This is a genomic window from bacterium (assembly GCA_022763185.1).
GTDB lineage: Bacteria > Bdellovibrionota_G > JALEGL01 > JALEGL01 > JALEGL01 > JALEGL01.
The window spans coordinates 57,672-115,342 of the sequence record JALEGL010000005.1; the positions used below are offsets into that span (position 1 = coordinate 57,672).

General features: G+C 37.0%; 52 protein-coding genes and 1 pseudogene (2 of these 53 cut by a window edge). 23 read left to right on the forward strand and 30 right to left on the reverse strand.

Annotated features, from left to right (window positions below):
* A protein-coding gene (argS, locus tag MRY82_01840) for an arginine--tRNA ligase (GenBank protein ID MCI5071669.1) crosses the window boundary here: on the reverse strand, positions 1-1,562 show its 5' portion. It extends 145 nt beyond the left edge of the window; 1,562 of the gene's 1,707 nt are visible here — the first part of the coding sequence; its start codon is at positions 1,560-1,562; its stop codon lies off the left edge, out of view.
* A 95-nt stretch (positions 1,563-1,657) separates the two neighbouring features.
* On the opposite strand from argS, the gene MRY82_01845 reads away from it, so the two are divergent.
* Genes MRY82_01845 through MRY82_01855 form a run of 3 tightly spaced genes read left to right on the forward strand, consistent with a single transcriptional unit; the run spans position 1,658 to position 3,889 of the window.
* Positions 1,658-2,362 (forward strand): C40 family peptidase, encoded by a 705-nt coding sequence (locus MRY82_01845; GenBank protein ID MCI5071670.1) that lies wholly within the window; start codon positions 1,658-1,660, stop codon positions 2,360-2,362.
* A 43-nt stretch (positions 2,363-2,405) separates the two neighbouring features.
* Positions 2,406-3,479 carry a leucine dehydrogenase gene (locus MRY82_01850; GenBank protein ID MCI5071671.1) on the forward strand — a complete coding sequence of 358 codons (1,074 nt, stop codon included), beginning with the start codon at positions 2,406-2,408 and terminating at the stop codon, positions 3,477-3,479.
* 50 nt (positions 3,480-3,529) lie between these two features.
* Complete coding sequence (locus MRY82_01855) at positions 3,530-3,889, forward strand: hypothetical protein (protein MCI5071672.1); 360 nt, start codon at positions 3,530-3,532, stop codon at positions 3,887-3,889.
* A gap of 1 nt (position 3,890) precedes the next feature.
* Here MRY82_01855 and MRY82_01860 read toward each other — a convergent pair whose 3' ends face one another.
* Genes MRY82_01860 through MRY82_01870 form a run of 3 tightly spaced genes read right to left on the reverse strand, consistent with a single transcriptional unit; the run spans position 3,891 to position 7,657 of the window.
* Positions 3,891-4,343, reverse strand: a complete 453-nt coding sequence (locus MRY82_01860; protein MCI5071673.1) for a HEAT repeat domain-containing protein — start codon at positions 4,341-4,343, stop codon at positions 3,891-3,893.
* Entirely contained in the window at positions 4,315-4,881 is a 567-nt protein-coding gene (locus MRY82_01865) for a hypothetical protein (GenBank protein ID MCI5071674.1), read from the reverse strand. Before MRY82_01865 ends, MRY82_01860 begins: the two co-directional genes overlap by 29 nt.
* Positions 4,882-4,936: 55 nt before the next feature.
* On the reverse strand, positions 4,937-7,657 hold the full coding sequence (locus MRY82_01870; GenBank protein MCI5071675.1) for a hypothetical protein: 2,721 nt from the start codon (positions 7,655-7,657) through the stop codon (positions 4,937-4,939).
* Positions 7,658-7,726: 69 nt separating this feature from the next.
* Here MRY82_01870 and MRY82_01875 point away from each other — a divergent pair, with 69 nt between their 5' ends.
* Positions 7,727-9,331: a LysM peptidoglycan-binding domain-containing protein gene (locus MRY82_01875; protein ID MCI5071676.1), complete on the forward strand. Its 1,605-nt coding sequence runs from the start codon at positions 7,727-7,729 to the stop codon at positions 9,329-9,331.
* Positions 9,332-9,372: 41 nt separating this feature from the next.
* Here MRY82_01875 and MRY82_01880 read toward each other — a convergent pair whose 3' ends face one another.
* Together MRY82_01880 and MRY82_01885 are read right to left on the reverse strand one after the other, a co-directional pair.
* The gene (locus tag MRY82_01880; protein MCI5071677.1) at positions 9,373-10,164 is read right to left on the reverse strand and encodes a hypothetical protein; all 792 of its coding nucleotides are present in this window, start codon (positions 10,162-10,164) and stop codon (positions 9,373-9,375) included.
* 29 nt (positions 10,165-10,193) lie between these two features.
* The gene (locus MRY82_01885; GenBank protein MCI5071678.1) at positions 10,194-10,631 is read right to left on the reverse strand and encodes an RDD family protein; all 438 of its coding nucleotides are present in this window, start codon (positions 10,629-10,631) and stop codon (positions 10,194-10,196) included.
* Positions 10,632-10,939: 308 nt separating this feature from the next.
* Between MRY82_01885 and MRY82_01890 the strand changes: the two genes are divergently transcribed.
* From MRY82_01890 to MRY82_01905, 4 genes are all read left to right on the forward strand, one after another.
* Positions 10,940-11,620 carry a septal ring lytic transglycosylase RlpA family protein gene (locus tag MRY82_01890; GenBank protein MCI5071679.1) on the forward strand — a complete coding sequence of 227 codons (681 nt, stop codon included), beginning with the start codon at positions 10,940-10,942 and terminating at the stop codon, positions 11,618-11,620.
* A 203-nt stretch (positions 11,621-11,823) separates the two neighbouring features.
* Positions 11,824-12,462: a dTMP kinase gene (gene tmk, locus MRY82_01895; GenBank protein ID MCI5071680.1), complete on the forward strand. Its 639-nt coding sequence runs from the start codon at positions 11,824-11,826 to the stop codon at positions 12,460-12,462.
* Complete coding sequence (locus MRY82_01900; protein MCI5071681.1) at positions 12,459-13,292, forward strand: hypothetical protein; 834 nt, start codon at positions 12,459-12,461, stop codon at positions 13,290-13,292. Before tmk ends, MRY82_01900 begins: the two co-directional genes overlap by 4 nt.
* Complete coding sequence (locus MRY82_01905) at positions 13,274-14,101, forward strand: TatD family hydrolase (GenBank protein MCI5071682.1); 828 nt, start codon at positions 13,274-13,276, stop codon at positions 14,099-14,101. Before MRY82_01900 ends, MRY82_01905 begins: the two co-directional genes overlap by 19 nt.
* On the opposite strand, the gene MRY82_01910 is transcribed toward MRY82_01905, so the two are convergent.
* From MRY82_01910 to MRY82_01940, 7 genes are all read right to left on the reverse strand, one after another.
* Positions 14,087-15,010, reverse strand: coding sequence for a M14 family metallocarboxypeptidase (locus tag MRY82_01910; protein MCI5071683.1), 924 nt, complete (start codon positions 15,008-15,010; stop codon positions 14,087-14,089). The genes MRY82_01905 and MRY82_01910 overlap by 15 nt on opposite strands.
* A gap of 47 nt (positions 15,011-15,057) precedes the next feature.
* Positions 15,058-15,960 carry a hypothetical protein gene (locus MRY82_01915; GenBank protein ID MCI5071684.1) on the reverse strand — a complete coding sequence of 301 codons (903 nt, stop codon included), beginning with the start codon at positions 15,958-15,960 and terminating at the stop codon, positions 15,058-15,060.
* A complete protein-coding gene (locus MRY82_01920; protein MCI5071685.1) occupies positions 15,953-17,209 on the reverse strand; it encodes a hypothetical protein in 1,257 nt (418 codons plus the stop codon). Before MRY82_01920 ends, MRY82_01915 begins: the two co-directional genes overlap by 8 nt.
* A 241-nt stretch (positions 17,210-17,450) precedes the next feature.
* Positions 17,451-17,798 (reverse strand): PilZ domain-containing protein, encoded by a 348-nt coding sequence (locus MRY82_01925; GenBank protein MCI5071686.1) that lies wholly within the window; start codon positions 17,796-17,798, stop codon positions 17,451-17,453.
* Positions 17,799-17,806: 8 nt separating this feature from the next.
* Positions 17,807-18,169 carry a TIGR02266 family protein gene (locus MRY82_01930; GenBank protein ID MCI5071687.1) on the reverse strand — a complete coding sequence of 121 codons (363 nt, stop codon included), beginning with the start codon at positions 18,167-18,169 and terminating at the stop codon, positions 17,807-17,809.
* A 90-nt stretch (positions 18,170-18,259) separates the two neighbouring features.
* Positions 18,260-18,859, reverse strand: coding sequence for a hypothetical protein (locus MRY82_01935; GenBank protein MCI5071688.1), 600 nt, complete (start codon positions 18,857-18,859; stop codon positions 18,260-18,262).
* A gap of 108 nt (positions 18,860-18,967) precedes the next feature.
* Positions 18,968-20,803, reverse strand: coding sequence for a sigma 54-interacting transcriptional regulator (locus MRY82_01940; GenBank protein ID MCI5071689.1), 1,836 nt, complete (start codon positions 20,801-20,803; stop codon positions 18,968-18,970).
* A gap of 102 nt (positions 20,804-20,905) precedes the next feature.
* Between MRY82_01940 and MRY82_01945 the strand changes: the two genes are divergently transcribed.
* Complete coding sequence (locus MRY82_01945) at positions 20,906-21,703, forward strand: inositol monophosphatase (protein MCI5071690.1); 798 nt, start codon at positions 20,906-20,908, stop codon at positions 21,701-21,703.
* 275 nt (positions 21,704-21,978) lie between these two features.
* Here the strand turns inward: MRY82_01945 and MRY82_01950 are convergent, their stop codons facing one another.
* Both MRY82_01950 and ilvA read right to left on the reverse strand, forming a co-directional pair.
* Positions 21,979-22,755 carry a prohibitin family protein gene (locus MRY82_01950; protein ID MCI5071691.1) on the reverse strand — a complete coding sequence of 259 codons (777 nt, stop codon included), beginning with the start codon at positions 22,753-22,755 and terminating at the stop codon, positions 21,979-21,981.
* Positions 22,756-22,783: 28 nt separating this feature from the next.
* On the reverse strand, positions 22,784-23,983 hold the full coding sequence (gene ilvA / locus MRY82_01955) for a threonine ammonia-lyase (GenBank protein MCI5071692.1): 1,200 nt from the start codon (positions 23,981-23,983) through the stop codon (positions 22,784-22,786).
* Positions 23,984-24,228: 245 nt separating this feature from the next.
* Here ilvA and MRY82_01960 point away from each other — a divergent pair, with 245 nt between their 5' ends.
* The 4 genes from MRY82_01960 to MRY82_01975 all read left to right on the forward strand — a co-directional run bounded on the left by MRY82_01960 (position 24,229) and on the right by MRY82_01975 (position 28,595).
* The gene (locus tag MRY82_01960) at positions 24,229-25,341 is read left to right on the forward strand and encodes a hypothetical protein (GenBank protein MCI5071693.1); all 1,113 of its coding nucleotides are present in this window, start codon (positions 24,229-24,231) and stop codon (positions 25,339-25,341) included.
* A 53-nt stretch (positions 25,342-25,394) separates the two neighbouring features.
* Complete coding sequence (locus MRY82_01965; GenBank protein MCI5071694.1) at positions 25,395-27,005, forward strand: DUF6531 domain-containing protein; 1,611 nt, start codon at positions 25,395-25,397, stop codon at positions 27,003-27,005.
* Positions 27,002-27,526 (forward strand): NYN domain-containing protein, encoded by a 525-nt coding sequence (locus tag MRY82_01970; protein MCI5071695.1) that lies wholly within the window; start codon positions 27,002-27,004, stop codon positions 27,524-27,526. Before MRY82_01965 ends, MRY82_01970 begins: the two co-directional genes overlap by 4 nt.
* Positions 27,527-27,947: 421 nt before the next feature.
* On the forward strand, positions 27,948-28,595 hold the full coding sequence (locus tag MRY82_01975; protein MCI5071696.1) for a hypothetical protein: 648 nt from the start codon (positions 27,948-27,950) through the stop codon (positions 28,593-28,595).
* Positions 28,596-28,640: 45 nt separating this feature from the next.
* On the opposite strand, the gene clpB is transcribed toward MRY82_01975, so the two are convergent.
* Entirely contained in the window at positions 28,641-31,226 is a 2,586-nt protein-coding gene (clpB, locus tag MRY82_01980; protein MCI5071697.1) for an ATP-dependent chaperone ClpB, read from the reverse strand.
* 212 nt (positions 31,227-31,438) lie between these two features.
* Between clpB and MRY82_01985 the strand changes: the two genes are divergently transcribed.
* Positions 31,439-32,542, forward strand: a complete 1,104-nt coding sequence (locus MRY82_01985) for a hypothetical protein (protein MCI5071698.1) — start codon at positions 31,439-31,441, stop codon at positions 32,540-32,542.
* 63 nt (positions 32,543-32,605) lie between these two features.
* Here MRY82_01985 and MRY82_01990 read toward each other — a convergent pair whose 3' ends face one another.
* Genes MRY82_01990 through MRY82_02010 form a run of 5 tightly spaced genes read right to left on the reverse strand, consistent with a single transcriptional unit; the run spans position 32,606 to position 37,654 of the window.
* Positions 32,606-32,995: a DUF1844 domain-containing protein gene (locus tag MRY82_01990; protein MCI5071699.1), complete on the reverse strand. Its 390-nt coding sequence runs from the start codon at positions 32,993-32,995 to the stop codon at positions 32,606-32,608.
* Positions 32,982-34,400, reverse strand: coding sequence for a DUF4340 domain-containing protein (locus MRY82_01995; protein MCI5071700.1), 1,419 nt, complete (start codon positions 34,398-34,400; stop codon positions 32,982-32,984). The genes MRY82_01990 and MRY82_01995 overlap by 14 nt, the downstream gene beginning before the upstream one ends.
* Before the next feature lie 58 nt (positions 34,401-34,458).
* Positions 34,459-36,105 (reverse strand): GldG family protein, encoded by a 1,647-nt coding sequence (locus tag MRY82_02000; GenBank protein ID MCI5071701.1) that lies wholly within the window; start codon positions 36,103-36,105, stop codon positions 34,459-34,461.
* A gap of 3 nt (positions 36,106-36,108) precedes the next feature.
* Positions 36,109-36,900, reverse strand: a complete 792-nt coding sequence (locus MRY82_02005; protein MCI5071702.1) for an ABC transporter permease subunit — start codon at positions 36,898-36,900, stop codon at positions 36,109-36,111.
* 40 nt (positions 36,901-36,940) lie between these two features.
* On the reverse strand, positions 36,941-37,654 hold the full coding sequence (locus tag MRY82_02010; protein MCI5071703.1) for an ABC transporter ATP-binding protein: 714 nt from the start codon (positions 37,652-37,654) through the stop codon (positions 36,941-36,943).
* 183 nt (positions 37,655-37,837) lie between these two features.
* Between MRY82_02010 and MRY82_02015 the strand changes: the two genes are divergently transcribed.
* Positions 37,838-39,820, forward strand: coding sequence for a 4Fe-4S dicluster domain-containing protein (locus MRY82_02015; protein MCI5071704.1), 1,983 nt, complete (start codon positions 37,838-37,840; stop codon positions 39,818-39,820).
* Between the two features lie 873 nt (positions 39,821-40,693).
* Here the strand turns inward: MRY82_02015 and MRY82_02020 are convergent.
* Positions 40,694-40,834 (reverse strand): annotated as a pseudogene (locus MRY82_02020) (prepilin-type N-terminal cleavage/methylation domain-containing protein).
* A 253-nt stretch (positions 40,835-41,087) separates the two neighbouring features.
* Between MRY82_02020 and MRY82_02025 the strand changes: the two are divergent.
* From MRY82_02025 to MRY82_02035, 3 genes are all read left to right on the forward strand, one after another.
* A complete protein-coding gene (locus tag MRY82_02025) occupies positions 41,088-41,660 on the forward strand; it encodes a hypothetical protein (protein MCI5071705.1) in 573 nt (190 codons plus the stop codon).
* Positions 41,661-41,883: 223 nt separating this feature from the next.
* Positions 41,884-43,779: a hypothetical protein gene (locus MRY82_02030; GenBank protein ID MCI5071706.1), complete on the forward strand. Its 1,896-nt coding sequence runs from the start codon at positions 41,884-41,886 to the stop codon at positions 43,777-43,779.
* Positions 43,776-45,209 carry a hypothetical protein gene (locus MRY82_02035; GenBank protein ID MCI5071707.1) on the forward strand — a complete coding sequence of 478 codons (1,434 nt, stop codon included), beginning with the start codon at positions 43,776-43,778 and terminating at the stop codon, positions 45,207-45,209. The genes MRY82_02030 and MRY82_02035 overlap by 4 nt, the downstream gene beginning before the upstream one ends.
* A gap of 11 nt (positions 45,210-45,220) precedes the next feature.
* On the opposite strand, the gene MRY82_02040 is transcribed toward MRY82_02035, so the two are convergent.
* On the reverse strand, positions 45,221-45,625 hold the full coding sequence (locus MRY82_02040; GenBank protein MCI5071708.1) for a response regulator: 405 nt from the start codon (positions 45,623-45,625) through the stop codon (positions 45,221-45,223).
* 161 nt (positions 45,626-45,786) lie between these two features.
* Between MRY82_02040 and MRY82_02045 the strand changes: the two genes are divergently transcribed.
* Complete coding sequence (locus tag MRY82_02045; protein MCI5071709.1) at positions 45,787-47,064, forward strand: esterase-like activity of phytase family protein; 1,278 nt, start codon at positions 45,787-45,789, stop codon at positions 47,062-47,064.
* Positions 47,065-47,104: 40 nt separating this feature from the next.
* Entirely contained in the window at positions 47,105-48,145 is a 1,041-nt protein-coding gene (locus tag MRY82_02050; protein MCI5071710.1) for a hypothetical protein, read from the forward strand.
* Positions 48,146-48,163: 18 nt separating this feature from the next.
* Here MRY82_02050 and MRY82_02055 read toward each other — a convergent pair whose 3' ends face one another.
* From MRY82_02055 to MRY82_02070, 4 genes are all read right to left on the reverse strand, one after another.
* Entirely contained in the window at positions 48,164-49,039 is an 876-nt protein-coding gene (locus tag MRY82_02055; protein MCI5071711.1) for an arginine deiminase family protein, read from the reverse strand.
* A 34-nt stretch (positions 49,040-49,073) separates the two neighbouring features.
* Positions 49,074-49,853 carry a nitroreductase family protein gene (locus tag MRY82_02060; protein ID MCI5071712.1) on the reverse strand — a complete coding sequence of 260 codons (780 nt, stop codon included), beginning with the start codon at positions 49,851-49,853 and terminating at the stop codon, positions 49,074-49,076.
* Positions 49,854-49,937: 84 nt separating this feature from the next.
* Entirely contained in the window at positions 49,938-50,987 is a 1,050-nt protein-coding gene (locus MRY82_02065; protein MCI5071713.1) for a hypothetical protein, read from the reverse strand.
* A gap of 86 nt (positions 50,988-51,073) precedes the next feature.
* Positions 51,074-51,526, reverse strand: coding sequence for a hypothetical protein (locus MRY82_02070; protein MCI5071714.1), 453 nt, complete (start codon positions 51,524-51,526; stop codon positions 51,074-51,076).
* A 248-nt stretch (positions 51,527-51,774) separates the two neighbouring features.
* Here MRY82_02070 and MRY82_02075 point away from each other — a divergent pair, with 248 nt between their 5' ends.
* From MRY82_02075 to MRY82_02085, 3 genes are all read left to right on the forward strand, one after another.
* On the forward strand, positions 51,775-52,212 hold the full coding sequence (locus MRY82_02075; GenBank protein MCI5071715.1) for a bacterioferritin: 438 nt from the start codon (positions 51,775-51,777) through the stop codon (positions 52,210-52,212).
* 97 nt (positions 52,213-52,309) lie between these two features.
* Positions 52,310-53,857, forward strand: a complete 1,548-nt coding sequence (locus MRY82_02080) for an acyl-CoA carboxylase subunit beta (protein ID MCI5071716.1) — start codon at positions 52,310-52,312, stop codon at positions 53,855-53,857.
* Between the two features lie 64 nt (positions 53,858-53,921).
* The gene (locus tag MRY82_02085) at positions 53,922-54,947 is read left to right on the forward strand and encodes a hypothetical protein (GenBank protein MCI5071717.1); all 1,026 of its coding nucleotides are present in this window, start codon (positions 53,922-53,924) and stop codon (positions 54,945-54,947) included.
* Between the two features lie 54 nt (positions 54,948-55,001).
* Here the strand turns inward: MRY82_02085 and MRY82_02090 are convergent, their stop codons facing one another.
* The 3 genes from MRY82_02090 to MRY82_02100 all read right to left on the reverse strand — a co-directional run.
* Positions 55,002-55,916 carry a paraslipin gene (locus MRY82_02090; GenBank protein ID MCI5071718.1) on the reverse strand — a complete coding sequence of 305 codons (915 nt, stop codon included), beginning with the start codon at positions 55,914-55,916 and terminating at the stop codon, positions 55,002-55,004.
* A 91-nt stretch (positions 55,917-56,007) separates the two neighbouring features.
* The gene (locus MRY82_02095) at positions 56,008-56,451 is read right to left on the reverse strand and encodes an NfeD family protein (GenBank protein ID MCI5071719.1); all 444 of its coding nucleotides are present in this window, start codon (positions 56,449-56,451) and stop codon (positions 56,008-56,010) included.
* Positions 56,452-56,492: 41 nt separating this feature from the next.
* On the reverse strand, positions 56,493-57,671 hold the 3' portion of the coding sequence (locus MRY82_02100) for a hypothetical protein (GenBank protein ID MCI5071720.1). The gene runs 3,156 nt beyond the window's last position; 1,179 of the gene's 4,335 nt are visible here — the last part of the coding sequence; its start codon lies off the right edge, out of view; the stop codon is at positions 56,493-56,495.

The following is a 57,671-nucleotide window of genomic DNA, read 5'->3' on the forward strand; positions in this document are numbered from 1 at the left end:
TGCTTAACCAATTCCAAGGCATAATGCGACAAATAAAAAGGTTCTTTTTCTTTAAGGGTTTTACCTAATATTTGAGGATAATCATTGAGACTTTGCAGCAAACTTCGTTCTTCAACCGTTTCAATAGAGTCAATCTTTATTTTATCTGACCACTGGCCCTCATACTTTTCTAAAACTGACTTTGCTCTAACCAAGCCATACTGTAAATAAGGACCGGTTTCACCTTCAAAATTTAAAATCTCATCCCAGGTAAACTTCACATCTCTTGCCAGTTTAGCATTAAGGTCTGCAAATAAAACTGCACCCAGACCAACAGCATTGGCTATGGCTTGCTTATTATTCAGTGTCGCATTTTTTTCTTCAATGATACTCAAAGCTCTATCCTTGGCTTGCGCTATAACTTCTTTGAGTAAAACAATATTGCCTTTGCGCGTGGACATTTTTTCATGACCAAAATCAACATGGCCATAAGCAACATGATGACAGCGATCAACAAAATCACATCCTAATAGCTCTAATACTTTGAACAGTTGTTGAAAGTGTAGTTTTTGGGGGTTACCCACAACATACAGCATTTCATCAAAATGAAACTGTTGATAACGATACTGGGCCGCTGCCAAATCCCGGGTCATATACAAAGAACTTTCATCTTTTTTCTGTATAACACTGACTCCCAGTTTATAGTCTTTTAAATCAACAATCTTTGCATCTTGACTATCTTTTAATAGATTTTTTTGTTTAAGATCAACAATAAGCTCATCAAGCATATCAACATAAAAACTCTCACCCCAAACATGATCAAACTCAACACCTAACTCTTGATAAATAGTGTTGAGTTCTTTTAAGGATATATCTTTAAACCATTGCCACAATTCTTTGGCAGTTTCATCATTTTGCTCCAACTTGGCAAACCACTCTCTGGCTTGATCGGCTAAACTTGGATCTTTTTTTTCTTCTTCATGAAACTTAACATAAAGTTTGTACAAGGTGTCGATAGGGTGCTTTTCTAAGTCTTCAGCATTCCCCCATAATCTAAAAGCCAACATCACCTTACCAAATTGTGTCCCCCAGTCTCCTAAGTGATTGATACGAATCACATTCCAGCCTTGATGTTTAAAAACTCTTGCCAAACATGCACCAATGTTGGTTGTTCTTAAATGACCAATGGATAATGGCTTAGCTATATTCGGGCTTGAAAATTCCAAGACCACTGTCGGTGGGGCATCCAAACTTTTTTTAGCAAACAAATCTCCTTCATTGATGATTGTTTGCAATAGTTCCTGTCCCAGTAAGATTTGATTTTGCTTAAAGTTGAGGTAGGGTCCAAGAGCATTAACACTGTCTATATAACTACTTAAGTTGTGCTTTTTTAGTTTTTCACAGAACTCTTGCGCAATCAGATTGGGAGCTTTTTTAAGCGTTTTTGCCCAAGCAAAGCACGGCAAGGACAAATGACCATGCTCTGGGTTTTGTGGTTTTTCTAATAGTTCTTCAAGAACATCTTGATCCAACTGTAAATACTGTATAAGCGTTTCTTGAACAATTGTTTTAAACTTGCACATAAGAATATCTGCTTAAACACTTTTACCCTTGATCATGTCAAGTAAGTATTTTTTAACTTTTAGTTTTTTTTATTCGTGATAATCTTATAGAAAGTATGGGTTTTGATATCTTGAGTACGAACAACAACTTTAAAAGTCACTTTTTAAAAAAACGTCTTGTTTTATCCTTATCCTTTTTTTTGTTTTTTTCTATCAGCGCCTGCCATAAAACATTAAAAAAAAACAACATGTTATGGGACAGTCACTCTAATGCAACCAAGCGCAGAAGATTGGTTGCCGATGCCTACCAACTGAAGAGAGCTCGATCCTATCAATTTGAAGATGCTCACTTTTCATATGATTGTAGCGGTTACATTGCCAGCATTTTACACCGCAATGGCTTGCTCACTAAAAAGTATGCTAGAACCCAAAAAGTCAAAGGCAATGGTGTCTCTATTCTTTATCAATTCATTGAAAAAAATGGTTCTATTTTAGATAAAGACCAGTTTCCAAAAATGGGGGATATTGTTTTTTTCTCTAATACTTACGACCGCAATCGTGATGGGAAAAACAATGATGTTTTAAGTCACATTGGAATTATAGAAAATGTCAGCAATGATGGCCAAATCACTTTTTTACATCACAGCAGTGGCAAAGTGCGTAAATCCTATTTAAACAATGGCTTTGCCAATCAACACAAAGATAAAAATAAAACGCTGTTAAACAGTTTTTTAAGACGTAGACGTTCCAGCGACCCCAGTAATACCAAGTATTTAGCAGCACAATTGGTGCATTCTTATGGTTCTTTAATTTTAAAATAAACTGTGCTAGTCTTGACTCAAAGCTCGTTATCTCGTAGACATCATGGCAATGAAACAAGATTTTTCCTCAAGCCCTACCAGCAATGTCATATCATTAATGCAAGAAAAGAGTTATGAGCATATCAGTTTTTTCTACGATAAAGACTCTGGTGCCAAAGCGATTATCGCCATTCATAACACAACTTTAGGACCTGCTTTAGGAGGTTTACGTTTTTACCCTTATCAAGATGAATCTAGCGCTTTAAAAGATGTTTTACGCTTATCTAAAGCCATGTCTTATAAAGCTGCTATTGCTGGTTTGTCTCTTGGCGGTGGAAAATCCGTACTCATTGGTAACCCAGAAACTGACAAAAATGAGGCCGTCTTAAAAGCTTTTGGCCGTTTTGTTGAGCGACTCAATGGCAAATACATTACCTCTGTAGATTCCGGCACCTCTGATGAGGACATGATTGCCGTAAAATCCGAAACCAAACATGTTACTGGTGCCCCACCAGAGTTTGGTGGCTCAGGTGACCCATCACCGATGACTGCTTACGGTGTTTTTAGGGGCATCTTGGCCAGTGTTGAGTTTCAATTTGGCTCTTCCGACCTTTCTGGCAAGCGCATTGCCATGCAGGGACTTGGTCATGTTGGCTACCCTCTTGCCAAATTGTTGCATGAAGCAGGCGCAGAGCTTATTGTTACGGATATCAATGAAAAACGGATAGAACGTTGTAAACAAGAGTTCAATGCTAAAGCCGTTAGTTTAGAAGATATTCTTACGGTTGAATGTGATGTTTTAGCCCCTTGCGCATTGGGGGGTGTAATTACTGAAGCACTCGTTCCCCAACTCAATACACCCATCGTTGCTGGTGCTGCCAACAATCAGCTGCAGAGTCCCGCCATCTCAGAGCTCTTATTTGATAAAGGTATTATTTATGCACCTGATTTTGTCATCAATGCCGGAGGTTTAATCAATGTTGACCAAGAACGCCATGGTTATGATGAAACTGCGGCCAAAGCCAAAACCCATCAAATACATGACACTGTGTTGACGATTTTAAACCGCTCCAAGCAAGAGAACCAAGACACAGCAAAAATTGCCATCACCATGGCCAAAGAACGAATTTATGGCTAGTATTTTGAATTTTAGTTCTTTTTTGAAAAGCTAAAAAATTCAAATCCCATATGATCAAAGGTAACTTTACCATCTGTCACTTGAGTGGAAGCGACATCAATTATTCTGCGCTTAAATCACTTATTAAGTTACATGAAAAAAAACTTCACCTATCTCACTTTGCCTCTAATCCTAACAACACAAGATTATCGTTCAATGTTAATCATACATCAAATGACTTAGATAGCTTAGAAACGGCTCTTGATTTTATTGCAAGCCATTTAAATAAAAAAAACTTTGGAATTGAGGAAATTTCTTTAATTCTCCACCTTGAATATGTGGATCAATGCAATTGGGAATACAGCTTAGAACAGCTTAAAACCCTTACCAAACTTAACTTGTCTCTCGGCATAAGCTGCTTTGCAAGCTAGCTTATTTTTTTTCTTCTTTGAGTTGTTCTATGTAATCTCTACGTTTTTCAAGAATATCCAGAGCAAGACGGGCTTGTTTTTGAGCTTCTGGATGGGTTTCTCTATTGAGCGCTTGTTGTAGAAGTGCCATGCTACTCATGGAACCCATACGACCCAATGCATACAAAGCCTCAGCTCTGACTTCATGCGACGCATGGTTCATGGCCTGATACTCTAACTCAACTTTAGCACGCATATCTCCCATTAAACCCAGTTGCCGAGCCGCATTTTTTTGCAACAAAACAAAAGGACTTTGTTTCAAAGTATTCAACCAAAACGAAAAGTGTTGATTATCATGATAAGTATCCGCTTGTAATGAAGACAATCCAAAACAAAACATAACTATTGCAAAGCAAGCTTTGCCTTTTAAACTTCTTAAGAAATATTTAATATGCTTGTTGAATGTATTTTTCATCAAAAACTGCCTTATCTATAAATTGTTGTGCAAACCGTTTACAGTTACCTTTGTACAATTTCTTTTTCATTTTGGCCAGTGTGTTTCTATTTTGCGGTAAATTGCCTGGCCGAACTCCCAGCAGCAAATAAGAAATAGAACGTCTTGCCGGCAGAACTTCACCTTTAGCCTTACCCAGCACAGTTGTGTAATCCACATCAAAAAACTCTAATTCAAGGTAGCGTAGCTTGGGATAACGAGCAAAGATCTCAGAGGCACCTTGACCGTACTTTCCTCGCCCAAACAATAACCAACGATAGGCATTACAAATCTCTCGCTCACTATCTCTGCCTTTAAGACTCCGCCAGTAAGTAATTTTTGCAGCATAGGCTTGACCATTGCGCAAACGTTTAACAGTCACTTTCTCTTCTTTGCTGCGCAAATGCGGTTGGACCAAGTAAATTTGCATCAGCTGGTCAATGTTTTGCAATTGATTGTAGTTTTGAGCAAAACCTATGCTGGTCAAGACCAAAAAAGTTGATAACACTATATTTCGCATTAATGCTTCATTATACCGCAACTTGCGCAAATGAAAAGCCTTCAAACAAAGCGACTTAAAAACTCTGATCAAACCCTAAATAAAATTTTATGCCACCATGCTGATCATCCAATGTTCTGGCAGCATCAAAACGAATAACCGATGGGTTAACTCCAAAATAATCGACATGGAAGCGTAAGCCATAATTGGCACCATAGGTAAACTTTAGTACATTCCATAAATCCCCAAAGCCTGTGTTGGCTGCATTTGGATTTAAAACTTGTTCAGCTTGCTCCTGAACCGTTGCAGTTACATGCCCTGCATCCAGACCAAAGGCTCCCTGAATGTCTCTAATTCTAAACAAACCAAGGTTGATATCAATATCTTGCAACAAAAAATGTCTGTACTCAGCGCTGCTAAGTAGTCGGTATCGCCCTTGAAAATCTTCATCATTAAAAGAAATACCTCTTATAGCTGCTGGACCACCCAATCTTGGCTGAATTTGACTTGGGATACCTTTTGAATTGACACTTATATTGTAACGCAAAGCCAATAAATGATTAACGCTACTGACTGGAAACACCCACGAAGCACCGTGATTCACACTGATATAATCATGATCTGCCCATAAAGCAGAACTTCCCCATTGGACTGAAAAAGAACCACCCCAACCAGATAAAGGGTTGGTGAAAGACAGCTGATTGCCAAAAAAATAGCTCAAGCCCAAGCTGCTAACATTACTGGCTGGCGTTAAATCCACCACGTCCCCAGCATTGGTTAAAATACTATCTTCGGTCACTCTTGAAAAATTAGCCGTTATGGATGCACCATGACTGAGTCTTAAGCCATCAACAGCACGACCAAAAAGCCGTGTATACCCTAAACCTACGCCATAGTTTTCTCCCAAATAAAATCCACTGACTCTATATCGGTTATATCCGCCTTGCTTTTTACGCAGTACCCCCCCTAAAAAAATTAGAGGAACACTTTCGTTGACGTCATAGTCTAAAAGCATTTGCTCAAGAACAAACTTGTAAGGGGCTGGCTTGGTATTATCATAGCGTTGCCACTCTGATAATCTTGACCTGGGGTCTAGGTATATTTTTTTAAGTTTGGCTTTGGACCTAAACTCAATGTCATACTCTTCTTGAGTATCAAACCAATTAAATTTAAATTGCTTGCCGTCTTTATCGACCGCTAAAATTTCAACCGGCTCTTTAAATGTTTTTTCCGATTCTTTGATAAACTGGACTTGGTGTTGGTATTGATTCTTACCCAGCTTTTTAGTTTTACGCTTGGTGATTTTATAATTTGCTTTTGGCGGTCTAAATTGCCATTGTTGATAAGCTTCATCAATATTACCGTCATAAACAGCTTGGGCCATAGATTTTAAACGTTTTCCCTGATTCAAATAAGTTTTAAAAATCTCAGATGTTTCATTTTTCCCCAACCAGTCGTTCATTTTTTCAACCAAGCTTCTACCCCAGGTTTTATCATCGTAAAAATGAACTGGATCATCACGATTGTAGTCCCAAGGATAAGGATTATTGTAAAAGGTATCGACAAATGCAAATTGCGGTGAATAAATCAACAAATCCACAACCGGTAAAAAACTGAACATTCTGAGCAGTGGCATCTTGCGAGCATCTATATGCTTAAACTCCAAATCTTTTAAAAATTCATGCGTCCAATACCAAGCCAAAGCATCGGTAATCCAGGGCGCATCTTCAGCCAATTCATTGGCCTGCACTTTTTTTGCAAACATCTGATAAAACCAAGCTTGGACAACAGGAATATAATGGTACTTGTGCAAATAACCGTTGAGTTTAAACAAACGATCCGAAACAAAAGCCATGGAAGCAGTTTTTTTAACGAGAAACCTTCGCATGGGTGTCTGAGCCATATAAATATTATCCGGCAATTTAAGTTCTGACTGATCTTGAACAAAACCTTGCCATTGTTGCGCTAAAAACTGCATTGACTCTGAGTAAGATTTGTTCAAGTGTTTATAGTGATAAAGCTTTAACCATGGCGTTGTTGCAAAAACTTTTTTTTTAATGCCAGATCCTAAGCGCAAGCTTAAATCATGCTGTTGATCAAGTCTCAGTGTTTTTTTATCCTGTTTCTTAAAGTATACTCCATTGATAACAGTTGGCTGTTGACTATCTACATTGAGCTGTAAAGATGTGAATACAGGCAAATAATTTTCATCCTTGGTTTCAGTTGTACAAATATTGTATAGATAAGGATACCAAGCTTTTTGCAATGCCACCTGCTTACGATAATAACCAAAAGCGCCAAATTTTTTAGGCATATCTAAAAAAGTTTTTATCGATAAATTTAATGTTTGGCCTTGATTCAAACGCTCTTTTTCTGCTTGGCTTAAAGCAACTGTAAATAAAGTTTTTTTGATTCGTTGAGGCTTTTCATCATTCCAAACAATTTTTTTAATCCGACCATCCAACTCTACAGAATAAACTTGACTAGAACTTGATTGAAAACCTTTTGGGTAGATTCGATGATAATTAAGATCATGCAAATAAGGCAATTTATCTTGATATCGTTTGGGATAAAAAACAAAATCTAATGTGTCTTTCTGCCAAGTAGCACTGGTTTTTAGCTTGATCTGAGTATCCAGTTCAAATTGATTGGTTTTTTTTTGAAGCAAATTTAAAGTGTACTGTGTTTGCAAACAATCTTTGGCATAGAGCTTTACCCAAAACAAACTGATTACTAAAATCAGTTGACCCATAAAAAATCCTTGAAAACCTTTTTTTCTTTTGAAAAAATAAGACATGCACTACTCTATAAGTTCAACAAACAAGAATTATTTTTTTATTCAACCATCAATTTTAGGGTATTAATCATGAATTTTAATAAAGCTTTTTTCTTTTGCATAACATTTATTGTAACTTTGATTGTTAGTTCTTGTACACAAAAAAAACCTCAAGATTTATCTACTGCCCAAATATCAGGACAAAATGAAGCAACAGCCTTTTTTGAAGCCGAGAAATCGCTAGCAAACACTGCTCAAGAGGAAAATCAAACGTCTAAGGCTAAAAACAATAAAAAACAGGCAAAACAGAAACAGCCTGAATTTGACATCCCTGTTGTCATGAATGACAAAGTAGAAAAATGGCTAAATTATTTTCAGGGTAGAGGCAGAAAATCCTATGCTCGTTGGCTTGCACGTTCAGGAAAATACATTCCTATGATGAAAAAAATATTGGCTGAAAATGGTTTGCCTTTAGATTTAGTCTATCTTTCTATGATTGAAAGTGGCTATCATCCAAAAGCTTACTCTCATGCTCATGCCAGTGGATTATGGCAGTTCATCAGTGGTACTGGCAGACGCTATGGCTTAAAATCCAATTGGTGGATAGATGAGCGCAGAGATGCTGAGAAATCATCCTTAGCTGCTGCTCAATACTTAAAAGATCTCTACAATATGTTTGACCACTGGTATTTGGCTGCTGCAGGCTACAATGCTGGTGAGTTTAAAATTCTACGCGCCATAAAACGCTATGACACCAATGATTTTTGGGAAATGTCTCGTTTTAGATATCTAAAACCTGAAACAAAAAACTACGTGCCAAAAATGATTGCTGCAGCCATCATTGCTAAAGAACCTGAAAAATATGGCTTTACAGACATTGAATATCAAGAACCTCTTCAATACTCTAAAGTTCTTATTCAAAAACCTACGGAACTTTCGATTATTGCAAAGTACTTAAACATTCCCTCAAAAACTTTAAAAGATCTTAACCCAGAGCTTTTACGGGGCGTAACCCCACCAAAATATCCCAACTATGAGTTAAAAATTCCTTTGGGTATGGAACTTGCCTTTGAAGAAGCTTTACCCCAAATCAGCAAACATACGGTTGACTTAGTAACCAAGCATCGCGTACGCCGTGGTGAAGTTTTATCGACTATTGCTAGAAAGTACCGTGTTCCTTATAGAAGCATTATGCGCATCAATAACATGCATTCGACTCGTATCCGCGCCGGTCAACTCCTGGTTATACCCCAAAAACGTGGCAACGTTTACTCGGGGTCACAAACAACGGCAAAAAAATCCTCTTCTGTCGCCGTAAAAACACGCCAACAAGCTATTCCTGCATCAGGCCAATACAAAGTCAGGTCTGGGGACTCTTTATGGTCAATTTCACGCAAATTTAGTGTTTCTGTAAGCCAACTTAGACAGTGGAACAAAATCAAAAATTCAAGAACCGTGCAAATTGGTCAAAATATTTTTGTTCAATCTCCAGGTGTTGTATCAGGTCAGAAACAAACTGCACAAAATGATGGTCAGTGGATTTATTACCAAGTTCAACAAGGAGACTCTCTATGGTCTATTGCTAGAGAACATGGAACCAGTGTCAACAATGTTGTAGAGTGGAATGATCTTAATCCAAATAATATTACGCTCTATCCTGGAAATACCATCAAGATTAAACCTATTAAGTCTTAATCAATCATATCATGCCCTATTCAATAACAAGGCTTGGCATATTATTTTATTAAATTAATAAAATCAATGATGGCGTCTTGGGTATCCATGAACTGCTGTGAATCTTTTAATAGATAAGCAGCACAAACCATCAGCACGGTTAACAAAAAGCCACTAGCCACCCAACGATAATTTCTCACGCTTTGAATATGACTGTAGTAAATTTGTAGCACTTCCAAAGCATTTGAAATCAAAGACATCAAGATCAAAAAAATGCTAGCCAACAAAAGCAACCATGTATAGGCCATCAAGCGTTCATTGGTATAGTTTAACCATATATGATCAGATGAGGTATAAAACATATTAAGAATCAACAAGCATGCAGGAAATAATAAAAAACCCAAGCCTGTCACATGACCTCGCTTGAACTTACCCTGCCAATAATAAGGTAAGAAAGGTAAAAACCAGATATAAAATAGTGTCTTGTGTGAAACGTCCTGGTAAAAAAATATAGGACGTGTCATGTCTACTGGGAAAATAATGGATACCCACCATAAAAATACAAACAACATTGCCGTTATACAATAGACAACAAACATCTGCTGTTCACCTATCAAGATGTTAAGATCTTCTACCCAACCCAAATTGATCACTTTTGCTCCATCAAGCAAACAAAAACCCAATACGCATAAAACAATAAAAGTCAGGATGGCTAAAAAATACTTTTTAAGTGTAAGGTAGCCTGCACCAAAAAAAAATAAACTCAAAAACGCTGCTTTGATTGGAGCATTGATAATTTTTTCATTTTCCTCAACAATATAATCAAGATCTTGTTTTACATCAGGCGCTATCATGTTTTTTTAACATTAAACATCGTTGCTTGTTAAGCCTTGATTTCCAAACTTTTTTTTTCTTCATTGATCACTTGTGTTTCGGCATAGATATCTCCAACGCGAATTCCTTTATGATCATTTAAAACAAAGTAAAGCTCAAGCGCACAAAAAACAATTGCTAAAAACAAAAAGATAACCCCAATAACAGGTATACCATGCAAAACAATAAAAACGGAAAAAGGTAAATTTCTAACAATAGAATCTTTAAAGCCGCACTCACGCATTTCTCTTTCTTCACCAATGACTTTGACCTGTAAGTTTAAAAACTTTTTACCAAGGCTCTGGCCGTTAAAAAACCCATCGCCAATCATTATATAAATAGCGCCGGCTAAAGATCCAAAAAAAGGCGAAACACTGGCTAAAAAGCCAACAATTAAAAAATCAATTAATTTTGCAATAACTCTATGAACTGAATCTGCTTTTGGCATGAAGCAACCTCCTCAGATAGATGATGATGCCAAAGATATATATTCTCTTAACATACAGTGCCTATAAAAAAATTACAACTTTCACGTTATGAACAAACAAACTAACTGTATCTGCTTCCATAGTTTTAGAGCTACAAAAACTCAAATAATTGATTTAAGTTTTCTCTATGGCATTAGGTATAATGCCTTTACAAAAGCTAATAAATAATGCTTGTTTTTCGTACACATGATCATTATGTTCTTAAAAAAACAAACTAAAGCGTTGATAAATTACGCATTCTTTTCATTCTCAGATAAGATTATCACGCATGATGCAAAGAAAAAAATACACTTCAAGCTTATGGACAATGTTATTGTTGCTCAGCTTATCTTTTTTTAAGACTGCCTGCGGACATAAATCCATGCGCCGTTCAGTGGTTGCTCATCCAGGCAATAGCCAAGTTGGTTACGCATCTTGGTATGGCCCAGGCTTCCACGGTAAAAAAACAGCTTCTGGACAGACCTATAACATGCACAAAATGACAGCTGCCCATAAATCTTTGCCCTTTGGTAGTCAAGTTAAGGTTACGCGCTTAGATACTGGAAACTCAGTCACGGTTACCATCAATGATCGAGGTCCATTTATTGAGGGGAGAATCATTGATCTATCCTACAAAGCTGCAAAAAAACTAGGACTTGACCAAGACGGTGTCAGTAAAGTTAGAATGACGGTCATAAAAGGTAAAACCGAGTCATTTGTTGATAACACTTACCCCAACCAATATTGGGTTCAACTGGGTTATTTTAGTGTCCATAATAATGCCAAAAGTTTCTTAAAAAAACTAAAAAAACAAAATGTTTCCAATAGCTTAAGTATTATTTCTGCCCCCAAAAAACGTTACAGAGTGTGTTCCGGGCCATTTTCAGATCGGGCGCAGGCAGAGCAGGAGCTGGCAAAAATAAAATCCTATGGACACGATGGCTTGGTCTTGCATAATCCAAGAAAATAGCATATAGTTGCTCTCATTATGGCAGCACCTTACAGAAGAACTAAAAAAGTTAGAAAAAGAAAAATCAGAACTCAAGGCAAAGAAGGTAAAAGACAAAGACGCATTCACGGTTCTACACCTTCGCTTAAAAAGCTTTTGGATGACTGATTGAATTTCTTTCACTCTTTATTATTCAATATTGATTTAACCACTTCGTTTTACTTTTGAAAAAAGCAACGTTTATTGTTTTTGAAGGCATCGAGGGTGTTGGCAAAAGCACCCAGGTTAAACTGTTGCATGATTTCCTTGAATCCCAAGGAAAAACCGTTGTTTCTACACGAGAACCTGGAGGAACACCCCAGGCTGATGAAATAAGAAAATGTATCGTTCGCTCTAGCAAAGGATCTCTGTTACCTTTAACAGAGCTTTTTCTTATTGAAGCTGCTCGCAAAGAACATGTTGAAAAAGTCCTTAAACCACAACTTCAATTGGCAGACTATATTCTCTGTGACCGCTATATTTATTCATCCTTGGCTTATCAAGGTTATGCTGGTGGCTTAGATTTAAACACTATTGGCATGCTCAACCAATTGGCAACTGATAATGTATTGCCTGATCAAGTTATTTTACTCGATACCGAACCTGAACTGGGAATACAGCGTTCCCTTGCACGATTATCAAAACAAAAACAACAACTTCGTGAAGATCGTTTTGAAAACGAGGGTTTAGATTTTCATCAAAAAGTTAGAAAGGGCTTTTTAACCATTGCCCAAAACAATAAGCGTTTTACTGTTTTAGATGCCAATCAGGATATTGATACGCTCCATCATTCTATTCTTAATACATTAGGGTTAAGTCAATGAAATCTGAATTCTTTTTGCAGCGTTTGACAGAACTTTTTCAACAAAATCGTTTGGTCCATTCCATTAGTGTCTCTTGTGATTTTTCCCAAGCACGATTGCATCTGGCCAAGAATCTTTCTCAAAGACTGTTCTGTCAAAATCTAAAGAACTCTGTGCCCTGTTTGCAATGTCCCTCTTGTCAAAAAGTTGAACACGGTAACTTTCCAGATATTTATCTTTACCAACCAGAAAAAAATGAAATTCCCTTAGAAGACATTAAAAATATGTTACGCTGGTTGCATATATCTCCTCATGAACAAAGCCATAAAATCTTACATATTCATGATGCTCACCGTCTCAACGCTTCCTCCTCTAATGCTTTATTAAAAAGCATGGAAGAGCCTCCTACATTTGCACATATATTTTTGTGGACAGAAAACCAAAATCGGCTGCTCAGAACCATTCTTTCACGTAGCATAAAATGTCATATTCAGGATGACATCCAGCAAGACAAAACCCAGCTTACGCCACCTGCATGGTTGCATGAACTCAATGAACTTTTGCAGCAAAAGGGGCATACCGCATTGGATAAAATATTTAATTTTTCAAAATCTATTGCCAAACAAAAAGAAGAACATTATTTTTTCTTTGAACAGTTTTATAAAGTTTTTCTTAAACACTATGAAATTGAAGCTGGAAAAAACAATTTCTTACACATAAACCGCATGGAAAGCTTTCATACCCTTCTTAAACAAGCAGAATCACAAGCACTTAACCGCTATGGAAATGCTCAATTATGGATTGAACGCTTGATGATTGATTGGAAAAAAATATGGAATCTAGCTCAATAACACCAGTAGCGCCCTACTCAATTATTGACTCTCATGCTCACCTCGATCAAGATGCCTTTAAGGGTGATGTTACAGGAGCAGTAGCCCGTGCAAAACAAGCAGGTGTAATTGCAATGCTACAAATCATCATGGGCCCAGACAAAGAGCAAATACAGGAAAGTCTTGATTTAGCAGAAGAGTATAAGCCATTTATGTTTCCTACATTGGGCATTCATCCGCATGATGCAAAACTTTTCAACGATCATGCTTTAGAAACTTTAAATCATTTTTTTGACAACCATCATCTCTATGCTGTTGGTGAAATTGGCTTAGATTACTATTATGAAAACTCAGCAAAAGAAAAACAAATAGGCTGTTTTGATCAATTGCTCAATCTTGCTCAAGAAAAAAATAAACCTATTTGTGTCCATACCAGAGATGCCTTTGATGATACCTATGCCTTATGTAAAAATCATGACATCTTTAATCGTCAAGGTGGCGTTATCCATTGTTTTTCTTCCAATAAAACTGAAGCAAGAAAGTTTCTAGACCTGGGCGCCTACATTTCTTTTTCTGGAATTGTTACCTTTAACAAAGCTCAAGACGTCCAGGAAGCTGCAAAGTATGTTCCCGTTGACAGAATACTCATTGAAACTGACAGCCCATTCCTTGCACCGGTGCCCTTGAGGGGAAAGCGCAATGAACCTGCTTACACTGTAAAAGTTTTAGAACACATTGCTGCTTTAAAAGGTTTAAACTCTCACGACCTAGCTAAACAAACCTTTAACAATACGCAAAGTTTATTTAAACTTCCTTTAGATGCTCAATAAATAATCCAGACCAGCTGTTATCGCTGCAACCTGAGCGACAATGCAGTTTTCATCGTCCACCTTTGGGCTATCTGGATAAACTTCAGTTGTGGTTGAATATTCTGGCTGGCTCAAAGCCATACATAAATGTAGTTTTCTAGCGTCATATTGAATAACCCCAGGTTGATCAGTTTTGACATCCAAAATATTGCCTTGTGAATCGGCTTGGGCAATATGAGTCACTGTTTGAACGCGGTTAATCATAGCTTGATGAAAGCTTGGACAATAATTATCCTGGTCTGCAACCAGGTAAAATCCATCGGGCACTTCGTCTCGCTCTATTACCCTCCCATCTCTTGCTGCTAGAGCAGGTGTAAATTCACTGGCATCGGTATCGGTGGTTTCATGCAAATCAAAATGAACTAAAATATCTTGCCCTATGCTCTCTACCACCTCAATAATGGATGTACATTCCTGTGCCCGACTCTCTTTATAAAAAGATCGATTTGGATCGATTGCATCAGGATTCCAGCGATTGATGGTTTCATAGCTCCATGGACTTACACAGGGAAAAATTAAAAAATTAAAATCATCTTTATATCTTTTTGCATGCATTTCTAAAAAACGTAAGGCTCCGTGGACACCGCTGGTCTCATAACCATGAACACCTCCTGTTATTAGAACATTGGGCTTGGTCTTTGACCAGTTGTGACTTTTTACTAAAAACTGCGGATATTGTTTAAACCTATAATCCAGAATGCCAAATCGCTCTAAAGCAAAGTGCTCTGTTGCTAGCTTTTGAAGAGGCACGCAAACATCTTTTTCATAAGACCTTTGAACAACTTGCTTTTCAAACCATTGCTTTTTTTCTTCTTTTGACCAAGCTTTTCCTGGTTCACCTATTGGATAATAATTTTGAGTTGTTTTCATCATTGAACAAATGTTTACCTTATAACATTGACTTTTGTCGACAATATCTAATTTTCAAAAACTTGATCCAAGGTCTGAACTTGTCCCAAATCTACTTCCAGTTCATTTAACTCACGATTGGCACTGTTGAAACTATTTTCAGATATAGCGGACTCAACTTGCTTTAAACGAATATTGAAATCATTTTTTTCATCAATGGTTAGTTGACTGGTGGCTACTTTTTCTGAAATTTTTCTGTATTTTTGCTTCACATAACCCCGTGAAACTCTGGCATCTTTAAGCTTACTCTCTATGACAGCCAGTTTTTCATTGGTTTTTTCAATATCACCAAACTTTATATAATTGTCTATGCTTAAACTTTCAGGAATCAAGTGGTTAACATCTTCCCCAGAAAAGCCTCTTCTTGAAGCAAAGTTTTTCAGCTCTAGCCATTGTCGACGTACCTTTTCTCTTGGATCTAATGTTTCATTTACAGTATTTTTTTGACTCGGTTTTTCTGTTGGGGTTGCATCTACAGCCACTTTTACATTTTTATCTTTACTGTTCTTGTTGTCTTCTGGCACATCTTGTTTGGTAAAATCTGAAGACAACTCAACTTTTTTATCTGCTTCAGAGGCTTGAGCTCCCTCTTCTTGCTTCTTTGTTTCTACTACTTGTTCTTTAACAAGAGAAACAGCTTTCTCTTCTGTATTTTTTTCTTCATTGTTCTCATTGTTTTTGGGGGCATCTTGCTTTACTTTTTCTACATCTTTTTCTTCCGGTTCGTTGTTTTGCTCACCAGACTCATTTTTATTTTTTTGCGCCAACAACTGTGTCTGATCTTCCGATTTGATGTTTTCTTGTTGCTTAACCATTACAGGCACGATGACATTGAATTGCTCTTCCTTGTAAACTTCTTCACAAGACTGAACAAACAGCAATAGACATAGACTTAATATCTTTTTAATCATGAGACTCATCCTTATCTTTCTCACCCTGCCGATAACGAATCTCAGAATATCTACATAATCCACCCCAAACAGCAACGCCTAAACCGCTTTGAAAACCAGCATTTGGTGACGAAGTTTGGATATCCGATTTTTTTAAGCGCCAGTTTTCTTCACCGTTGATAATACCCACGACCTCATCAGATAAGCATTGTATCTCAATATAATACCAACGATCTTTTTCTATATTCAATGTATTTTGAGTACGTGCATAACCTGCGACTTCTGTTCTAGTATTATGCCAACCACCAATAACCCATGTTAATTGATGGGAACCTACTGGAAAAAGGATAATAAATGCATCTTGGCCTGCCATTTTTAATGCCTTAAGCTGATAGTCATATTTTGATTCAATAGGTAAATCTTTTCTTACAGCACTAGACCCCCAAGGTCTGGCAATCAGGTCTTCACCTGACATATAAATCACGCCTTCTTTTGACCAAGCACTCACGTCTCCATCAGGAAGCAAAAGACTCCAAGACTTGCCTTTATCATCAATAAAAACTGGCTCTGTTTTGCCTGTATCATCATCTTCAATCCACTGTACTTCAAATTCTTCTTTTTCAAGTTCAGTATATAAACTTGGATCTATAATTTTTTTTCTTTTCCCAATAAAGGGACCAAAAATAATACTTAGAAAAGATAATGTGGTTAAGCTATAGATAAAAAACAAAATATAACGATACGCTCTTCCAAAAGAAAGCCCCAAAATATAGCCTGGAACGGCATATGCAACCTTAACTTGCCCTAAAGCATCCTCATCATTTTGATAGTCCGATGGAATCAAATTAGCATGAACCACATGCAAATGAGGGTTAACGTAGGTTTTTTGATTATCCAGTAAATTATTCAGCAATAAATCTCTAGGTGCAGTCTTAACATCGTGCTCTAACATGGCCGAAACTTGATGTATCTTTTTTGGATGGAAAAAAGCTTGTCGGTAAGCTAGTGGCTTATATGAAAAAACTAAATATACAATTTGATCATTGCGTGTGATAAATTTTTTCCATAACTCATCATTGACCTCGCCAGTTCCAGCTGCATTAAAGCCGAGCTCTTGTGCTAGCCTAAATGTATTCTCTCTGAGCCTAAATTCAAACGATTCCAGCCAAAAATAACGTATTGCTGTGCATGTTATAGAAATAAAAATAAATGCAATAAATAGCAAAAACTTTAATTCAAAAATTTTAGTTCTAGGTTGCGTAACTTCCATAAAATTCAGTTGCCATGTTAAGGTCTATAAACTGAAGATTCATTTATAGTACCCTCTTTTACATAACGTTAAGTTGCATCTTATAGTCTACCAGATATTACTTAGAAGTAGAAACTATTATCCGTTTACAATAGCGTAATTGATACCAGTAGGCATTTAAATTTAAAATATGCCCTAAAATGAAATGAATTGTTTTTGAAATCTTAATATTTAAGCTTAAATACTTAGTCCAAATTTAAGCTTATTCTGAGTCCACTATAGTTTTCTCTATAATATCCACCATTTTTGGATCGGGATCAATAAAACGCACCCCCACGCCATATAATTGCTTGCCAAAACTATTGGGATCACTCAAACTCATCAAACGAGTTACTTTGCCTTTTAAAATATAATGCCCTAGATCATCTGGAAAACGCATTTCCAGTTCAATTTCGGCATTGGGGTCTAAGAGTTTATCTGTTTTGATAAAAATACCCCCACCACTGATATTATGCGTATACTCGTGCACCAAGTCTTCTAAAGTCTTAAAAATAACTTTAACTTTAGCGTCAACCCGCTTATGCAGCCTTTTTTCTGAATAGTCGCTCACATTTCCCCTCAAGACATGCTTTCTAATAACGCTAATTTTTTAATCACAGCTAAAATACTTTGCCGATCCAAATCACTTAGCTGAACAAATTTCAGTCCCATTCCAGCATGATAATTTTCTTTTGCTTGTTCTTTAACTGGGTTGATCCACATCACCTCAGCTTTTGCCTCTATTTCAACTCCACTATCTGGTAATGTAAATTTTAAATGAACGACTGTCCCCAGGTCCATGGGTTGGTCTGTTTCTAAGAAAATCCCATGTTCACTGATGTTGGTTGCATTTTCAAAAAGGTAATTACCCTCCTTTAAAAAATCAACTTTAAACTCAACAGGAACTCTTTTTGACTCTCTTTGATCGCTAAAATTTTGCATATATCATCGCTACCATAGCTATTATTGCTTGTAAAAGTATTCTAGAAAACTTAATTTTTCATTTTCAAACAAGATAAAGCTAAAGCTTACTTAATGAATAATCCTTTCTTCTTGTTCAAAAACGACAATTCCTTTTTCTTTTAATCGTTTTAAAAGATGTTTATTTTTTGTCGCAAGCCAACGTTCATATAAAGCCAGTAAGTTTTTATTGTTGGTCATATTCATGTCTTCACTCAACTCTGACATAATAAATACCAAATCTTTAAAGTGCTTAGCCAACAAAGAAAAAATTTTAATCTCTTTCTCCTGATTTAACCTTGTTTGTATATCGGAAGCTTGTTCATAAGCCAGTGAACCCATCTGAATATAATAGTCTATATCAAATAACTGTTGATTGAAATAATCGGAAAAAAATCCTGCTACATACAATGATCGATCCCCTACTGCAACCAAGTCTTTAAAGCGCTTAAACTGTGAAGCTTCTTTAATGGCTTTTCCCCATGAAAAAGCCAAAGGCACTTCTCCTTCAGAGTCAAAGGAAAAAATATTTTCGCTACGAACCGCCTTTAAACATAAACTCACCATATAGATTTGTATAAACTCATCCAAATCTAAATTATGTTGTTCTAAAATACTAAAAATACGCTTGCTAAAAAATTTTTCTAGTTGTTCATAGGGTGACTGCTCCAATAAAACCTCCTGGATTTTTTTGAGTATGAAATAGAGCTATAAAATACTCTTAATTCTATTATACCAAAAACAAACTAAAAAAATCTAGCAGATATTATTTAAGCCTAATCACTCTTCCTTAATTTCATATTTCTTAATCTTAGAAACCAAGGTTCTTCGAGGGACATTCAGCATTTGTGCAGCTTTGGTTTGATTCCAACTATTTTTTTTCAAGGCATTAATAATCAATTGTTTTTCATAGCCATCTACAATCTCTTTCATATCGCCCACTTCAGTGTCAACAGGTATAGATTGTTGAATCTGTCCATGATCACTTTGAGTTACTTGTTGGCTTTCTGGCTTTAAACCAGCCATACTAATTTTATTGGATAAATCTTCAGGCTTTATCGTATCGCCTTCAGAAATAATGACTGATCGTTCAACTGTATTTTTTAACTCTCTAATATTTCCTGGCCAATTGTACTGGTGCATTAAACCCAAAGCTTGTGAAGAAATATGCTTACGATCAAAACCATTTTCCTCACATACTGACTCAATAAAAGCATCAACCAAATATGGAATCTCTTCTCTTCTTTCACGCAAGGGTGGTATCTCTATTGTAGCTGCATTTAAACGATAAAATAAGTCTTCTCTAAATTTCCCTTCCTGAACCAAATTATCCAATTTTAAATTGGTTGCTGCAACAATCCTAACGTCACTTGAAATTTCTTTGTTAGAACCTACACGCATAAATGTTTTGTTTTGCAAGACACGCAACAACTTGGCTTGAGTTTTTAATGGCATCTCTCCAACTTCATCTAAAAAAATAGTTCCGCCATTGGCTGTTTCAAATAAACCAATCTTGGTTTGATCAGCACCGGTAAAAGCACCTTTTTCATGACCAAACAACTCACTTTCCAGTAAAGTTTCTGTTAACGCCGCACAATTGACACAAACCATTTGTTCATTTTTACGGTCACTATGGTAATGGATGGCTTCAGCAATCACTTCTTTTCCAACACCCGTTTCACCCAATAAAAGTACCGTAATTTTAGATTGGGCTACTCTTTGCGCCAAGCTGAAAAGTTCTTGCATCTTTTTGCTTTTAATAATGGCTTCTTGTTTACCCATGCTGAATTTACGAACATCTTGTTTAGCATGGGCAACATGCCCCTTATTGGATGCTTTTGCAGACTTTAACGCTTCTCTAGATTTTTCTACCAATAAATCTATGGAGCCGCCGTCTTCTGGAAAACTGGCCACACCGACAAATACGGCTTTTCTATCTGCAGAAGGTACTTCTTTAAAAATCCTTTCCCCTAAAGCCACTGCATTGGCTTGATCTGTTTCTGGTAGCATCAACTCAAGTTGATTGCGTCCATAATGGCCAACCACATCCATGGTTCGAATCATTTTTCTTATTTTTTCTATAATCCTAGCAAAATCTTGTAGTTTAAACGGTACTTGGTCATCTTGAATCTGAATCATTGCTAAAGACAAAGGTCGTTTGTAGCGATGCGCCCTATCCATTTCTTCATGTAAACGCTGATCAAAGTAACTGTGCGGTAAGACACCAAATTTTTCTAAGCCCACGGGATTACGCAAAGAAAACCTAAAAACGTGCTCTCCAATTTGGATTTGATCACCTTCTTCTAAAACCATGGTGCGCAACAAAGGTTCACCATTAAGCAAGCTGCCATTGGTACTCCCCAAGTCCTCAACAACGACTTGACCGGATTTATTATCAAACTTGAGATGGGCTCTAGAGATTTGCCGGTCATCAATGGTAATTTTGCAACTCTGACTTCTTCCTAAATCTGTCGCCCCTTGATTGATAGGGTACACACTGCCGGCTAATGGACCTTCAATCACCAACAAAAATCCACGATCTAAGAGTAACTCTTCTTCTTGTAAATCTCGCGTATCCAGTTGCGGCAGGGTTTTTTCATTTTCAATTTGAGACATGCTTCTATTATAACCAACTGCCTATTTTTTGCACATCAAAAAGTACCTTAAACACAAAAACGTGGTCTTTTTTACCATCTTTGACTACAGTGAATATACATCATGCAAGATATTGAAAAAGCTGCCATCCAAGCAGCTCAAAAAGCCCAAGAGATACAAAAGCAGTATTTTAAAAAATCGGACCTTCAGATACAGCATAAAGGCGTCCTTGACCTGGTCACGCAAGCTGATTTGGACTCACAAAATGCCATCATTGACACTCTAAAGCAGCATTTTCCATCACATCAATTTTTGGCTGAGGAAAACGATATGGATAAAAGTCAATACCAAAACAAACCGACATGGATCATTGACCCTCTGGATGGCACCACCAATTTTTCTAAACAATTCCCCTATTTTGCAATATCGATCGCTCTTTATGATCAAAATGCAATCCAATTTGCCCTCATTGTCAACCCAATGATGGATGACTGGTACATTGCACATAAAAACCAAGGCGCCTACAAAAATAAAAAAGCTCTACATGTCAGCAGCACCAAAGAGCTCGATCAAGCATTTTTGGTCACAGGCTTCCCTTATGATCGTAGAATATCGCGCAATAACAACCTAGAAACATTTAAGCACATGGAGCTTAACAGCTTATGTGTGCGCAGAACTGGGGCTGCCGCACTTGACTTAGCTTATGTTGCTGAAGGCGTTTTTGACGGTTTTTGGGAAATTAAACTCAAACCCTGGGATATTGCAGCTGGGATACTCTTAATTGAAGAAGCTGGTGGTATTGTTACAGACTATTCTGGTCAGCCCATTACAGATTTATGGAAACAACAAATCATTGCCAGCAACCCTTCCATTCATCCAGAGTTCGTTCAGCAAATTAGTTCATTGAACAATGATAATTAAACCTTAAGCTATTTTCTCTTTGTATGCTTTGACTCCAATACTTAGAAGCCTCAAAGCCCATTGAGTCATAAATAGCTGACAATCAGACAGGTCAATTCAAGCCCACCTGCCTTAAGACAGATATCACTTTATTGATGTCCACAAGCCATTCATTCTATAGCTTGAAGCATCATGCATTTTATTTTTTCTCTAAGCACCAAGAAAAACAAAAATCAGATTTTTATTGATATCGGTGAAAGGGCACAACGGCCCCCTAGAAAAATACCAAAGCAATCTTACTTCATATTAATAAAAGGAACGCTGTTACCCATCATGTACTGAGGCAATTTTCCGTCCCATTTTTGTACCGCTTCATACTCCACCAAGCTTTTATTTTGTGTTAATGCCCTTGCTCTAATAGACATAGACTCCGCTTCAGCTTTGGCAGAAATGACTTTTTGTTTGGCTTCTTCTTCAATTTGCTTGGTTTTATTCTCAGCTTGTGAGGCATTTTGAATAGCAATCACTTTACGTTCAACAGCTTGTTCAAAGGCATCTTCATAAGAAATATCAGTCATTTCAAAACGATTAACATCAATAAACTTATCCCTTAAGCCCTCTCTTATTGCCTCTTGTGCTTCAACCGTTGCTTTTTGTCGATTACCAATCAAATCAACTGCATCCCATTTACCAATCACCGCTTTCAATGAACCTTCAATCACTTGTGGAATCACGCGTTCACGCCAGTTTAACCCTAAGTTTTGATAAACATCATGCACATGTGCTTTATCTAGAGCAAAGTTGATCACATAACGAATGGTGGCCTGCTGAACATCTTTGGTATACGTTTGAGTTTCTCCACTTAACTTCAACACACGCACTTCCAAGTCTTGAATTTTGGTGGTGATTGGATTGTAAAAATATAAACCTTCATCCAAGGGTTCTCCCACCACTTTTCCAAAGCGAGTTTTAACACCACGGTGACCGGTATCAACAATTTTTATTCCATAACCTGTAATTGCTCCAATCAAAACGACTGCTGCAATCACAACCAAAATTACATTTCTTTTCATTTCATCCATTAGCTTTAAACCTCCAATTTTATTGTCTTATCACATAACCTTTTTCTTTAAGTCCGGCCAATATTTCTTGTAAATGCTCTGGACCTTTGGTTTCCAGTTTTAGTTTTACACTGGTCTCATAAAAAGGAACATCTATGGCACTGCGCTCATGATGAATTTGTAAAATACTTGCCCCCAATTGAGCAATAACTGTTGTTAGTTCATTTAAACCACCCGGACGATCGGATATCATCAGCTCAATACTGGTTTGTCGACCTCTTTTAACCAAACTCTTTTGTATAACCTTTGACAACAAGGTTAAATCAACATTACCACCGCTGGCAATGGCCACTGTTTTACGACCATTGGTTTTAACCTTATTGGCCATAATTGCCCCAAAGGCTGCAGCTCCCGCCCCTTCTAGTAAAACTTTACTGCTGTGCAACAAATAAACCATGGCTTCAGCCATTTCCTCTTCTGTAACGGTAACAATGTCATCCAAATACTTCTGCATTACCGGAATGGTATACTGACCAATGGTTTTGATGGCAATGCCATCTCCTATAGTGCTTTTGTGACTATGTTCTAAATCTTTTTCAGAAGCACCCTTGACCAACTGCGACACCAAATCGCAATTGGCAGCCTGTACACCAATAATTTTAATGTCTGGATTACTCTCTTTGACAGCTACGGCTAAACCAGAAGCAAGCCCTCCGCCACCGACGGGCACCACAATCAACTCAAGCTCTGGCAACTGCGCCAAAAGCTCTAAACCCACCGTTCCTTGTCCTGCCATAACTCTGAGGTCATCAAATGCATGAATAAAATGCGCACGCTCATCTTCAGCCATTTGTTTACCCACGACCATCGCATCAGAAAACGTTTCCCCTTCTAAGTGCACTTTGGCTCCCCAACTTTCAGTCGCGAGAATTTTGGTTAAAGGTGTGTAGGTTGGCATACAAATTTTAACATCAAAGCCAGATTTTGTGCCATGATAGCTCACTGCTTGAGAGTGATTACCTGCTGATGTAGCAACTATTTTTTTCTGATTTGAATCGAGTTGAATGATGGTGTTCAAAGCCCCACGCTCTTTAAATGAACTGGTTCGATGAAAGCTTTCCATCTTTAAAAAAATTTTTTCTTGCTCAACACTGGGATGTTGAGTGCGCATGATTGGGGTTCGTAAAATTTTTCCCGCTATTCTTTCTTGAGCCATCAATATGTCTTGAAGTTTAAGCATGCCAATCTATAACAGTGTGCTCCGTTTTTATAAAGATAAAAAATTGTCTTAAAGTGTGCATTTTTCAAAGGGCTTTGCTCCCCCTTATTGATATTCCTCAGTTTTTATTTGAGGTGGCTGCATGATTTTAAAGGAACTATTACATTATTTTTAGTCTACGGTGTTTTTAAGTGGAACTGCTGTGGCATTAAAAAAATTACTTCGTCATTTCTTCAATTTATATACAGTTATGCTAACTTAAACTGATGGACGGTATTGTATTAGGAATAGATATTCATAGTGCTTATATTGACGTATGTGCTTTATATAAAAAAGAATTTCGTTCTGTCCGTATACCCGGGCAACAACATGATAATCGCATCTATTTTAATATTTTTTCTAGTGAAGATTATATTTATCACAACCATAGCCCCCTAAACTTTAACACCAGTTTTATTCCTTACAGTTTAGTATGGGGAGTGGAAAAGCAAGATATTGATCCATTTTTTTTACATACTTTTCCTGAGCATTTTATTTTTGACAACAATCTTTGTGTGGGTTTGCAAAATTTTAACACTCAAATTGTGTTTGACGCTATTTTCAAACAGCACTTTGATCAATTGGCCCAGACCATAAAGCAACAGATTTCACCGCATATTTCGGCATTGAACCTACACATGCCAGAGCACTACAATGCCTTTCTTGTAAAAAGCCTTACTCAACTGCTAGAAAGCAGTTTTCAATGTAAGGTTAAGCTGCATTCATCAAAAAGTTTAATTGTAAACCCGTTCAATGAAAAAAACACCCCATTAAAGCAACATGTTCATGTATTTGCCAACTACACTAAACCTTATTTGTATTACTATAACAGCAAAAACTCTCAATTACATCATCACATGTTTACGCAAAATCTTTATCGACTGGACTTGGCTTTTTTAGAAAAAATGAAATATCAACTCATTAAATCCATTACGCCATATCATGTTTCTTTTAATGCCCATCAACGCAACCAACTTTTTAATACAGCTTGTCATTTAAGGCGTGGATTAACTGAACATACTCAAATCAAGGCTTTCATTCCTGCTCTTTGCTATTCTGATGAGCACGGCTTACATGATTTTAATTTCAGTTTTCAACGCAATGACTATGAGCAATTTATTCAACAAAACAGTGCTGATTTTTTAAAAGAGATGGATACGTTTTTTTTGAGTCATAAAATACTGCCTCATGACATTCATACTTTATTTTTACATGGTGAAGGCCTTGATGTACCGGGCTTGGGCTCTGTTTTAACTCATTATTTTCAAAAACCTAAAGAAACCCTGATTGCAAAACCAAATTTTATTGTTCAGCGGTGCGCAAGTTTTCAACAGCAATAAAACTTAGACTTGGCAAGGCAGGGTATTCATTTTATAATGAAGTTGTGGTCACTGTGAAAAAATTAGTCTTTATAAGTCTTCTGTTGACCAGCTTTAACCTTTTTGCTGGCGTTAACCCCCAAACTGGCAACTTTTTCTTTACTGTGCAAGATTACCAAAAACAATGTCATCAAATGACACTTTCTGTACAACGCAGCTACAATAGTCTTTACCGCCAAAGTGGCTTGTTTGGTAAAGCCTGGCTATCCAATCTAGAAAGAAGGATTGTCCCTCTTTCTAATATTAGTTTAGAACTAATAGAAGCCGATGGTTATATCAGTAAATTTTATTTAAAATCTCTGATCACAGACAAAGAAAAAAGTGTTCAAGCCATAATCAAGAGAAAAAAAAACCTGGACGTAAAACACAGTGGTAACCCAAAGGGCAATGGTGACCAACATTATTTAGATCTCAAAGAAAAAATGCTCAGTGACCATGATTACTTTTTAACTCTATTGCAACGCTATCAACCTGATTCAATAAGCTCAAAAAATGCTATTTTTGTATCCAATGATAGAAAAAGCTCTACGCTCACCCAACATAAAAATGGTTTTAAAAGGATTTTTATCAATGGGGATAGTGAAGAATACAATACCAACGGCGAGTTGATTTTAGAAAAAAATAGGCACGGTACTTTTATTCGTTATATTTATAACAATAGCTTATTAAAAACCATCCGAGACTCCTGCGGGCAGTACCTTAACATTCGTTACGACAAAAAAAACAGGATAAAATCAATGCACAGTTCTCATAGCATCAATATTTATTATACCTATGATGACCAAGTGATTAAAAACACCCTGTCTCGTTTTACAGGAATGGATGGTCAGTCTCTTAAATTTGGCTACGACAAGCTTTTTCGATTAGATACCATCCAATTTCCTGAACAAACCATCAAAATTGTTTACGATAAAAACTCTGGCAAAGTTATAGAGCACCATGGACCAGGTAAAAATAAAAACACCTATACTTATACCAGCCAGCGAGGGAAAAAAATAACGCATATTCGCAATGAAAAAAATCAAGCTCACACCTACACATTTATTCCAGGCAAAAACCAAAGCATCTACACAGCTCCAGATGGAACTGAACAAATCAAGACACAGCTTGCATGTTGTGGAAAATTGAGTTCTGTTAAAAATAAAAAAGGTCAGGGAGAAACCTATATCTACGATGAGAATAAGCGTAATTTAATCGAGTTGCAGACAAGCAAGGCCGACAACACTATTTACACATACAATGACATGGATCTGATCAAAACCATTCAAAAAGGTAAAGTCATATTAACCGTTAACTACAACTCAGCACACTTACCCAAATTGATTAAAAAAAACAAACAAACCTTGGTTGAAGCTGACTATGATACTCATGGTAATTTACTGAGAGTTCAAGATGATACAAGTGATATTTTAATTCAACGCAAAAGCAACGGCGATTTACGACAAATACAACTTAAACAAAACAACAAAAGCTATAGTGTCAATATCCAGTATAACCGTAATGATCAAATCAAAGACAAAGTGTTTGAGCCGAATTCAGCTTATACGGCCTCTATCCTTGAACAGGAATTTAAACGTTTATTGAATTTACTCCAGTTAAAATCTTACCTACCCCATACAGCATGAAAATCATAATAGACGGCTATAACTTAATGTTTTGCGGTGGTTTTTCAGATAGAGATCAGCTGCTTGAAAGATTATCCAACTACAAGATACAGTTACAAAACCAGCATACTTTTTTAATTGTGTTTGATGGAACGCATCAAGGTACGCTGGGTGGCGATAGAGATTTTTATAAAGGCATAGAGATTGTGTTTACACCCATCAAAGAAATTGCCGATGACTGGATTGCTGATTATTTACAGCAACATAAGCATGAGTCAGCATCTTTTTTGGTGGTCAGCTCAGATAGAAAAGTACAAAAAGCGGCACAAAGCATTGGCAGTGACTGGATAAGCTCTGAAGACTTCAGTCAACGCATAGAAAAAAAGTCTGAAGCCAGCTTTGCCGACATGCTCAACAACAATATTTGGGATGAAGGCAGAAAAAACCTTGATCAGCTTTACAAACAAAAGCCTAAAAAAGGCAATCCTAGAAAACTCTCAAAAAAAGAAAGACAAAAACGCAAAAAATTTAAAAAGCTATAACGTGTATTCTGACATATTAATTTCATCTATTTTTAATAGAAAAACTATTTAAAACGAAGTTGGGCACGACCAAATTATCGTATCTGCTATAAAAAACATCTCATTGTATGATTTTAAATACGCATGGTTATTCATAGCATTTTTATAGGTTTACTTAAGAACATCAAATTTTCATTTTAATCCATCTTTTTTTATATAGATTATTTATAATAAAAATTAATTATGATTTAAAAAAAATTATTAATTTAATAAAAGATTAATCTTTGTGTAGTGTTAGCTACATCATAAGATTTTCGCTCATTGCTGAATGCAAACTGATATTTTAGCTGTAGTGGAGATCACATGTTAAAATACAATTTGCCTCGTTCTTATCATAATTCAAATTTGATAGCTGGCTATTGTATTTCACTGTTCTGGGGGAATGATGATTAAAAAAAAATTTATACGGTTTATAATACTTTTAAATTTCTTTTTTATAATTTCAAATTTTAAATTTGATCTTTTTGCGCAAGATATTGATTTAAGAACAGAGTGTATTTTAAATGAGTTGAATGACCTAGAAGGAACTGTTTCTTTTTTAGAAAATATAGAGTACAGCCAGGAAGAAAAAAATAAACTTAGACAGTTGTTACACAATATTGAGGGCAGCTATGTTTTCTACGAATCCGAAAAAAATCTCTTTCCACAACTTAAAATTAACCTAAAGATCTCTGTTGTGAATGATAAAGACTTTCCATTCGTTTTAAGAGTTTTTGGCTTAAATGGTAGAGGAAGTAAAGAAGATTTTTATTTTGGCAGACACCAGACGCTTAATGGCAATGGTGTTGAAGCAAAGTCCAACCACAATAACATGCTCTACCTAATTTCATTTTTTGATGGTCAGACCTTAAGACGATTTAAAGCTTACGATTTTTACAACTGCCTTACAGAAAATATGAATAAAGGAAGACCTATTGACAGAGCACGCTTAGACAAAACACTTTTCTTTGAAGAGCGTGATAATAAGCTATTCCTTAGCTTTGATATCCGAGATGATTATTACAGTTATTTAAAAACAGATGAATCATAATGTACTATTATTCCTCCGGCACAATACTCTATAAGTTAGTCATATCTAGTTCAATGTAGGTAACTCAAATTGAAAATGATCGTCAGCATAATCTAGAAGCACTTGGTGACCAGGTAAAATTTCTTCATCCAAAATCTTTTCAGCCAAAGTGTTTTCAATTTTCTGTTGAATGACACGTTTTAGCGGTCTTGCCCCATACAGTGGATCAAAGCCTTCTTTGGCCAGTTGTTCTCTTGCAGCATCTGTTAACTTGATCGTTATATTTTTTTCTTTGAGTCGTGCTTGCAAACGTTGGATTTGAATATCAACAATATGCTTAATTTGCTCAGGGTTTAGAGCATTAAAAATAATAAAATCATCCACTCGGTTTAAAAACTCTGGTTTAAAAAACTCTCTCAATACTTGCATGACTTGAGTATTGGCTTTTTCAGTATCTTCACCTGAGGCCAATATCTCTTTCCCAGCCAAGTTTGAGGTCATGATCAAGACGGTGTTTTTAAAATCAACGGTTCTGCCCTGACCATCAGTCAATCTGCCTTCATCAAGAATCTGTAAAAACACATTAAAAACATCCGGATGTGCTTTTTCTATCTCATCAAATAAAATTACTGCATAGGGCCTTCTTCTAACTGCTTCGCTGAGCTTGCCGCCCTCTTCATAGCCCACATAACCTGGAGGCGCCCCAATCAAACGCGCTACAGAATGTTTTTCCATGTACTCTGACATGTCAATTCTTAACAAAGCCTGCTCATCATGAAATAAAAAATCTGCCAAGGCTTTGGCGGTCTCCGTTTTACCAACGCCTGTAGGCCCTAAAAACATGAAGGAACCCATGGGTTTGTTAGGATCAGCAATCCCAGCTCTTGAGCGTTTTATGGCTTTGGTTAAAACCTCTAAAGCATGATCTTGACCAATCACCTTCTCATTTAATAAGGATTGCATGTTTTTTAAACGCTCTTTTTCACTGTCCAGCATGCTGGATAAAGGAATCCCGGTCCATAAAGCCACAACTTTCGCAATATCCTCTTCTTCAACTTCCTCTTTAAGCATAGGGTTATTTTGCTGAATTTCTTTAAGGTGGGCATTTTTTACTTCAAGTTCTTTTTCCAACTCAGGAATTTCACCGTATTTGAGTTTTGCTGCCAAAGACAAGTCCCCCTGTTCTTGTGCAGTTTGTACTTGCACACGCTTAGTGTCTAAACTGGATTTGATCGTTCTAATTTCTGTAATGACATTTTTTTCTTTGTCCCAAATGGATTTGAGTTGACTTATTTCATGGTCCAAATCTTTAATGGCTGCTTTGACTTTATCCAAACGTTCTTTGGAATGCGCATCTTTTTCTTTTTTCAATGCCTCTTGCTCAATTTCTAATTGTGTTTTTTTTCTCTGCTTGACATCAATTTCAGTGGGTACAGAGTCAATTTCAATACGTAAGCGACTGGCGGCTTCATCCATCAAATCAATAGCCTTATCCGGTAAGAATCGATCTGTGATGTACCTGTTGGACAGTTTAGCTGCCGCAATGATGGCACTGTCTGCAATTCTAACGCCGTGATGCACTTCATATTTTTCTTTTAAGCCACGTAAAATAGAGATGGCATCTTCTACACTGGGTTCTCCAGCATACACCGGTTGAAAGCGCCTTTCCAAAGCCGCATCTTTTTCTATGTATTTTTTGTATTCTTTTAAAGTGGTCGCGCCAATACATCTCAACTCACCTCTGGCCAATGAGGGTTTGAGCAAATTGGATGCATCCACAGCCCCTTCACTGGCGCCAGCACCAACGATGGTGTGCAACTCATCAATAAACAGTACAATTTCTCCATTGGAACTTTTTATTTCTTTTAAAACGGCTTTAAGCCTATCTTCAAACTCTCCTCTATATTTGGCGCCTGCAATCATGGCCCCTAAATCCAAGGATAAAAGTTTTTTATTTTTTAAGGTCTCAGGCACATCATTGCTTACAATTCTTTGGGCCAAACCTTCAGCAATCGCTGTTTTACCCACACCCGGTTCACCAATCAGCACAGGGTTGTTTTTACTGCGCCTGGACAAAACCTGAATGATTCGTCTTATTTCCGTATCTCTCCCAATCACCGGATCCAATTTTTTTTCTCTGGCTATAGCTGTAAGATCCTGGGTGTACTGCTCTAAACTTTGGTATTGGGTCTCTGCATTTTCAGTCATGGCTTTATGCTCTCCTTTGGTGGTCTGAAGTATTTTTAAAAAATCCTGCTCGTTGATATTGAGTTGGTTTAAATATTGTTTAAAATTATCATTGTTCAGTGCTGCTTGTAAAAAATGTTCAGTGGAACAAAACGCTTCTTGGTTCTTATCCCGTATTTTTTCTGCGTCACTTAAACATTGAAACAAGGGGCCCGACAAGGCTGGCTGGTTTTGTGAGCCTTCTACTTGAACAAAGCTATCAATTTTTTGTTTTATTTGCTGCTGATGCTTGGATAAATCCGCACCCAATTGCTCTAAAACCTTTACATACATACTTTGCGGATTTTCCAGCAAAAAATGCAATAGATGCTCTATCTCAACGCTTTGCTGTTTTAAACTTTGCGCATACTGAGCTGCCTTGGTCAAAACCTCTCTTAACGCCACCGTAAACTTTTGTATATCCATATATATTAATAAAAGCGCATTTTTAACGGCGTCAACTGATGAATCCTCACTTTTAACATTGCATCGCATATAGTTGTGTGTTATTCACGAGAAATTATTTCTGCGGGGGAAATAACTACAAAAAAACAGTTGTATAATCTAGGAACTGCGCTATCAACTTTTGAAGCTTGCACTCCTAAGTTATAAATTTTAACGCGTTTGGGGGAAAGACGATGTTTAATGCATATGTGCGTAATAGCGCATTAATTTTTTTAATATTCACCTTTATATCTATAGGCAAAGCACAAACACCAAATCAATTTGGATTTGTAAGCGGCAACTGCAAATTTGCTGATGGCGACACCATTAATGTACCCTTTTTTTATAGTGGCAAAGGCTATCTAACCAAAATTTTAGATGTCCCAACACTTCAAATGAACTACTCTGATGCTAGAAGCCGTTTGCCTGATAGTTATCAGGATAGCTGCTTAGCTTATTTTTTTAATGGCTGTAGAATATACAAAGCATTTAAAGAATTCAACATCCCTCCAATGGAAAATATTGCAAGTGCAATGTCATATCAAAACTTAAGCGCATTAAAAGAAATAATCTCAGAAAACCGTAAATTGATTAAAGAGTTAGCGCTATATTCTGTACCTAGTCCTCTGATTACGCGATTCAATAATCTAACGTGTTTACCTGGGGGAAAGATTGATGATATCCAAAATAACCCTAACCCAGAACGCATCCCTGACCCCAATGATGTTTTACCGGTTATAGACGATGTGTTAGAGCCCTATTTCAGAACACCACAACTTCAGCCAAACATACAACCAGGAAACTATTATATTCCTGAATTAGAAAGTGTTATTCAATACATTCGAGACAACTGGAATACTTTTGCACTGTCTTTAACCCTTGCTCTCATTGGAGCTTTAGCTGTTTATGTAGGTGTCAATGGTGTACCTGCTATTATTACAGGTGGGGCAAGTTTACCGAGCTTTGGTGCAACTGCACCCATTCTGGCAGCCACTCTGGTTGCTATTTTAGTTCAACATGGCGCTTGGCAATCTAAACCCAACAGTAACTCAGGCATGCCTTCAGCATCTGTTCATGATTTAATGATTGAAATCAATGAGGAGCACAATACCTTTATCATTAAAGGTAAAGTCAATGGTGTTGACATTGAACAGTCTGAAATTAATTTAGATGATATCAAAAACGCTGCTCAACAGATTAAAACAATTTTAAGCAATGACTTGCACTTGCAAGAAGGAGAGTTTTCGCAAGAAAACTCCTCAAACAATGCCTTCAATAACTCTAAATCAGGCTTTTGATTGCTGTAAATTTTCAAAAATAAAAAGTGCTAAAACAAACACTCACTTGGTGAGGGTTTGTTTTTATGACTTTTTATCTTGAACTTCTACATAACGCATGCGCAGTTCATACAGTACCTGATCCATGAGTTTTTGCTCATTTTCATCCAAATTGCCTTTGGTTTTTTCACCCAACATCTCCAGAATATCTACCTGTTGCTTAGCCAAAACCATATTTTTCTGGGTCTCATTGCTCACTGGATCAGGAACCAAGCCCATTTGGACTAAAGCTGAAGTGCTTATAGAAAGGACAAAAGAGGTAAAATTAATGGTGGGTGTATTTTGTGTTTCAGTTGATTGTGTTTCAGCTTCGGGTGCACTCGTCTTTGCTTGATTATCTTTTTCAGGCTTTTCTTGGCCACGCTTATCATTGACTGTGTAAGATTGTTCTGATTTTTTTTCATTGTTGCTCATTTTTATTATCCTTTGGTTTTGCATTCATGCTTATATCTACTGCATCAGATATAGACTTTATTGACTCTTTGTCAAATAGCAAATGTGAATTGTAGACTGAACTGTAGGCCTGAACATAGCTTAAGTTATGTTTCTTGTATGCTTCTTTATAAACCACCAAGCTCTGCTCTTGACCATCTTTACCTTTTAAAACAACCGTGTAGTCAACACTGAGATTTTTATTTTTATCTTGCTTTAAAAACCTATCGGCTTTTAGAGCAAACATAGCCCGACTGGCACCAAAAGCAGGACCTTCTTTATCATCCTGACTTACCCACTGATCACCACTTTGAATAAAATTTTGGGTTTTATTGTTTTGAATCACCTCAAAAGCATTAATTTCACTGCCATTGATTGAAAATACTTTTTTAACCGCCAAGTCGCTTAAAGTATAATAAAAGTGCCCTGGATCAACCGGGTCTTTTTTAAAAACATACGGTAAATCATCTCGATACAAAAAAGCATGGTAAGGCGTATCTTGACCTCCCTTGGGTCTAGACTCTCTCACATACAGTTTTTTAGTCTTCTGATTGTCTTCAACCACCTCAAACATAAAATCTGGCTTATTCAACAATGACTTTTTGATTACTGTTGATAACTCTTTTTCTTCAATTAAGCCATCCACTTCAAAACTTTTTAAGTGATTTAATAAACCTTCAACTGCCAATTGATCTGCAAGTATATTGATGGGTTTTAGTAGCTGCCATTGATTGTTTTGCTTGCTTAAATGAAACTGTCCAGAAGTATTTTTTATATGAATGTCTTGAGGACGATTAAAGCCCATTAAATTTTTATGCACATAGTCCTTGGCGTGTTCAGTTTGGGTTTCTTTGAGCTGTTGATCACTTAAATAAATAGACTCATTTTTTTTTGCAACATAGATGTAAGTCTCCATTGTATTCATGTCACCGGTAAGAATAGTTTGTTCTGGAGTCTGTTGTTGGGCAGTAAAAATTTGTATTTCTGACTTTTCTGGACCAATGCCATAATCTGCAAATACATTCTTGCCTTTTGCGATGTATTTTTCTGCTTTGGCTGAGCTTATGTCTTCCAACAAACCTTCAACTTTTTTTTGATCTGCCAGATAACGAAACTCACCCCACTCAATGTACCATTGAGGCTCATCTTCAAACTCTTTGGCATATTCAGAAAATTCACTGGAATTCTCTTTGCTGCGTTTAAGCAATTGCCAGTGTCCTTGAGCATTACTGACTTTTATTTTTGTTATAGCATCTTTATTTAAGCTCAAAAGCAAAGCTTGTTGCTCTTTTATGGCTTCTTTTTTTTCTGATTGCTTAACATTCCACCAGTTTAAAACAATCAATGCCAGTAAAATAAAAAAAACAACGGCTATTTTTTTTAACATCACAATCTCCAAATTTTAAGATTCAGACCATCATAAATTAGGCTTCATTTTTTAATGCTTAGCCTAATCTTTTTCTGTATAACCATAAATTTAAACCAAACAGCAAAACAAGCATGGGCAGTATAATAATGGACAGATAAAAAATTACGTTGGCTTGTTTTGGGCTGAGCTCTATGGCCGAGCTTTTGATCAATTTAGGTCTAATGGATATTTGTTCAGTTTCGCCTCTTAAAAAGTTAAGGGCATTGATAAACAAATCATAATTGTACCGGTTCTGCCCCACCATGGCATTGGAAATAAAATCACTGTCACCCCACACAACAAGCTGCGCTTGTTTAATTTCTGGATCGTTGTCTCCTTCAACTTTAATTTCTAAATCTTTTTCTGACACTACACCTATACTGACTTTACCCACTGGATCAGTTTCTTTAATCACTGGTTTTTTATCAATGAACAAAGCTTGCAAGTCAGATTGTCCCCAACTGTTTTCTCCAGGAGCTGAAAAAGCCAATTCCACAACGGTTCCCTCAAATCCAGGAGCTTTGTTAACAGATCTTACTTGATCAAAGCTGGTATTTAAATTGCCGTTCATCCCTTGTTTTAAGGGTTCTACAATTGGGTGAGGGCCATAATCGCTGATCATCAATTCTGTGGTTATTTGTACACCTTGCAGTAACGCCAAACGTTTTTCCAAAATAACGTTGTCACCCAAAGCCACACCCCAAGAATTTAAAAAGTCTTTCAAACCACTCTCTACCAAGCGTACGGTGTTTTTATTCCCTGACAAGGTACTAATGTTGGGATCAAGTAACAACTGCACTTTTCCACCTGAAAGTAGATACTCATTTAAACTGATCACTTCATTGGCGCTGAAGGCACTTTGCGGACCAGCAATAACAACAATACTACAGCTTTTATCTATACTGGGCAGCATATTGCTGAGTGTTCTGATTTTAAAGCCTTCATTGACCAAACCAGGTTTGATAAAGCTTAAGCTTCTGGGATCTTGCGCATCTCCTTCTAATTTCAATTCACCATGCCCTTGAGTAAAACAAAGCAAGGTTTCTCCGTTACGGGTTACTTTAAGGATAGCTTGGGTAATCTCTTGTTCTGAAGCTGCTTGCAAAATATGTTGTTGCTCACCGTACTGAATTAAAATATCTCCATCTTGCGCAGAGATTTTTTGTGCTTCAAGCTTGGCTACATCTGGGTCTTTAAACTCAACAAAAACTTGCTTGCTTGCATCTTGGTAGTATTGCAATAGGTTTTTTAACCCTGGCTTTTGCTGATTGCTCTCCACCATAAACACATGAATCTTCAAAGGTTGCTTCAATTGCTCTAAAATTTTTATACTTTGATCAGACAGACTGTTAATTTTATTTTGGGTATAATCTTTTTTCCAATTTAAACTTCTACTGGAAATAACGTTCAACACAGCCAGGCAACACACAACCAAGACAATAAATACCGTATTGCCTAACCTTCCCTGATTTTTTTTATTGCCTAAGGCATCCTTGAGACCCCCTGGGCTTTTCATCAAGTGTTGAATACTCATCACCAAGTAATAGGCTAAAAATAACAAGGCTCCAATCATCAAACTTCTAAAAAACCAGTTGCCGCTGTCTTTGGTAATGGCATAGCCCAGTATGGCTCCCAACAAAAGAACCAAGCCAGTAACACCGCTCATCAATGATGTTGTCTTCATTTTTTACCTCCACCCTTGTGCATCTAAAGAACGATGGGTTAAAAACACAAATAAACCCGATAAACTTAAAAAATAAACAATATCCCTGCTGTCCACCACACCTCTAAGCATGGATTTCATATGTTCCGGTATAGAGATGTACTGAACTACACTGTAAAGCATACTACCCTCTTTCAAACCAATAGAACTGATCACAAATAACAACAGCAAAGCAACAAAAGTCATCACAGCCGCCACAATCTGATTTTCTGTTAATGAGCTAGCAAACATTCCAATAGCCAATGCAGCCGCCGCATAAAGAAAAACACTCACATAGCCAGTTATCACTGGCCCTAGCTCAGGGGGACTATCCAAACTGGCAAATAAAAAAACTTGATAAACAATGGTCGGCACAATCATCATCACCACAAACAAAAATGCCGATACATATTTTCCCCATACAATGTGCGTTGTACTTAAGGGCGCTGTTTTTAATAGCTCATCTGTTTTTTTACTTTTTTCTTCTGCAAAACTACGCATCATCAACAGTGGAATTAAAAACAATAAAATAAACGCCATATTAAATAAGCTGGGGGCAATTACAATGTCATTAAGATTTAAACTTTCAAGATACTGCGGGTTTTGTGTCATTTGCGCTAAATTTTTATAGTTCTCATACATCATGCTGAATTTGCTTAAACCCACATAAAAGAAAAATCCCGTTAAGGATAAAAATACCACCATAACCACATAGGCTATAGGCGAATAAAAATAGTGCTTCAACTCTTTCTCAACAATGGTCCACATCTTTTTCATGACTTACCTCTTTCAATAAACGCTCATTATACCTAAACAATTAATTTGTTTGGTTGAGCATGACATCAACAAACACTTCTTCTAGAGTTTTATTCTGAGTCAACTCTTTAATAGAGCCCTCAAGTGCTATTTTCCCCTGATGCACAAACACCGCCCGATCACAAATCATATTCACCTCCGGTAAAATATGCGTGGACAAAATAATGGTATGCTCTTGGGATAAAGACTCAATAAGCGCTCTTATTTCTCGAATCTGCGTTGGATCCAAACCCACAGTGGGCTCATCAAGTATCAAAACATCTGGCTTATGGACAATGGCTTGGGCCAAGCCCACTCTTTGTTTGTAGCCTTTGGACAAGTTACCAATCATGCGTTTGGCAACTTGTTTCAAGCCACATTTCTCAATAGCCCACTCTATTTGTTCTTTTTGTAACTTGCTTGGAATTTCTCTAACTTTAGCCACAAACTTCAAAAAAGCTTCTACTGTAAAGTCAAAGTAAACAGGTGGCGTCTCAGGCAAATAGCCTATGCGTCGCTTGACTTCCATAGGCTCTTTTAAAATGTCATAGCCTGCGATCAAGGCTGTTCCAGAACTTGGTTGCAAGGAACCGGTCATAATTCGCATGGTGGTGGTTTTACCGGCACCATTGGCACCTAAAAACCCCAAAATCTCACCTTTCTTTACTTTGAAAGAAATATCATTCACGGCTGTTATATCACCGTAGACTTTATAAATATGCTGCGCTTCAATCATGGGCACCTCGTTTTGCTGCTTGAATCCTAAGACTTTTATGACTCAAATTTTTACCAAAACCTCTCAATAACTCAAGTTATTCAAAGAAGTTAGGAGAACTTACTTTAACAAAAGATGTATGATTTTAGATTTTTAAAAGACAAACATCGCTTAAACCGTTAAACTGTTGTTTATATTATAATTATGTCAAACGGTATTATTTACAATAAGCGCAACAAAAAGAAAAAAGGGCCTCCTAGTTTTCCGGTAACCTCACTTGAAGATTTAAAGATCATTAAACTTTTTCGTGATATTCCTAACTTCACTTTAAAGCAGCTGCAAGGTAAAGTCAGACGCGCTAGCGCCTTAGCCAATGAAGACATCTTAGAATTTGAAACCGACACAGAAAGTTTTGCTCACTTTTTTTTCATTGCCAAAGGCCAAGTTAAAATTATTGGTTTTGACGAAAACGCGCGTAAAATTCCCATTAATTTTTTACGCAAAGGTGAGTTTTTTGTGGATAAACCCATGACTTGGAACAACCTAACTGCCAGTAAAGTTGTTGCCATCACCGATGCTGAGATTTTGATTGTTCGTAAAGAAGATTTAAAAACCTTTGCTCGCAGCAGCCAAGTTTTTGAAAACAGACTTAAACAAATCAGTGATCGTATTGATTACCGAAACCGAATTTACTGTGAAGACAGTTATTCACGTTCTGTTTTGGATTTTTTGGTGGATACCGCTTTAACTCAGGCCTCCCGTATTAAAATTACACAAATGAATAAGTGTATTGAGTGCGATACCTGTTATGATGCCTGTGAAGATCGACATGGCTTTCAAAGAATTGAACGCGGTTATGCCAAGTTTGGGGTGATGGACATTGCCCAAAGCTGCTTAACGTGCTTTTACCCTACCTGTATTCCCTCTTGCCCGGTTGAAAGTGTTATTTTCAACCCAGACAGCGGTGAAGTTGAAATCAAAGATGATTGTATTGGCTGTCAGTCTTGTGCAAAAGCTTGTCAGTATGGTGCCATCACCATCCATAAAGTGGATCAAAAAGACGAACGTTTTTCTCGCTTTTTAAACCACCCTGGTCAAAAACGGCCTCCTAAGTTTATCGCTGACAAATGCAATCATTGTGATGGTTTTAGTGATCTGGCGTGTATTTCACATTGTCCCACCGGCGCCATTATTGAACTAAGTGCCAACGAACTGTTAGAAAACCCAACCATTTTTAGCGTCAATCAAAACACACAAGCCAAAAATGAAGAGCTGGATGAACGCTCTGGTCTGGTTAAATTTCTGCAAAAAATATATTTTCTCTTGGCCTTTAGCATAATCACTTGGTTAAGTTTTGAATTTCTTGCCTTACAAGAACAATTCTACTCGCAGTTTTCTCTTCTACTCAAAGCACAGCGCGTGGGTTTTATTGATTCAAGCATAGAACTTAATTTTAATAAAGGCTCACAACTCTGTTTGTTTATTGGCAATATTGGCTTTTCAATGATTGTTGCTGCAATGATTTATCCTATGCGTAAGGCCTTTCCTCGCCTCTTTGGACGCTTTGGCTCCAAGCCTCTGTGGCTTGATTTTCATAACTTTGCTGGCTTTGTTGGTACCATTTTGGTTTTATTTCATACCGGCTTTGAATTTGAAATGGGTTGGGGTACCTTAGGTATGGTCTCTTTACTGTTTGTGATGATTACCGGCATGTTTGGTCGTTTTTTATATCAAATTATTCCCAGAACCGTGGCCACAACAGAGCTCAAATTTAGACAAATTCAGGAACAAGATCGTGAATTGGCGTATAAACTAGATGCTATTTTTGAAAAAGGAACACGCAGCCGACGCATTATTGATAAAATCGTAGAAGAAACCAATTTTGAAGAACTGGATGATCCAAGCATGCTTAAGCTTTTGAAATCTGTTGTTCATACTGGGTGGTTATTGATTAGGATCAAATACTTTACGCCCAAAGAAATGGAAAGCTACAAACGTCAGTACAGCACCTTTAGAAATATGGTTTATCGTAAAGTGCTGTTAATGCGCAATGTTCGCTTCTTGGAATTTGCTTCGCGCTTGTTTATTAAATGGCAGTATGTGCATAAGCCTCTGGCTTACGTCATGGGGATCTTTGCCATCATCCACGTGATTTACAACCTGTTCTTTTTTACCGGTTGGACTTAATACTTTATATGCATATTTATAAACCTATTAGGCATCAAAACTGAAATCATAAAATATATCATTGTGCTTTATGCCTAAGCAGTACTTTTTAATATTTTCCTTTGTAAATTTAAGTTCTGGCACATTCAACACCATCAATACAAAAATTATTACACTTTTTTAAACACTTAATAGCGCAATGTTCAATCAGAACTCCAACCTTTTATTATTTTTTAAAGTTGAGCATATTTTATTTTATACGATGATTAAAAACTTTTTTCATTCACCAGGATTAAGCTCATAAAAGCCATCCGTTCCGGTTACATCTCCATTTGTATCAATATAAATTCCACGCGAGATCGTCCAAAAAGCATCTTGAGTTAATGGTGATGGCTGTGCAGCAATAGAATAACCAGTTGAACCCGTGTAATCTCCGTCAGTATCAGCAAAAGCATAAATCATGAGTGTATTATTTTGATCTACACTATATTCAGCTGCCATATCAGAAGACGTATTGGCTTTGATTAAGAAATATCCCGGGCTTTCACTAATTAATGAAACACCCATAGTAGGATTTAGTGGATATTGCTTTTCTTCCCTATTGAATATCATTTCTGCTCCTACGTTTTGATAGCTGGTTTGAACAGAACAGTTGTTATCGATATATAAGTTAGCTTTAGGTAAAACAAGACTACAAACATATTGTTTATTCATAGAAGGCCTATGGGATGATGCCACATTCATATCGCAGTCAACTGTTTGACTGCTATAGCTCGATATAGGTGAAAAAGTAGGTGTAAAGTTAGCCGCACATGTTAAACCTAAAGAATTAATTTTAGGATCCGCGTACCAAACAATCTCTGCATCATAAGCTTTACGCAATAGCAACTTAGCTTCGCTAGACTTACTTTTTTGAATATATTTTAAATAAGCCGGTACTGCTGTTGATGCCAACAAGCCAATAATAGCAATTGTAATCATCAGTTCGATTAGTGTAAAACCACTTAAAAAAAAGAAATTGAACTTATTTTTCATTATTATATTTTACGTATTATAAATAATTGTTACAACATTTTAAATACAATTTTAAAAAGACGATTACATATTTAACTCACCAACAATCGCATAAACTATAAAGTTAGTAAAATCACTTCTTTAGAGCTTGCTATTCTAAATAGCTAAATCTATTCTGTATCAGTTTTTTAGAGCTGAACCGAAACTGAACAAAAAAACCTTTAATAACAATTACCTAGATATACTCTGCTAAACTTGTTATAATTAAAAGTGCGTGCGTAAGTTATTGTTTTATAGTTTTATCCTAAGCTTATCTTTACCCTATATGGCTAAAGCACAGTTTTTTTCACCCGGAGATTTAAGTAAAGCCCATTACAAATATCTTAACGGCTTTTCTAAATGCACCAAATGCCATACGGGCAATCGTAAAAAAGCCTGCTTAAAGTGTCATACCGATATTGCAAAAAAAATTGAATCGAAATCTGGCTACCATTACCGCAATGATAATAAACGCTGTTATCAGTGTCATGGCGAGCACCGGGGTAAAAAACATGATTTAAGAGATTTAAAACGCATTGGCTTTAAACATGAAGACACTGGCTGGCCTTTAAAGGGCAAACATAAACGCCTTGATTGTGAAGACTGCCACACGGATAAACGCGTTAACGCCATTACCGGTAAAAAAACTAAATTAACCACTTACCTCAAAAACTCTAGCAAATGCAGCTCCTGCCACCCAAATCCACACAAAAAACCAGAATACCAAAAACCTTGTGACGAGTGTCACAATGCCCAAGACTGGAATTATTTTGATTTTGCCAAAGATAAAAAAGTAAAGAAAAAATAAGGCCCTTGTGCTTGACAATTTTATTGGTTTAATCGTGTTTTTACTTTGTATCCCACTCATATCCCCCTAAAATAGAGTCAAGATTTTGCTAACCAAGAATAAAAATGTTGCTGCTGTTTATTTTTTTTGCTGGGTATTAGGCTATTGTCAAATTGGACTTGCCCAGTTCAATACATGGATAAGTCCAGGTGCTTTATCTAAAGCCCACCAAGAAATCTCGGGCGTGAAAAATTGTACACTTTGTCACTCTACGGCTCAGGGCTTACCCAACAAAAAATGCTTGACCTGCCATCAAGCCATTGCCAACAAGATCAAAAATAACTCTGGCTATCATGCTGTACAAACCGCACAGTGTTATCAATGTCATAATGAACACAAAGGCATTGATTACGAACTTTTAGGTTTAAAACGACTTAACTTTGAACATGATCAAACCGGCTGGTCCCTTACTGGCAAACACAAACAGGTGCAATGCAAGCAATGTCACACCCAAAAGCGTAAACATGCCATAACAGGTAAGACAACTAAAAAAACCAGTTACCTTGCAGCCTCACCTCGCTGTTCTACTTGTCACAAAGATGTTCACAATAGTAAAAAGTCTCGCTTCAAACGTTGTCAAGACTGCCATCACTCTTACAACTTTAACAGCCTGATCAAACATTTGCGTTTTAATCACAATAGAGAAACAAACTTTCCCCTGACTGGCGCACATAAAAAGGTTGAATGTTACAGTTGCCACACTAAAAAAGTTTGGCGGCCTTTAAAATACAAGCGCTGTACAAACTGCCATAGTGACCCGCACAAAGGAAGTTTTGGTTCCAATTGTCAAAAATGTCATAGCACAGACTCCTGGAAGGCGGGCAGTCAGTTAAGCAGCACTCAAAGTTCTTTTAAAGACTTCGATCATCAAAAAACACGTTTTCCTTTAACCGGTCAACACAGAAGCGTGACGTGTAAACGTTGCCACGGTAATACCATTGGTAAAATTAAAAATTTTAGCAAGTGCAGTGACTGTCACAACAATCCGCATGGGCAAGAATTTAAAAAACTATGGAAAAGCAAACAATGTCAAGACTGTCACTTAACTGAAGGATGGCAAATTTTATCTTTTCTTCACAATAAAGATTCACGCTATACATTAACCGGGCAACATACGGTTGTGGCTTGTGAAAAATGCCATCAAAACAGAAAATATCGCTGGTTAAAAAGCTCTCCCAAATGCAGTCAATGTCATCAAGATATTCACAACAATCAATTTGGTCAACAAGCTTGCTCTAACTGTCATAGCACCGCTGGTTTTTCACAAATGCAGTTTGACCACAACACTCAATCACGATTTAAGCTGGAGGGAGTTCACCGTTATGTCAGTTGCAAAAACTGTCACCAACAAGGAAAGTTTAGACCCCTTTCAACCAACTGCAAATCGTGTCACAATGACTTCCATCAGGGAGAACTGGGGCAACAATGTCAAAATTGTCACTCACCAACCCGCTTCAACGCGATTGAGTTTGATCATAACAAAAACTCTAGTTTTAAATTAGATGGTCAACATCGCTACCTCAACTGCAATCAATGTCACCAAAACTTTAAATACAAACTTGGTATCAAGCGTTGTTCAGAATGTCACACAGATGTGCACAACAACTCATTTGGACAAAACTGTGAGCGTTGTCACAACACGCAAACTTTTGCCATGAAAAATAATTTTCATGATTTTGGTGAATATGAGCTCAAAGGTGCTCACAATCAATTGAATTGTTTGGTCTGCCATGGTCCAAAGCAAGCGGTAAGATCTATTAAACCGCAATGTCAAAGTTGCCATCAAGACCCACACATGAATAGTTTTGGCTTACGCTGCCAAGACTGCCATGGTCAAAACACTTGGCTCCCCACACAATTTAGACATGCGCAAACCGGCTTTGAGTTGTCCGGTGCCCATCGCTTCTTGTCCTGTGAGCAGTGCCATGTCAATCGTATCTTTGGTGGCTTGCCCAACGAATGTTCATTTTGTCATCTAAAAGATTTTGCATCTCCCATGATTATTCCTCAGCATGCTGGCGGCAATACTAACTGTAAAGATTGTCATAGAACCTATGGTTGGAGACCCTCCAAACTATGATGCGTTTTTTTATTCAATCTTGGTTTTTCATCAACTTTTTCAACTGCATGCTTTTTTTTAAGCTGTGCTATGCCCAAAACACTGACCAACAATTCAATGGCCATCTCAACCTAGGGTATTGGTCTGTAAGGCAAAATACTCTTGATCAAGACAATGCTTTGCAAAATGATGGCGTGGGTCTAGACTACTTACAAGATCGTTATCGTTTATTGATGCTTGATCTTCGTTTGTACCAGCAAAAGACTATTTCAAATACAAAACAAACAAACTTTCGTTTTGTGGGCAAAAGTCGTTTCAATTTAGATGAGAGCGCTTACAGTCTGGCTTACAATCAAAAGAATCGCTATGATATCCGTGAGCTTTCCTTAGAGTATAAAAATCTTTTTGCAGGTCATGACTTTTGGTTGGGAAGACAGATTGTTTTTCAAAGTGGCGGTATGCGTTTTGATGGAGCTCGCATTGTATTTAACCTTGATAGCAGCAAACAACTGGGATTTTTCTCTGGCCTTGGTCAAGATCCAAGAAGCAACCTGGGCTTTATTGGCAATGATCAAAACAATCAATTGATCAGCACTGACTTTTTTAGCTTAGGGAGTTATTACCAACTTAAAAATGATACCTTAAATTTTAGTAGCTCTTTTAATGCACTCCTCTATCAAGGGCAAATAGACCGTTTGTACAGCTTTATTCATAGTAGCTATACGCCGCATCGTCGTATACGTTTATCGGCTTTACTCAATTTTGCTTTTGTTCCTCAATCCTTAGATCAGCTGATGCTCAACATTTATTATATTTTTTCTGATCAAGTGAACAACAGTTTAAGCTTTACCCGTTGGTCCAACGTTGAGTATGCCGCTTCACAAAGCTCACAAATTCCCAGCCAAGGACAATTTACACCAGACAGTTATGTCAATGGCAATGTATTCAACGACACCTTTTACACACAAATTAGAGACCAGATCAGTTACACTTTTTTACCAGGGCAAACTTTATTCACTGGCCTAGAACTAACCAAAAGAAGCTTTGACGACTTAAACCGGTCGCGTTATTTTATAGGATACAAAAACAATGCTTTATTTGATCCCAGCATTGATTTTAAAAGCCAAATTAATTTTATCAACAATTATAAAAGCGCCCATGTTGCTTTTGATGTTGTATTGGGCAAAGATTTTTCTGATGGAAAATTGCGTTTAGAAAGTTTTTTTAATCGAGTTAGAACTGAACGGGATGTTTATTTAAACAACAGTTTATCCACTTTGCCCACAGAAAATGAGCAAGAATATAGTTTTGGTGGCAATGCATTTTGGTACTTTAGCAGAAAAAACCTTTTACATGCTCGTTACCAAATATTTAAAGAAGAGGACAGCCTCAATGATAATGATGCAATTACCGTCAATGATTTGTATGTGGGTACCAGCTTTAAATTTTAGTTGCTCAACCCTTAATGCGCAACATAAGGTTGTTTTTGTTCCAATATATTGTCAATGATTTTAGCTATTTGATGAGGTCGTAGCATTTTTTCCAAAAACGCGCTGGGCTTATAACTATTCAAACGTTTTTTTATTTCTTGATCGCTGATCCACGATAAAATAATCACGGGCAAATCTTTAAGACCTAATTTTGTATCTACCCTCAAGCTTCTTAATAAGTCTTCACCTGTTTTAACGGGCATTTTAAAGTCTGTTACACATAAATCAAAATCATCACTTTCAAGCATTTCTAAAGCTGTGTCTACAGACAAGGCAATTTGAACATCAAAGCCTTCATCGGATAAACGGCTGTGCATGTACTCAAGAAAAAAATCATCATCATCCACTAAAAGGATTTTTGCTTTATTATCCTGCATATCTTCTCCCAAAACCATCTCTTTTCTAGCTTTATGCCCATGCTTTATTGCCTATTAACCATTTTAACAACATTTATTTCTAAAAAAAACATTAAAAAAGAAAAAAGTCTACACTTGAAAAATTAATTTTTTCTTAATATTACTATGGTTAAGGAGCCAAAATGACGATTACTTTTAAAGTTAAAAAACAGTATGTGCTGTATCTTATTCTATATTTTTCATGTTCTTTTGCTTTTGCAAAGAATACGCAAGTTAAAACAATAGAGCTTCCTAACAATATCAAACTGGGAAATACTTTAGCCAAAGAAACCATCTACTTAGGCGGATTTTCAGGTTTGACTTTTTCTCACCAGAAAAAAAATAAACTGTATTTTTGGACGCTGACAGATCGTGGGCCCAATGCCGAGCCCTTTGCTTTTGAAAAGAATTCAGAAAAAAGCAGACCTTTTCTCTTACCTCAATATCAATTGCAACTCGTTCAACTGGTTTATCATACTAAAAAAAACACCCTAAAAATAAAAAAACAACTCCCTTTGCAAGATCCTAAGGGTAAAAAATTAACAGGTGTTCCTAATTTATCAACCAGCCAAGATAAAAAACATCTGCATGAGCCTCCTGCTGACCTCTTGGGTAAATCATTGGCTTTAAATCCGTATAGCCTTGACCCAGAAGGAATCGCCATAGACGAAACCGGACATTTTTGGTTGGTTGACGAATATGGTCCTGCCATCATAGAGTTTAACAAAAAAGGCAAGATGTTGGCTAAATATGTTCCAGAAGGAACAGCTTATCAAAGCAAACACATTCACCCTGTTCTGCCAGAAGTCATCAAAGAACGTAAAAAAAACCGAGGTTTTGAAGCCATCAGTATTGCTAACCATAAATTGTATGCTGTTTTGCAGAGTCCTCTTCCTACAAAAAAGAAAAATGATGTCATTAGAATCATTGAGTTTGATCTTAAAAAAAGACAGACCACTGGGCAGTACATCTATCTATTAGATAACGTCAAAAAAGCTGATAAAATGGGCGGCATGACGGCTCTCAATGAAAATGAGTTCTTGGTCATAGAGAGAGATGGAAAAGATGACAAAGATGCCATTAAAAAAATATACAAAATCAACTTTGCTGCTGATAAAAACTTATTGAACAATGCTTATGATGCTACGATGTTTAACACCACCAAACTTGAAACGCTTTCAAAAAAAGAGCTGCAAAAAAAGTATGCTCTCTCTAAAACTTTATGGATGGATTTAAAAGATCATAAGTTGAATAGCCTTGCAGACAAGTATGAAGGCATAGCTTACGTTCCAACGCATAATGCATTATTTTTAATCAATGATAATGATTTTGGTATCACAGGCATTTTCAATCCAAAAACGGGAAAACTGGATAAAGGAACGCAATTGTTTAAATCGTATTTTATTCAAGTAAAACAATAAACTTGATTCAACAATAATATCAAAGACAAGGGGGAATGTCATGATCAACTATTATTATGTATTGCGAGGCTCTGCAATTGCTATAGGATTAACAATCCAATTTTCTTATGCACAATACCTAAAGCAAGACTTTTTTTCTTTATACAATCAGCTACAACAAAAAAATTTAATAGCCGATACAAGCAGTACTCGCAACAGCAACTACATTCAAATTGAAACCGCAAGCAACCTTTGTTTTAGTGACAACCATAAAGCCATTGATCACACAGACCATTTAATCCACATACTGGGCAATAGAGCTCCAAAAAGAATTGGAGAAGTATACAACCTGGATACACACAATAGATTATTGGCTCAGCACGGTATCCGAACCCGAATTAGAGCTTGGATAAACAAAAATCGCCAGCCTAAAAAAACATCGCTCACCTTTAAGTTCAACTCTGAGGGAATTGACTTTAAACAACATTATGCCTCAGATTTGCTTTCTATTGACACTTCAACACATGAACAAAAACATGAGTTGGGCATAGACTATCCTAGGGAATCGAGCATGTGTTTACTGGAAAACCTATGGAATACCTTTTCAAGTAGTTCTACCTATTCTTTAAAATATGAACCAGGCTTTGATTTTTTACCCTATACGCAAACAAAAGCCTGGAAAAACACCTTAGCTTCTACAAACCATGAATCACGCTTTACACCTTTATCTTCACTTCTAAGGGATCTCCCCTTCTCTGAAATTCAAGAGCAGCTTTTACACAATGAACTCATAAGAAATAACTTAGACCTTGATGTGTCTTTAAATACAATTGGCTTTGTCAGTGCCTTTGACCTGATGCGATGGTCTTTGCCAGTCGATGAAAACAACCTAATCAAACTCGACATCGACCAAAAAACACCGTTTTACCCACAAAAAAAAGACACACGATTTGAGATCTCCTTCAAAATCAAAGCGCACAAAGAACATTTAAATCCTAAAATATTGCTCAATTTACTTAACCTTGCCATTGAATACAAAAGCAATGGCAAGCTTAAAGCTTGCCCTCAAGAAGAAGCTTTTTCTGAGTACATTTATTTATGACACAAAAAAACTGTACGTTTAAACGTGTTCTCTTGCTAAGGTGAGGCTGGTGCATCTAAATGATCCACCCAGCTTGATGGGCTCAGAGTAACTGAGCGTTTCTACTTTAAAACCATGTTGTTTTAACTCACTACGAAGTCTTTGCTGTTGTTGCTCTACAATAATGGTTTCTGGGTTTAGAACTACAACATTGGTAGCCAATTGTTTTGCCTCTTCATCATTAACCTCAATCAAAGTATATTTTTTTTGCAAATATTGAACATCTTGTTCTTTAAAGCTAGCACGATGAATAACGGCTTTATCTTTAGATAGAATCATTAAACGCGTATCAAGATGCATGATATTCTCACCCAGGTTCAATACTTTAACGTCAACATCATGCAAAGCAAGCTCATCAATGGCTTCCTGTGATGTACGGCTACTTAACCCAACCAAGACTTCATCCTCTGTAGGCATAACATCACCGCCTTCAATGTGACCGGATGTAATTTCTATACACTGGCTTTGGTCAATCGAGGCTTGATCAAAGGTGTTAGCCAATTGATCAAATTCTCCATTGCGTTCTTTGAATTTTCTATTTTGGCTGTAAAACAATTTCTCACCAACAACAAAGGCAACATCTCGTGTATACATCTGCCATGGTAAGTTTTTTTTTGCTTCGATTTCAATTAAATCTACCTTGTATGCGTGTAAAAGCTCCAAAAAAGCTTCTTGTTGCTGAACCAAGAGATTGATATCCCAGACTTCCTTTAGTGAGTGAAATTTATGAAACTCAGGGTCTTGGCTAAGGTAGTTTTTTGCGCTTGGCGAGTATAGACCCGAACAGTAAGCAACTGATTTTAAGGGCGCATATTCATTTTTTACATTCAGCTGCATAAATTTTTCTCGTTGCACTTTATGTGCCTTTTCATCACATGTCAAACCTGGCTCATATTGATAAAAATTGATCTTGATAACATTGCCAAAGGTTTTTTGAATACTCTTCTAGCTGTTTTTGATCAAACTTCAAAGCTCTATAGGCTTGTGCAATATTATTGACATCATCACGTTCTAAAAACGCTCTACGTTTTGGGTTTTGTTCAAATCTCTGCCAATACGTTTGCTCACGTTGACTGTAGATGGCATCTATTTTTTGTTGATCAAACATTTGATACCTTTCTTCATGTAAAACCGCCTGCATCGGTAAACGCTCTATTCTTTTTTTATCTTCGGCTGCATAGCCTAAACAAATTGTTGTTACCGGAACCACTAGCTTAGGCAAATTGAGTATACTGACAATATCTTTGATTCCCGTTAAGGTTGAGCCCATATAACAGGTTCCTAAACCCATAGCTTCGGCCGCCACCACCACATTTTGTGCCAATAGGCTGGCATCAATAATGCCTCTGATAAGACTCACTTCATTGGCAAAAGAAGTTTTGGCTTCTCGTGTATCAAACCAGCGCTGCATTCTATGCAAATCTGCGCAAAAGGTAATTAAAACTGGCGCTTGCAGAATCATGGCTTGCTCACCATGCGCCGCATACAATTTTTGTTTTTGCTGCTCATCCTTACTGACAACCATCGCATAAAATTGCATGTTGCCCGATGTTGCTGCCCGCGTTCCGGTTTGCAAAATTTTTTGTAACAGCGCCTCGTCTACAGCTTTGTCCTGGTATTGACGAATTGAACCATGACCATCCAATAAAGCTAAAAAATCTAAACTCATCGCATTCCAATAAATGAATCTCGCTCAACAGGCAAATTTATCTTTAGCTATGACCTACCTGGAAAAAGATGCGTTTATCCCTGTCTAAACATAAGGTGCGATAGGCTGTTCAAAACTTAGAAGCCAATTTTCTATTTGCCTATCATCAATACGTCTGAACATTTCATAGCCGTGTGCAAACACAGTAACCGTTGTCCATAAGCCCCCTTGCGGAACAGGACAATTGTCATAGGGTGCATTAACCAGATTTGTAGCCCCCGTTACACCATCTAGGCGGTCTTTCATGGGTTCAATGTCAATGCTGTTTTGAGAATCCGCTCCAAGATAGCGCTCTATAGGATTTTCCCAAAGAAAGGAATCTGGATTATCAATTTCCATATTCAAAATACAATTTAAGGCACCCATATCCCCAGCAGTAAAAACATGGTGCGTTTCATCATGAAAATTGTATTTCAAAGGACCTGACATGCCTTCAATGTAATCTGCCTTGAGCATTTTTGTTTCTAGATTGTAGGACAACTTAAAAAATGATGGAATGCAAACTTGCTCTGGACATAAAGTAGAATAGACTTCTCTATGCAACACTGAGTTTTTATGCCATTGAATCTTTAATTTTATTTTTTTTGCTGCATCTTTTTTAGACTTAAGTGGCTCCAGCACGGCGTATTGCAAGTCAAAAGCAACATTGGACGTATGATACTCATTCAGGTTATCGTTTTCTGCAGAATAAAATTGAATCCCAAAATCAATGATCTGGTCTGGAACATGGACTGTTGCATAATTGATCCACTTTCTTGTGTTCGCATTGAGTTCTGCAATAGAATTGTTTTTTAAAATTTTTTGAATGACTCTATCTTGATAAGAGAGCTCTGGAACAGTGTTATTTTGAACTTGAGTAACTGCTTCAGAATGTTCTTGTGCAGCTTGAGAATACTCCTTGGGTTTTCTTTGACTGGACTTTAAATCACCTTGCACTTCTTTTGGTCTGGCTTGCCATATATTTTTTTTTACTGTTTTTACAACAGGAGTATAGCTGTTTTGAGATGTTTTCTGCTTTAGCTTTGGATTGCAGCCTGCGTTTACAATTAATGCAATAAAAAACAGACTAAACCATACCGTATTATTGTAAAACATACATCAACATCTCTTTTTAATTATTCGCCAAAACTGAGGGGAGATTACAATCTCCCCCTAAAATTAGTAAAGTAAAGCCTTTACCCCTAGCCTTTACGTTTAATCAGTTCCAGAAGATAATCCCCTAGGTATTCAACCACACTGCCATCTTCTTGCTGAACATCTGTAACAGGAATCATATCACCTGAAACTGTGCATGATCGTGTTACTGGATCATAGCTTTCTATTTTGGCGTAATATTCTAAAGCTTCTCGGTCATCAAACTCATCTAATTCTTCAAAAAGTTCAATGTAGGTTCCTGATTCAAAGCCTAATTCTTGTGCTTCAGAAGAAAAAGAAAACTCTCTTTTATGGCCATCATTGCCTCCATCATGTGACACAAAACCTTCAATATCAAAAAAACATACTTGGCTAAGTACATTAATCTCTAATGTGGCTGCGTCATCTTGATTTAATCTATAGGTTCCTGACGGGTGGGCAAAAGCGTTAGAAAAAATTGCAACTCCTGCAACGGCAAACATTATTTTTTTAAGTAACATGACGGTCTTCCTCCTGATGTGGTTTAAATTAATATTGATAGTCATTATCAATACTGATAAACTTTGCAAGTGATTTTTATCATTTTTTATTTATGTCAACGACCACTTAGTTCTATGACATAGATAACTGTGACTGATTACTTAAGAATTAGAGCTTTACAAAGATCATTCCCCAGGTTTATGATTGCATGGGTAACTCACTTATAAATAATAAATTTTTACATCTTAGCAGATACTGAAAGGTTTTTATGGAAAACAAAGAATCCATCATTAAAGTTTTAAATGAAATTATGGAACATGAGCTGGCAGGCGTTGTAAAATATACGCATTACTCTCTCATGATTTTTGGTCATCATAGAATACCGATTGTTAAATGGTTAAGAGACCAAGCGACAGAGTCCTTGTTGCATGCAAACACTGCCGGTGAACATATCACCAGTCTGGGAGGCCACCCGTCCTTAAAAATTGCCCCTTTACTTGAAACGCATCAACATGAAGTCAATGATATTCTAAAAGAAAGTTTAGAACATGAACAACGCCAGCTTGATAAGTACAAAGAACTGCTTTCAATTGTTGATACCCAGCATATTGCTTTAGAAGAATATTCTAGAACCATGGTGCGTGATGAACAGGAGCACATCAATGAAGTGCAAAAAATGCTCAGAAAACCAGGTGAACTTGATTAGCATGGTAAATGCGCGTTACTAACCACTAATTTTCTTAATCAAGGTGCAGGTGAGTAATTTATAGACAGCTGAGTACTTTTTCACTAAGTTGACTCTCATGTCTAACAACAACCCTGCATATGAAAAACTCAAACAAAAAAATACTGCTGCCCTCTTGGGTGGTGGTGAAGATCGCATTAAAAAACAACACGACGCTGGAAAACTCACGGCCCGTGAACGCATAGACTTTTTATTGGATGACAACAGCTTTGAAGAAATAGACAAGTTTGTCAAACACCGCTGCGATGAGTTTGGCATGCAGGATAAAAAAATTGAAGGCGATGGGGTTATTTGTGGTTATGGTAAAATTGATGGTCGCACGGTGTTGGTTTTTGCCCAAGATTTCACGGTTTTTGGCGGCTCACTTTCTGGTGCCAATGCCAAAAAAATCTGTAAGGTTTTAGACTTGGCTTTAAAAATTGGCGTCCCCGTTATTGGCCTCAATGACTCAGGCGGTGCCAGAATCCAAGAAGGGGTAGAAAGTCTTGGCGGCTATGCAGATATTTTCTTGCGTAATACTTTAGCCTCTGGCGTGATTCCCCAAATCTCTGCCATCATGGGCCCTTGCGCCGGCGGTGCCGTTTACTCCCCCGCCATCACTGATTTTAACTTAATGGTGGATCAAAGCAGTTACATGTTTGTCACCGGTCCAGATGTGATTAAAACTGTGACCCATGAAGAAATCAGTAAAGAAGAGCTGGGTGGAGCCAATACCCACAATAAAAAAAGTGGTGTGGCACATTTTTCTTACCCAGATGATCAAAGTTGCTTGGTAGGCATACGTCAGCTTATATCCTACTTGCCCAGCAACAACATGGAAAAAGCACCCCAACACGCCAATAAAGCTCCTAAAAAATCTGAAGCACTGGACACTTTAATCCCACAAGAAGCCAACAAACCCTATGACATGAAAGCTTTGATTAACTTGGTAGTGGATGAAGATTCTTTTTATGAAGTTCATGCCGCTTATGCTCAAAATATTGTGGTGGGTTTTGCTCGCGTAGAAGGAAAAAGTATAGGTATCGTGGCCAACCAACCGCAAGTCTTGGCCGGCTGCTTAGATATTCATTCTTCAAGTAAAGCTGCCCGTTTTATTCGCTTTTGTGACTGTTTCAATATTCCCGTGGTAAGTTTTGTAGATGTCCCCGGCTTTTTGCCGGGCACACAACAAGAATTTGGCGGCATCATTAAACACGGGGCCAAGCTCTTGTATGCTTATGCTGAAGCCACGGTTCCCAAGATCACTTTTATCACTCGTAAAGCCTATGGTGGTGCTTATGATGTTATGTCTTCCAAGCATATTCGTGGTGATTTAAATTATGCCTACCCCAATGCAGAAATCGCTGTGATGGGCGCAGATGGTGCCGTGAATATTATTTTTAGAAATGAACTCAAACAGGCCAAAGATAGCACACAAAAACATAAAGAGTTGGTGGAAGATTATAAAAAAACTTTTGCCAATCCTTACAAAGCTGCTGAACTTGGTTTTATTGATGAAGTCATCTATCCATCACAAACAAGAGCCAAGTTGATTCAAGCCTTAGACTTGTTAAAAAACAAGCGCGATAAAAACCCACCCAAAAAGCATGGGAATATTCCTTTATAGTTTTTTATCAAAAGCTAAGCCCTAGCTTTTGATATTGTCTGGATAATCCTGTAAAATTTTTATTGTGTCTGAACAACAAACTGAATTTTCTCTGAAAAACTGTTTCTTATTTTTTTTTCTTTTACAATTTTTTGTATTCTTATTTTTTTATATCGGCATTAAAAAAACTGAAAGTAAATCTCAACTTTACACTTGTTCAGAGTTTACTATAAAACCTATTGAAACTTTTTCTTCACCCAAAACTAAACCTTCCCCACAAAGCATAGCTACTTTAAAAAAAGAACATGAAATTATTGTTACGCCCAAACCTATTAAAAAAAATAATGGACCCCAACCAGAGTACAGTGAGCTCAATACAACCAAACCCAGAGAAGATACTGAAATTGATATTGTTAACCCAGATGTAAAACACTCCCCAGACTACACACGTGATTTTTTAATTAATCACCAATGCCCAGTTATAAACTGCATTGAAATGAGTTTAAATTTTAAAGATAAAAATGACGCCAATTTTAATGTGCAAAAAGACGCCGATGGTCAAAATTTGTACACATTTAAAATCCGGGCAAAGCACAAAGATAATAGAAGTTTTAAATTTCTCAATGCCATTGTTCAAGGAAAACTTTTATTATCACAATGCAGCTCCTTGGGTAATACTAATGTTGCCGTCCTAGGGTTTACGCCATCAAAAAACCCAATCATCAGCACTCAAAGAGGTCCCATTATTGTACAAGATAACAATGTATCCATTGGCAAAAAAGAGGGCTTTAAAATTTTTAGAAATCAAAAACTAATTCAAAAAGTCACCTCACCTAAGAAAAATTTACTGCACAAGGCGAGCAACTCTATCATTTTTCATTTAAACCCTAATGGTCAATTGTTCTTCACACGTGCTGGAAGCAATCAATGCATTGCTTATTCTGAAAAACGTACCTTTCAAACAAGCCCTGCTAAACATTGTAATTTTAGATTAGAAAAAGATCCAAACCACAGTGCAAAATTTGAGCAAAGTGCAAACGAGCAATTTCATATACCAGCCAACAACAATAACAATTATACTGTTGCCATTTATAACAAAAATTGCCGCTAAAAAAAAAGGTATGCACTGACGTACATACCTTTTTACTTAAACTATACTTTTATTTTAGCTTTCTTTTTTCTCCAAAAGTTTAGATGCTGTGGCTACCATACCTGCAATATCAGACAAGTTGGATGGAATGATTAGAGTATTGTTGGTTTTGGCCAACTTACCAAACTCTCCAACATATTGTTCAGCCACTCTTAAATTAACCGCATCTTTACCACCGTCTTCATTGATGGCTTGCGCAACTTTTCTTAAACCCTCAGCAGTAGCTGCTGCAATCAATTCAATTTCTTTAGCGTAACCTTCTGCTTCATTGATCTGCTTTTGCTTTTCCCCTTCTGAACGCATAATGGCTTCTTGCTTATCGGCTTCAGCAATGTTGATTTTAGACTGTCTTAGACCTTCAGACTCTGCAATGGTCGCTCGTTTTTCACGCTCTGCTCGCATTTGTTTTTCCAAAGCATCGGTAACTGTTTTAGGGGGATCAATGTTTTTAATTTCATAACGGGTTACTTTTACGCCCCAAGGATCTGAAGCTTTATCTACCGCTTGAATAATCTCTGAGTTAATGGCTTCACGCTCTTCAAAGGTTTTATCCAGCTCCAGTTTACCAATTTCTGAACGCATCGTGGTTTGCGCCAACTGAGTTGAAGCAAAACGAAAATTTTCAATGCCATAACTGGCTTTAACTGGATCTATCACTTGTAAGTACAAAACGCCATCCACTTCGACAGCAATATTATCTCGTGTAATACAGGTTTGAGACGGTACATCCAAAGCCACTTCTTTAAGTGAATGCTGATACGCCACTCTATCGACAAATGGTACCAAAATATGCAAGCCAGCTCTAAGAGTCTTAGAGTACTTACCCAAACGCTCAACAATATAGGCTTGCTTCTGCGGCACAATCCGCACCGACTGCGCCAAAACAATTAAAACAAATAAAGCTAATCCCGCTCCAACAAAAATTCCCATAGATCCTCCTTTTAATTCATCAAAAGATAAATCCTACCTTTTGATATTTATTCCTCAGGCACAAAAGACAACGACTACCTTTTGTACTTAATTACTCCACAATAAGTTTTATGCCATCAATGGCTTTGATTTTGACCACTTTGCCAACAGGGTGATCGTTATCTGATAACGCTGACCATTTGGCACCTTTGTATTCAACTGCGCCTGTATGTTGATCTGCATCAATGGTTTCAACAACCTTGACATGTTCACCCACAAAGTCCTCTAAATTGGCATCGGCATTTTGTTCATCTGTAGTGTAACCGGTAAACTGATTTTTAACCCATTTGCGCAGAGAAAATAAAAACCCAACTGATGCAAAAGAAAACAATAAAAGCTGGTGATTGGGATTAGGCAAAATACCAAAGGCACAGACAATCGCCACCAGCCAAGCACCCAAACCAAAAAACAAAAACAAAACCGCAGGAACAATAATCTCGCTGATCAATAAAACCAAACCCACAAAAAACCAAATCAGCTCAGGTGTCCATTTCATGGTCACATACTAACACTTTCATTTTTAACTGAAAAGAAAAATCACTGCTCTTGCATATCAGATTCTACATACCTTTTTCGAAGTTCAAACTCAGCTGAGCTAACAACAACTTTTTCAGTGTATATCATGCTAGCCAAAAAAGCCTGAGAAAAATTAGGCGACATACGGTTTACACAAAAATTATACAACATCAAATGGTTTAAAAAAACACTTTTAAATGAATCGGCAAGGTCGAATCCCGTATAAAAAATAAAACGTTTCAGTGTGGGTGCATAGCTTGGATCGACATTTTTAAACACTGTACTGCCTTCATTTTGTCTGTGAATAAACATAGCATATGCATCAAGCAATTTTTCTTCTAACGCACTATCGCTTATACTTTCCCAAAATCTTAAATCTTCTTGAGAAAATAAAATATTTTCATGGTTGTTTTGCTGTTCTAATTGAGAAATTTGATAATCAATTTGTTCTAACAAATTAGAAGAGTGTATATCAGTTTTACTTGCATTGTATTGAATCATCTCACGTAACTGACCTTCAATTTCTTCAAAACTGTTACCATTAATATATGTTTGAATATTTTGAAGTTGTATTTCCTCATTATTCCAATAATGGTTATCCAACAATGAGTATAAGCCTGCATCAACACCCAAACGAACCCCCATGCTCAAACTATAGTCGTACAAAGGAACAAGCAGCATTGATTTACCCGCTGATGAAAAATTAGCAAGCTTTGCTTTTTTAACTAAACTATAAATAAATAAATCTAGAAATAATCTTGTCCAATATCGACCACTATCAACTTTATCATCCCAATGAACTACAGAATAAGCAGTAGTTTTTCCAGCTAGGCTTGCAAACATTGCTAAACTAGAAAAGTGTGCTTTATACATTTTATTGATATTAGTAGGAAACTGACATTGTTCAACGATTTGGCGTCTTGCGTTTGCAATCGACTTACTTCTTTCTAAAGCTTCATGATGAGTTAACATTTTTCCAGTAACATGATCAGGATAATTTCTAGCTTTTGAATATTGTTTCCAAGCTACTTTTAAGTCTTTTCTTCTCTTGGCTAAAATTTGCTTCGCTTTTCTTGCGTTACGTATATTTGGAACAACTCTCTCAATAATGTTATCTGAAACAATTGTAGAGAAATCTAATGGTTGTGAAGAATTACCGGTAAAATGTGTAAAAAGACCTTGTTCAATTCTTTTCACTTC

Excerpts from the sequence above, each read along its gene's own strand:
- MRY82_02050 (MCI5071710.1), top strand. The coding sequence starts at position 47,105 with ATGATCAACTATTATTATGTATTGCGAGGCTCTGCAATTGCTATAGGA.
- MRY82_02090 (MCI5071718.1), bottom strand. The coding sequence starts at position 55,916 with ATGGGAATTTTTGTTGGAGCGGGATTAGCTTTATTTGTTTTAATTGTT.
- MRY82_02040 (MCI5071708.1), bottom strand. The coding sequence starts at position 45,625 with ATGCAGGATAATAAAGCAAAAATCCTTTTAGTGGATGATGATGATTTT.
- MRY82_01945 (MCI5071690.1), top strand. The coding sequence starts at position 20,906 with ATGCAAGATATTGAAAAAGCTGCCATCCAAGCAGCTCAAAAAGCCCAA.
- MRY82_01880 (MCI5071677.1), bottom strand. The coding sequence starts at position 10,164 with ATGATAGCGCCTGATGTAAAACAAGATCTTGATTATATTGTTGAGGAA.
- MRY82_01875 (MCI5071676.1), top strand. The coding sequence starts at position 7,727 with ATGAATTTTAATAAAGCTTTTTTCTTTTGCATAACATTTATTGTAACT.
- MRY82_02080 (MCI5071716.1), top strand. The coding sequence starts at position 52,310 with ATGTCTAACAACAACCCTGCATATGAAAAACTCAAACAAAAAAATACT.
- MRY82_01860 (MCI5071673.1), bottom strand. The coding sequence starts at position 4,343 with ATGAAAAATACATTCAACAAGCATATTAAATATTTCTTAAGAAGTTTA.
- MRY82_01845 (MCI5071670.1), top strand. The coding sequence starts at position 1,658 with ATGGGTTTTGATATCTTGAGTACGAACAACAACTTTAAAAGTCACTTT.
- MRY82_01865 (MCI5071674.1), bottom strand. The coding sequence starts at position 4,881 with ATGCGAAATATAGTGTTATCAACTTTTTTGGTCTTGACCAGCATAGGT.
- MRY82_01985 (MCI5071698.1), top strand. The coding sequence starts at position 31,439 with ATGTTTAATGCATATGTGCGTAATAGCGCATTAATTTTTTTAATATTC.
- MRY82_02035 (MCI5071707.1), top strand. The coding sequence starts at position 43,776 with ATGATGCGTTTTTTTATTCAATCTTGGTTTTTCATCAACTTTTTCAAC.
- MRY82_01900 (MCI5071681.1), top strand. The coding sequence starts at position 12,459 with ATGAAATCTGAATTCTTTTTGCAGCGTTTGACAGAACTTTTTCAACAA.
- MRY82_02095 (MCI5071719.1), bottom strand. The coding sequence starts at position 56,451 with ATGAAATGGACACCTGAGCTGATTTGGTTTTTTGTGGGTTTGGTTTTA.
- MRY82_01950 (MCI5071691.1), bottom strand. The coding sequence starts at position 22,755 with ATGAAAAGAAATGTAATTTTGGTTGTGATTGCAGCAGTCGTTTTGATT.
- MRY82_02015 (MCI5071704.1), top strand. The coding sequence starts at position 37,838 with ATGTCAAACGGTATTATTTACAATAAGCGCAACAAAAAGAAAAAAGGG.
- clpB (MCI5071697.1), bottom strand. The coding sequence starts at position 31,226 with ATGGATATACAAAAGTTTACGGTGGCGTTAAGAGAGGTTTTGACCAAG.
- MRY82_01960 (MCI5071693.1), top strand. The coding sequence starts at position 24,229 with ATGGACGGTATTGTATTAGGAATAGATATTCATAGTGCTTATATTGAC.
- MRY82_01970 (MCI5071695.1), top strand. The coding sequence starts at position 27,002 with ATGAAAATCATAATAGACGGCTATAACTTAATGTTTTGCGGTGGTTTT.
- MRY82_02075 (MCI5071715.1), top strand. The coding sequence starts at position 51,775 with ATGGAAAACAAAGAATCCATCATTAAAGTTTTAAATGAAATTATGGAA.
- MRY82_01855 (MCI5071672.1), top strand. The coding sequence starts at position 3,530 with ATGATCAAAGGTAACTTTACCATCTGTCACTTGAGTGGAAGCGACATC.
- MRY82_01850 (MCI5071671.1), top strand. The coding sequence starts at position 2,406 with ATGGCAATGAAACAAGATTTTTCCTCAAGCCCTACCAGCAATGTCATA.
- MRY82_01995 (MCI5071700.1), bottom strand. The coding sequence starts at position 34,400 with ATGTTAAAAAAAATAGCCGTTGTTTTTTTTATTTTACTGGCATTGATT.
- MRY82_02000 (MCI5071701.1), bottom strand. The coding sequence starts at position 36,105 with ATGAAGACAACATCATTGATGAGCGGTGTTACTGGCTTGGTTCTTTTG.
- MRY82_01890 (MCI5071679.1), top strand. The coding sequence starts at position 10,940 with ATGATGCAAAGAAAAAAATACACTTCAAGCTTATGGACAATGTTATTG.
- MRY82_02045 (MCI5071709.1), top strand. The coding sequence starts at position 45,787 with ATGACGATTACTTTTAAAGTTAAAAAACAGTATGTGCTGTATCTTATT.
- MRY82_01915 (MCI5071684.1), bottom strand. The coding sequence starts at position 15,960 with ATGATTAAAAAGATATTAAGTCTATGTCTATTGCTGTTTGTTCAGTCT.
- MRY82_01905 (MCI5071682.1), top strand. The coding sequence starts at position 13,274 with ATGGAATCTAGCTCAATAACACCAGTAGCGCCCTACTCAATTATTGAC.
- MRY82_01885 (MCI5071678.1), bottom strand. The coding sequence starts at position 10,631 with ATGCCAAAAGCAGATTCAGTTCATAGAGTTATTGCAAAATTAATTGAT.
- MRY82_01940 (MCI5071689.1), bottom strand. The coding sequence starts at position 20,803 with ATGTCTCAAATTGAAAATGAAAAAACCCTGCCGCAACTGGATACGCGA.
- MRY82_01975 (MCI5071696.1), top strand. The coding sequence starts at position 27,948 with ATGATGATTAAAAAAAAATTTATACGGTTTATAATACTTTTAAATTTC.
- MRY82_01870 (MCI5071675.1), bottom strand. The coding sequence starts at position 7,657 with ATGTCTTATTTTTTCAAAAGAAAAAAAGGTTTTCAAGGATTTTTTATG.
- ilvA (MCI5071692.1), bottom strand. The coding sequence starts at position 23,983 with ATGCTTAAACTTCAAGACATATTGATGGCTCAAGAAAGAATAGCGGGA.
- MRY82_01930 (MCI5071687.1), bottom strand. The coding sequence starts at position 18,169 with ATGCAAAATTTTAGCGATCAAAGAGAGTCAAAAAGAGTTCCTGTTGAG.
- MRY82_02060 (MCI5071712.1), bottom strand. The coding sequence starts at position 49,853 with ATGAGTTTAGATTTTTTAGCTTTATTGGATGGTCATGGTTCAATTCGT.
- MRY82_02065 (MCI5071713.1), bottom strand. The coding sequence starts at position 50,987 with ATGTTTTACAATAATACGGTATGGTTTAGTCTGTTTTTTATTGCATTA.
- MRY82_01920 (MCI5071685.1), bottom strand. The coding sequence starts at position 17,209 with ATGGAAGTTACGCAACCTAGAACTAAAATTTTTGAATTAAAGTTTTTG.
- MRY82_02010 (MCI5071703.1), bottom strand. The coding sequence starts at position 37,654 with ATGATTGAAGCGCAGCATATTTATAAAGTCTACGGTGATATAACAGCC.
- MRY82_01990 (MCI5071699.1), bottom strand. The coding sequence starts at position 32,995 with ATGAGCAACAATGAAAAAAAATCAGAACAATCTTACACAGTCAATGAT.
- MRY82_02070 (MCI5071714.1), bottom strand. The coding sequence starts at position 51,526 with ATGTTACTTAAAAAAATAATGTTTGCCGTTGCAGGAGTTGCAATTTTT.
- MRY82_02005 (MCI5071702.1), bottom strand. The coding sequence starts at position 36,900 with ATGAAAAAGATGTGGACCATTGTTGAGAAAGAGTTGAAGCACTATTTT.
- MRY82_01910 (MCI5071683.1), bottom strand. The coding sequence starts at position 15,010 with ATGAAAACAACTCAAAATTATTATCCAATAGGTGAACCAGGAAAAGCT.